Here is a 55,867-nt window from a genome sequence, read left to right on the forward strand (position 1 = left end):
AGTGGTGGAGCCGCTGATCCAAGGTGGTAGTAGGTAAGTGATGGGGTGACGCAGGAAGGTAGTCCAGCCCGGGCGGTGGTTGTCCCGGGGTAAGGGTGTAGGCCGTGTGGTAGGTAAATCCGTCACACATTAAGGCTGAGACCTGATGCCGAGCCGATTGTGGTGAAGTGGATGATCCTATGCTGTCGAGAAAAGCCTCTAGCGAGTTTCATGGCGGCCCGTACCCTAAACCGACTCAGGTGGTCAGGTAGAGAATACCGAGGCGTTCGGGTGAACTATGGTTAAGGAACTCGGCAAAATGCCCCCGTAACTTCGGGAGAAGGGGGGCCATTGCTGGTGATGGAATTTACTTCCTGAGCTGGTGGTGGCCGCAGAGACCAGCGAGAAGCGACTGTTTACTAAAAACACAGGTCCGTGCGAAGCCGTAAGGCGATGTATACGGACTGACGCCTGCCCGGTGCTGGAACGTTAAGGGGACCGGTTAGTCACATTTCGGTGTGGCGAAGCTGAGAACTTAAGCGCCAGTAAACGGCGGTGGTAACTATAACCATCCTAAGGTAGCGAAATTCCTTGTCGGGTAAGTTCCGACCTGCACGAATGGCGTAACGACTTCTCGACTGTCTCAACCATAGGCCCGGTGAAATTGCATTACGAGTAAAGATGCTCGTTTCGCGCAGCAGGACGGAAAGACCCCGGGACCTTTACTATAGCTTGATATTGGTGTTCGGTTCGGCTTGTGTAGGATAGGTGGGAGACTTTGAAGCCGTGACGCCAGTCATGGTGGAGTCATTGTTGAAATACCACTCTGGTCGTGCTGGATGTCTAACCTGGGTCCGTGATCCGGATCAGGGACAGTGTCTGGTGGGTAGTTTAACTGGGGCGGTTGCCTCCTAAAGAGTAACGGAGGCGCCCAAAGGTTCCCTCAGCCTGGTTGGCAATCAGGTGTTGAGTGTAAGTGCACAAGGGAGCTTGACTGTGAGACTGACGGGTCGAGCAGGTACGAAAGTAGGGACTAGTGATCCGGCGGTGGCTTGTGGAAGCGCCGTCGCTCAACGGATAAAAGGTACCCCGGGGATAACAGGCTGATCTTCCCCAAGAGTCCATATCGACGGGATGGTTTGGCACCTCGATGTCGGCTCGTCGCATCCTGGGGCTGGAGTCGGTCCCAAGGGTTGGGCTGTTCGCCCATTAAAGCGGTACGCGAGCTGGGTTTAGAACGTCGTGAGACAGTTCGGTCCCTATCCGCTGTGCGCGTAGGAGTATTGAGAAGGGCTGTCCCTAGTACGAGAGGACCGGGACGGACGAACCTCTGGTGTGCCAGTTGTCCTGCCAAGGGCATGGCTGGTTGGCTACGTTCGGAAAGGATAACCGCTGAAAGCATCTAAGCGGGAAGCCTGCTTCGAGATGAGTACTCCCACCCCCTTTGAGGGGTTAAGGCTCCCAGTAGACGACTGGGTTGATAGGCCAGATATGGAAGCCCGGTAACGGGTGGAGTTGACTGGTACTAATAGGCCGAGGGCTTGTCCTCAGTTGCTCGCGTCCACTGTGTAGGTTCTGAAGTAACGACCTGTGATTGTGCCGGGTTGGTTAACTTCATAGTGTTTCGGTGGTCATTGCGTTAGGGAAACGCCCGGTTACATTCCGAACCCGGAAGCTAAGCCTTTCAGCGCCGATGGTACTGCAGGGGGGACCCTGTGGGAGAGTAGGACGCCGCCGAACAATTTTTCAGCTCCGGTCCCTGAACCTTGATGGTTCAGGGACCGGAGCTTTTTTGCGTTTCGGGGCCGCTCGGTACGCTCGGGAGCATGCGCTATGACTTGGTCATTTTCGATAATGATGGCGTTCTGGTGGACAGTGAGCCGATCGCCAATCGGATCCTGGCCGCCCACCTGACCGAGCTGGGCCATCCGACGACCTATGAAGAGTCGCTGCGTGACTTCATGGGCGGTGCGAAGCACCGCATTCACGAGACCGTGCTGGAACGGTCGGGAAAGCGGCTGCCGACCGGGTTCGACGCGACCTTCGATGCACGGGTCTTCGAGGAATTCCGCGGGCGGTTGGAGCCCGTGGTGGGTGTGGTCGAGGTGCTGGACAAGCTGACCGCCGACGGGGTGCCGTACTGCGTCGGGTCGTCGGGGAGCCATGAGCGTATCCGGGTCGCGTTGACGGAGACCGGGCTGTTCGAGCGCTTTGCCGAGGGGCGGACCGGTGGTGCCGGGCGCATTTTCTCCTCGGCGGATGTGGGGCGGGGGAAGCCGGCGCCGGATCTCTTTCTGCATGCGGCGCGGGAGATGGGTGTGGCACCGGAGCGGTGTGCGGTGGTCGAGGACAGTCCGCTGGGGGTGCGGGCCGCGATCGCTGCGGGGATGGACGTGTACGGCTTCACGGCGATGACGCCGGCGGCGAAGCTGACGGAGGTCGGGGCCACCATGCTGTTCGCCGATATGGCGGAGCTGCCGGCGCTGTTGCAGGAGAACGGTGCAGTGGTGGAGCAGTAGGGCCGGAGAGGTCCGCGGCGGTCGGGCAGCCCGCCGGAATTGGTGGGGAGATCCATCTACCCAGTGGTAGTGGGGAGTCCTAGGCTGAGCGGCCATGACGGTCCCCCGGGTACCAGCAGCGCAGTTACGGCACGGCCGGGTCTCGCTCGCCCTCAGCTTCTTCGTCCAGGGGGCGGTCTTCGCCCTCCTCGTGACCCGCATCCCCGCGATCCAGGAGCGCTACGGGATTTCGGACGGACTGCTGCCGGTCTTCCTCGCGGCGGTGCCGGTCCTCGCGGGGGTCGGCAGCTTCGTTGCCGAGCAGGTGGTGAAGCGGGTGCGGGCCGGCCGGGTCCTGCGGTGTGTGCAGCCCGTGGTGTGTCTGGCGCTGCTGGCGGTCGGGTCGGTCGGGTCGATGGCGCAGGCCGCCGTGGCGCTGGGGGTCTTCGGGCTGTCCGTGGGGGCTCTGGACGCCTCGATGAACATGCTCGGGGTGAGTCTGCAGCGGGCGTACGGGCGGAGCATCATGCTCGGGTTCCACGCGGCGTACAGCCTGGGCGGCATTGCCGGCGCCTCGCTGGCCTGGGCGGGTGCGCACTGGAAGCTGTCGCTTGCGCTGCTGTACGGGCCGGTGGTGGCGGTGCTGGTGCCGCTGGCGCTGCTGGTGGGCCGCTGGTTCGTGGACCGGGACCGCCAGGGTGCGGTGGAGGGCGGGGCGGGCCCGGCGGCGGCCGTTGCGCCCGTCGCGATGCGGGTGTTGTTGCCGCTGTGTCTGGTGATGGCGTGTGCGTATATCGGGGACTCGACCGTCTCCAATTGGAGCGCCAAGTACCTGCAGGACGTCCTGGGGAGCTCGGAGCAGCTCGCCACCGTCCCGTACAACGTCTATATGGTCACCACGCTGCTCGGGCGGATGGTCGGTGACCTGGGCGTGCGGCGGTTCGGGGCGGTCGCGGTGGTGCGGACCGGGACGGTGGTCGCGGCGGGCGGGTTCGCGGTGGTGGCGGCGGCGCCGGGGGCCTGGGCCGGGATGGCGGGGTTCACGCTGCTGGGGTTCGGGCTGTGTGTGATCGTGCCCCAGACGTTCGCGGCGGCGGGGCGTCACGCCGGTGAGCAGCACGGCCCCGGTGCCTCGGACCTGGCCGTCGCGCGGCTGAACATTTTCAACTATGTGGGTTTTTTGATCGGCTCTCCGCTGGTCGGGGCGCTCGGCGATTCCTGGAGCTATCGGGGGGCGATGCTCGTACCGATGGCCCTGGTGCTGGTGACGTTGGTGTATGCCCGATCGTTCGGGGTGCCGAAGGCCCGATACGGTGACGGATATGAGCGGCCGCGCACAGCTGATGTGGGATGAGGCAGTAACGGGCTACGACTTCGGGTCCGGGCATCCGATGGACCCGGTCCGGCTCGCGCTGACCATGCGTTTGGTGGAGGCGTACGAGCTGGACCGGGGGCCGCTGGAGGTGGTCGCGGCCAAGCCTGCCGGGGACTCCACCCTGCGGCTGGTGCATCGCGAGGACTACATCGGAGCGGTCCGCAGGGCCTCGGTGGACCCTGCTGCCGCGGATCTCTCGTACGGGCTGGGGACGGCGGACGATCCGGCGTTCGCGGGGATGCATGAGGCGTCCGCGTTGATCGTGGGCCAGTCGGTGGGTGCGGCGGAGGCCGTCTGGCGCGGCGATGCGGCGCATGCGGTGAACTTCGCCGGCGGGCTGCACCATGCGATGCCGGGCGGGGCGGCCGGATTCTGTATCTACAACGACGCGGCGCTGGCGGTCGCCCGGCTGCTGGAGCTGGGTGCCGAGCGGGTCGCGTACGTCGATGTGGACGTGCACCACGGCGACGGGGTGCAGGTGGCCTTCTGGGACGACCCGCGGGTGCTGACGATCTCGCTGCACGAGCATCCGCGGACGCTCTTCCCGCAGACCGGCTGGCCGGAGGAGACCGGCGGCGAGGGCGCGGAGGGCAGCGCAGTGAATGTGGCGCTGCCGGCCGGGACCGGGGACGAGGGATGGCTGCGGGCCTTTCATGCGGTGGTACCGGAGCTGCTGGGGGCCTTCCGGCCGCAGGTGCTCGTGACGCAGCACGGTGCCGACACCCACTTCGAGGATCCGCTGGCGCACCTTGCGGTGAGCCTGGACGCCCAGCGCGCGGCGGCGGAGGCCTGTCACGACCTGGCGCACCGGTACGCGGACGGCCGCTGGGTCGCGCTCGGCGGAGGCGGCTATGCGGTGGTGGACGTGGTGCCGCGCAGCTGGACGCATCTGGCCGCGATCGCGGCGGGCCGGCCGATCGAGCCGACCTCCATGGTTCCGGAGGCGTGGCGGCACGAAGTGTTCCGCAGGACGCGGCAGTTGGCGCCGCTGCGGATGACGGACGGCCGTACGCCGCAGTGGCGGGACTTCACCGACGACGGCTATGACCCGGCCGACCGGCTGGACCAGGCGGTGCTCGCCACCCGCCGGGCGGTGTTCCCGGCGCATGGGCTGCTTCCGTAGGTCCCTGTAGGAGGCGGGGGCCCAGGGCCTCCCCTGTCGCGCTGTTGCGGTTCCACAGGGGCGCGTCGTGGCGCCGTACGGCCGTACCCGGCGCCGTGCCCCCAAAGGTGTGACTACCCGTCGGTCAGGGCACCCGTGGGCCGACCAACCGGACAGTATGGGACGCGTGTTGGGCACCGGGGCGCTGCGGGCGCACCTGATCGAGGCGCGGCTCGCGGGGACGGTCGCGACCAGGCGGGAGAAGAGTCTGGCGCGCTACCGGCTCTTCGCGGCGCGCGATCCCCGGGCGCTGCTGGGGCTGGATCCCGACGGAGACTGGCCGGTTGGTGAAGTACTGCGACTGATGGGGCAGAAGTGCGGGGTTTCGGTCGATCTCGCACATACTTCCGGCCTGGATGAGATCGATCCCGACCGCACCCTCGCGGCGCTGGACCGGTTCGCCGAACGGGTCGGAGAGGCGGCCGGCCGCCGGGCGCCGGTGCTGATCGGTACCGGCCATCCGCACCGGCTGGTGGGGTTCTACGCCTCCCTCGCAGACGCTCTCTCGTCGGCGGGCTGCCCCGTTCTCACTCCGGCGTATGGCGCCCGTGTCGACATAGCGACCCGGTTCGGCGTACGTACCTGCACACTCGACTACGTACGGGGAGTCGCGGTGATGCGAGAAACCGGCGTGCGGGGCGCGCCGGGGACGGGGGGCGTACACACCCATTCACCGCTCCCGGTGCGGACCGCTCTGGCGGCCGTGGGGGGCCTTGCCGGGCCGCCGCCGGCTCTGGTGATCGGGGACCACGGATGGGTCTGCGGGGCAGGTCAGCTGGGCATCGAGGCGATCGGGCCGGCGGATGCGGACGATCCGGCGCTGTTCGTCGGCGAGGCCGAGGGGCGGGTGTCGGTGGCGGTGCCGCTCGACGATGGCGTGCCGAGCGTGCACTACCAGCCTCTGGCGCGCTATGTACTCAATCGTGCATATCTGTCCCGATAGGGGGCTGTTCGCTGCTCCTCTTCCCCACTCGCATCACCCGCCCCTAATCTGGGGAGTGAGCGCATAGCGACGAAGAGTCACCGGAGGGGAAGCCGGTGACCGTCTTATGCGGAAGGTGCAGGTGTGGCATGGCTGCAGACCAGAGGCCTCTGAACGAGGTCGTGTTCCTGACAGTGGCGGAAGTCGCCACGGTGATGCGGGTGTCGAAGATGACCGTGTACCGCTTGGTGCACAGTGGCCATCTGCCCGCGATTCGGGTGGGGAGGTCTTTCCGGGTTCCGGAGCAAGCGGTTCACGACTATCTCCGGGAGTCCTTTGTGGGGGTGGAATCGGCCTGACGAGACCTCGCCGACCCTCGGATTACGCCGTTCGCCCGTCGCCGGGTAGGCTGGCCCGATGTAGGTAGTGTGGGCTCGGACGCCCCGCACCGAGTGATTCGAAGTGAGCGAGGGTAGTCGTGGGCTCTGTTATCAAGAAGCGGCGCAAGCGGATGGCTAAGAAGAAGCACCGCAAGCTGCTCAAGCGCACCCGTGTTCAGCGTCGTAACAAGAAGTAAGCGACGCTGATCGCGAATTCGCAGCCCCCATCGCCTTGGTGCGATCGGGGGCTGCGGTGCGTTGTGGGCCGTATGGACGGTGGTCGGACGGAAATGTGGCCACGGGCATCCCGCGGACATCACTGCGCAACACCTACCCGATAGCGTGGCCTGCACAGCTCGGCCACGGCGGTCGCGGCGGGAAGGAAGGGCTGATCTTGGGCAAGGTCGTGCTCGTCACGGGAGTCGCACGGCAGCTGGGCGGCCGGTTCGTCCGCCGTATCCAGCGCGATCCCGACGTCGACCGGGTGATCGGGGTCGACGCCGTGGCACCGGAACACCATCTGGGCGGCGCCGAATTCCTCAAGGCCGATATCCGGCATCCGGCCATTGCCAGGGTCCTGGCCGAGACGGGCGTCGACACGGTCGTCCACATGGATATCAACGGCACGCCGTTGAGCAAGCGCGGCGGCCGCGCCTCGGTGAAGGAAACCAACGTCATCGGGACGATGCAGCTGCTCGGCGCCTGCCAGAAGGCCCCGAATGTGCAGCGCCTGGTCATCAAGTCCAGCACCAGCGTCTATGGCTCCGCGCCCCGCGACCCCGCCGTGTTCACCGAGACCACCACGCCGAAGTCGCTGCCCAGTGGCGGCTTCGCCAAGGACGTCGTCGAGGTCGAGGGGTATGTCCGCGGCTTCGCCCGGCGCCGGCCCGATGTGGCGGTGTGCGTGCTGCGCTTCGCCAACATCCTCGGACCGTGCGCGGATTCCCCGCTCGCCGAGTACTTCTCGCTGCCGGTGTGGCCCACCGTCCTCGGTTACGACCCGCGGCTGCAGTTCGTCCACGAGGGCGACGCCATCGAGGTGCTGCGGATCGCCGCCGCCGCGCCGCGCCGCGGGACGCTCAACAGCGGCACCTTCAATATCGCCGGGGACGGCGTCCTGCTGCTGTCGCAGACCTCCCGGCGGCTGGGGCGGCCCACCGTGCCGCTCCTGCTGCCGACCGTGACCTGGGCCGGTACGGCGCTGCGGTCCATCGGCATCTCGGACTTCTCGCCGGAACAGATCCGGCTGCTCACGCACGGCAGGGTCGTGGAAACGACACAGATGCGCGAGACACTGGGGTTCCATCCGAAGTACACGACGGCGGAGACCTTCGCGGAATTCGCCCGCAGCCGTGGACCCGGGCTGCTGCCGCCCGAGTCCCTCGCCCGCACCGTCGACCGGCTCGCCGAGGCGCTGCCGGCCCGCGGCGGCCCGACCCAGTGAGGAGTTCATCCACGATGGCGGACGCCAAGGTCATCCCCTTCGGCGAGGAGCCCCGGGCGCGCAGGAAGGCCAGGAGGGCCGGGCGCACGGGGCGCGGTACGGCGCTGGCGCCGGTGCCCGAGGCCCGGACCGAACACCCTCCGGCGGCGGTGCCGCGGCCGAACCCCGGGCGGTCCCTGGACGAGCGGATCGCGGGCGGGCTGGCCTTCCTGCGCCGGCGGATCACCGGCGACTACGAGGTCGACGACTTCGGGTACGACGAGGAGCTGACCGACCAGGTCCTGATGTCGCTGCTGCGGCCCTTCTACGAGAAGTACTTCCGGGTCGAGGTGAAGGGTGTCGAGAACATCCCCTCCGACGGCGGGGCACTGATCGTCGCCAATCACTCCGGGACGCTGCCGCTGGACGGCCTGATGCTGCAGGTCGGGGTGCACGACAACCACCCGGCGCAGCGTCATCTGCGGCTGCTGGCGGCCGATTTGGTGTTCGTCCTGCCGGTGATAAACGAGCTGGCACGCAAGGCCGGGCACACCCTGGCCTGTGCGGAGGACGCCCAGCGGCTGCTGGAGCGCGGCGAGATCGTCGGGGTGATGCCGGAGGGCTTCAAGGGCATCGGCAAGCCCTTCGCGGACCGCTACAAGCTGCAGCGGTTCGGGCGCGGCGGCTTCGTCTCGACGGCGCTGAAGGCCGGGGCGCCGATCGTGCCGTGCTCGATCGTGGGCGCCGAGGAGATCTACCCGATGATCGGGAACGCCAAGACGCTGGCGCGGGTGCTGGGGCTGCCGTATTTCCCCCTCACGCCGACCTTCCCGTGGCTGGGGCCGCTGGGAGCGGTGCCGCTGCCGACGAAGTGGACGATCCAGTTCGGCGAGCCGATCCCGACGGCCGGCTATCCGCCGGAGGCGGCGGACGATCCGATGCTGATGTTCAACCTGACCGACCAGGTGCGGGAGACGATTCAGCACACCCTCTACAAGCTGCTGGTACAGCGACGCTCGGTGTTCTTCTGAGGGAAGGACCGGAAGAACACCGAGCGCCGGAGGGACTGCTTCGCTGCTGTGCTACTTCGGGAGATCCTCGCCGTCGATGCCCAGGCCGGGAAGCAGCCCCGGGATCAGCGGCGGGAGGGTGACATCGGGCTGGCCGCCGGTGTCCCGGCCGTGGTGGTGGTGACCGCGGTCGTGCGGGGACGCGCTGCCGTTCTTGGACGGCGGGTCGAGCAGGCCGCCCGTATTGCCGCCGAGCAGGCTGTCCTCCTGGGACGGTGAGGCCGACGGGTGGGGGGCGTGCGAGCCACCGGTGTGGGTGCCGGGGGCGGACCTGCTGCCGGACGGAGCCGGGTGCCCGTCGGACCGGGAGCCGGTGCCCGCGGAGGCGGGCGTGTTGCGGTGGTGGCTACGGCTTTCCGGGGTGGGCGGCAGCAGCGGGCGGAGCGGACCGACCTCTTTGTCCATGGCGTCGAAGACCGAACTGACCTTGTCACGGACGTCCATGAGCTGCACCGGGAGCTTGTCGCGCAATTGCGACCAGGTGCGGCGGTGGGACTTGGTGAAGGAGTTCAGCGCCTGGATGGGGTCGAGCGAGCCGTCGCGCTCATAGGCCTGGTGCAGCAGGCGGTGGCCCTCGCCCGCATCGTGGGTGACGCCGGCGAGCGCCTTGCGGACCTCGCCGAGCGCTTCGTGGTCGAGGTCGGCGACCCGGGCGCGCTCCATCAGGCGGCGCGCCTCCATCATCCGGATGGCGGCCTGGTCGAGGTAGAGCCGGCCGCGGTCGGAGTCGTCGTCGGCCATGCCGAGCTTCAGGTCCTCCATGCCGCGCTTGAGGCCGTAGAGGGAGTCGCCGGGCAGGGCGTCGGAGCTGGCCGCGGCGACGCCGGTGAACGCCCCGGCGGCGACGCCGACCGTCAGCCCGCCGGCCGCCAGGCCCTTGGTGAGGCGGGAGCGCGGACGCAGCCTGCCGATGGATTTCGTGGCGCGGTGCGCGCCCCTGTGTTCGCGCTGCTCGGGCACCCTGGCACCGTCGGACGGAGCGCCTTCGGCGAAGGCGGCCTCCATCGCGGCGATGAGCTGGGCGCGCTGGACAGTCTTGACCTCGGCTGCCATCTCCGGCCTCGGGAGTTTCCCGAGGCCGTCGGCGACCGCCAACAGCCGTGCTTCGCCCGGCGCCTGGGCCGGATCTTCGACCTGGTCCTCGGTCGCCGTGCCCTCGAGGACCTGCTCCTCAAGGGTCTGGGCGAAGGCGTTGGCCCGCCGGTGCACCGAGACATTCGCGATCACGGGCGGCACCTCCTCTCGTCATCCCGCTCGACTCCCCGGACTGGCTTTGACTGTCCAGACGGACCGGACGGTTGCAAGCCGTTGTCCGCGACCACTCGATCGAGTGAGAGGCAGCGGGCAAGGCATGACCGCATGGAGCCTGCATCCCGCACAACGAGCGGCGCGGCACTCGGGTTACGCACTCACGATGATCTGACCGACCGGGTAGGGAAGGTCACCAAGAGTGAGCAGATGCGGCACGGAACCGGTCAGCGAAATTGCGGACAGGGGGCGGGTCAGCGGGTCAGCGGGCGTCTTCGGGGAGCAGCCGCGCCAGGGTGCGTACGGCGCGGTACTGGAGGGTCTTGATCGCGCCCTCGTTCTTGCCCATGACGCGGGCGGTCTCGGCGACCGAGAGGCCCTGCAGGAAGCGCAGTGTGACGCACTCCTGCTGTTGGGGGTTGAGCTTGCGTACCGCCTCCAGCAGGGCGGCGTTGGAGAGGGATTCGAGGACCGAGTCCTCGGGACTGCGCTCGACCTCGTTGGCGTCGAGCATCTCTCCGGTGGTGACTTCCAGGCGGAAGCGGGAGGACTTGAAGTGGTCGGCGACGAGGTTGCGGGCGATGGTCACGAGCCAGGCGCCGAAGTCGCGGCCCTGCCAGGTGAAGGTGCCGATACGGCGCAGGGCCCGCAGAAAGGTCTCGCTGGTGAGGTCCTCGGCCGTGGCGCGGCCGCCGACGCGGTAGTAGATGTACCGGTAGACGGTGTCGGCGTACTGGTCGTAGAGGCGGCCGAAGGCGTCGGCCTCGCCCGCCTGGGCTCGTTCGACGAGGTCCATCATGCGACGGCTGTCGCTGTCGGCGGGGCGGCGGGCGGTGGTCGTGCCGGTGCCGGAGCGGCGGGTTCTGCCGGCGGCCTTGCCGACCGCAGCACTCCCGTCGGCCAGGGCGTAGCAGGGTCCGGCAGCGGGGACGGCTGAGGCGAATGCGGGGACGGCGTACGCGGTGGGGACAAAACTGCGCAGGTGGTCGACGAGTGTCGTACGCAGCGTAGCCAGGCCCGAGGCGTCAACCCCGACGTGTGGGTACACGGGACTCCCAGAGGCAGAGCTTCCATCACGTGCAGTGCGGGACCGTTCACTCGTCGTAGGGACGTGTGGGTTCCGGATTGCGTCTGAGGAGAATAACGCTTCGTACAGGCAGCGCTACACCCAGTTGCTCAAATCATCGATTAGTTACGGTCCGTGCCGGGTTGGTGGCAGATCAAGTATCGATTACTGAGCAACTTTTGATCGGAAGGAAACGCAATCTGCCTGGTTGGAGGGCGTGTTGTGGTTAACCGGCAGCAAAGGGACTGAGGGGACGGCGGAGGGGGTAGGAAGCCCGGATGGCCCGCCGTCCCGTAAGGCGATCAGGCCTGGTCAGCGGCGTCGGCGCTGCAGTGCGACCGCGGCCGCGGCACCGCCCGCCAGGGCGCCCACGCCGGCCGCCGCGGGGATGCCGATCTTGGCGGCTTTGCGTCCGGTCCGGTAGTCGCGCAGCCGCCACCCCTGCTCCCGGGCGTGCTTGCGCAGCCGGCTGTCAGGATTGATCGCATAGGGGTGCCCGACGAGCGAGAGCATCGGGATGTCGTTGGCGGAGTCGCTGTAGGCCGCGCAGTGCGAGAGGTCCAGGCCTTCCGCCGAGGCCAGGGCGCGGACCGCCTCGGCCTTGGCCGGGCCGTGCAGCGGCTCGCCGACCAGTTTGCCCGTGTAAACGCCGCCGACGGACTCGGCGACGGTGCCCAGGGCGCCGGTCAGGCCGAGCCGGCGGGCGATGATCGTGGCGGTCTCGACCGGGGCCGCGGTCACCAGCCATACCTTCTGACCTGCGTCGAGGTGGGCCTGGGCGAGCGCGCGGGTGCCGGGCCAGACCCGCTCGGCCATGTACTCGTCGTAGATCTCCTCGCCGATGGACATCAGCTCGGCGACGCGGTGGCCCTGGACGATGGACAGTGCGCTGTTGCGGACGTCCGCCATGTGCTCGGGGTTCTCCGAGCCGGCCAGCCGGAAGTAGATCTGCTGCCAGGCGAAGCGGGCCAGATCGCGCTTGTGGAAGAAGTGCCGCTTGTACAGGCCGCGGCCGAAGTGGAACAGCGCGGCGCCCTGCATGACGGTGTTGTCCAGGTCGAAGAAGGCGGCGGCGGCCGTGTCCCCGACGACCGGGAAGTCGGGCTCCGCCGGGGTCTCGGTCTCCTCGGCGGGCGGCGCTTGCTGGGAGGACTTGCGGGCGGCCTCGGCGGCGGCCTCGCCGGCCAGCACGCTGCGGGCCGTGGCGGGCCGTCTGCGGCGGGTGAGCCAGCCCAGGGAGAAGAGTGCCCCGGTGGGGCTCCAGCGGGGGCGGTGAGCGGGCGACGGGCGGGCCATGGCGCTAGCGTAGCCAGTTTGTTCGGTGCAGCCGGTTACGGGCGCGTGTCAGGAGGGCCTGGAGAGGGGGAAGTGTGTATTACGGCCACCTCTGGGGGGCCTCCGCGGGGCCTTAGGGGGCGGGCGAACACTTCCCGTAAGGGGAGGAGGAGCCCCCTGCGGGCCACAACGTGGCGGGGGGAGGGGGTATTCCGGGGGTGGGCTACGACGCGGCGGGGGAGGGGGTTGTGCGCGAGGGGGCTGCGGTGCGGCGGGGGAAAGGGGCGCTCCTGAGGGGGCTGCGGTGCGGCCGGGGAGAGGGGGTTCCCGCAGGGGCTGCGACGCGGCGGGCGGGGTGCCGGGTGGGGCGGTGGTCCGGGGTCAGGCGCCCAGGGCGGTACGCAGCCGCTTCGGGTCGACCCGCCAGAAGTCGTGCTGGGCGCCGTCGACGAGGATGACCGGAATCTGCTCCCAGTACTTGTGGTGCAGCTCGGCGTCCTCGGTGATGTCCTTCTTCTCCCACGACGCGCCGGTCTCCGCGCACACCTTCTCGATCACGGCCTGGGCGTCGTCGCAGAGGTGGCAGCCCGGCTTGCCGACGAGGGTGACCATCCGGTCGGCGGGGTTCTTTCGGGGGCTGCGGCTGCGCGAGCTGAACAAGGGGGCCATGAAGTCATTGTGCCGGGTCGCGGCGCGACGGCGGGCGGGCGTGCGTGCCGTAGCGGCCGGGGCCGGGGCCTGCCGCCGGGCGGGCGTACCGGCCGGACCGGGGTCGTACCGCCGGGCCGGGTGTGCCGTAGCGGCCGGGGCCGGGGCCCTGCCGCCCGGGCGGATGCGCCGTACGGGGCGGGCCGGGCCGGACCTCGGCCGCCGGACCCCGGCCGCCGGGCCCGCGGTCGAGGCGCGCCCCCGGCCGTCCGGGTCGATTACCATCGATGGGCGATTTGTAGGTTTCCGGGGGTATAGCGGTGAGGAGTGAGGGCGCGTGCTCCCGTGGCTGCTGCCGTGTTTCACGGGTGGCGCGAGTGAACGGCGTGACGTGGGAGTTGGTTCCGCGGCGGCTTGTAATAGGCGCGTGAGCCCGGTCACTTTGGGCGGACAAACCGGACACCATCTTTGTGCACGCGTTCACAAAGACATAGCCTGCAGAAGACAGGGCGGTCGGGTTCCATGCGGTCGCCCGCAGCCCCGCTCTACCCGCAGGAGCACCGTGGCAACTGGCCGAACTCACCGACCGGCGACCCGCAGCCGAGGCATTCCCGAGGCCACCGTCGCCCGGCTTCCGCTGTATCTGCGTGCACTGACCGCGCTGTCCGAGCGCTCGGTCCCCACGGTCTCCTCCGAGGAACTTGCCGCCGCTGCCGGGGTCAACTCCGCCAAGCTGCGCAAGGACTTCTCCTACCTCGGCTCCTACGGGACCCGCGGTGTCGGCTACGACGTGGAGTACCTCGTCTACCAGATCTCGCGCGAGCTGGGGCTGACGCAGGATTGGCCGGTTGTGATCGTCGGTATCGGTAACCTCGGTGCCGCGCTCGCCAACTACGGCGGGTTCGCCTCCCGTGGCTTCCGGGTCGCCGCGCTGATCGACGCCGATCCGGCCATGGCCGGCAAGCCCGTCGCGGGCATCGGTGTCCAGCACACCGACGAGCTGGAGCACATCATCGAGAGCAACGGCGTGTCGATCGGTGTCATCGCCACGCCGGCCGGGGCCGCCCAGCAGGTCTGTGACCGGCTGGTCGCCGCCGGCGTCACCTCGATCCTCAACTTCGCGCCGACCGTGCTGACCGTCCCCGACGGGGTGGACGTGCGCAAGGTCGACCTGTCGATAGAGCTGCAGATCCTCGCCTTCCACGAGCAGCGCAAGGCGGGCGAGGAGGCCGGGCCCGAGAGCGGCGCCCCGGCCGCGGCCGCCCGTGCCGCCGCTGCCGTGGCCGGCGACCGCAAGGGACCTGACGGGGACATGCCCGCCGTGATGCCGGCATGACCCTCCTGGTCGTCGGACTGAGCCACCGCAGCGCGCCGGTGAGCGTGCTGGAGCGGGCCGCGCTCGCTCCCGAGGCGCGCGGCAAGCTGCTGCAGGACGCGGTGTCGGCCGAGCCGGTCACCGAGTCCGCGGTGCTGTCCACCTGCAACCGCATCGAGCTCTACGCCGACGTGGACAAGTTCCACGCCGGTGTCGCCGAGCTCTCCACCCTCCTGGCCCGCCACAGCGGCGCCGGCCTCGAAGAGCTCACCCCTTATCTCTACGTCCACTACGAGGACCGCGCCGTCCACCACCTCTTCTCGGTGGCCTGCGGCCTGGACTCGATGGTCGTCGGCGAGGGCCAGATCCTCGGACAGATCAAGGACGCGCTGGCCGTCGCCCAGGAACTGCACACCGCGGGCCGGCTGCTGAACGACCTGTTCCAGCAGGCGCTGCGGGTCGGCAAGCGCGCGCACAGCGAGACCGGCATCGACAAGGCCGGACAGTCGCTGGTCACCTTCGGGCTGGAGCAGCTTGCGGGCGGCCGGGACGTCGAGGCCTGGGCGCGCGGCAAGCGGGCGCTGGTCATCGGCGCGGGATCGATGTCGTCGCTGGCCGCCACCACCCTCGTACGGGCCGGTGTCGGCGAGCTGGCCGTCGCCAACCGCACCGTCGAGCGTGCCGAACGGCTCGTGCAGATCCTCACCGAGCCGGGCGGCCCCGGCGCCGCGAACGGGCTCCGGGCCCGGGCGGCCGCCATGACCTCCGTCCCCCAGGAGCTGGCGCTCGCCGACATCGTGGTCTCCTGTACCGGCGCGACCGGTCTGGTCCTGGCCGGTGAGATGGTCGCGGCCGCGCGCCAGGGCAACACGGCGCCGCTGGCGCTGCTCGACCTCGCGATGCCGCGGGACATAGATGCCGCGGTCCACCGGATCGAGGGCGCGCACCTCGTCGACATCGAATCGCTGGCCGACGCGTCCGCGGACGCGCCGATGGCGGCCGACGTGGACAAGGTGCGCGGCATCGTCTCCGACGAGGTGGCCGCGTTCGGCGCCGCCCAGCGGGCCGCGCACATCACCCCCACCGTGGTCGCCCTGCGCACCATGGCCGCGGACGTCGTCGCCGGTGAGATCACCCGGCTCGACGGCCGCCTCCCCGACCTGGACGACAAGCAGCGCGCCGAGATCACCCAGACCGTGCGCCGCGTCGTCGACAAACTCCTGCACGCGCCCACCGTCCGGGTCAAGCAGCTGGCCAGCGAGCCCGGCGGCGCCGGGTACGCGGACGCCCTGCGGGAACTTTTCGACCTCGACCCCCAGACGGTCGCCGCCGTCAGCCGGGCCGACACGCGCGCCGACAGGCACGATGCACGGGAGCGGGCATGACCGACAGCACCACGAGAGCACTGCGGCTGGGCACGCGGCGCAGCAAGCTCGCCATGGCCCAGTCCGGGCAGATCGCCGAGGCGGTCCGCGAGCTGACGGGCCGTCCCGTCGAGCTGGTGGAGATCACCACCTACGGCGACACCTCCCGGGAACACCTCGCGCAGATCGGCGGCACCGGCGTCTTCGTCTCCGCGCTGCGTGACGCGCTGCTCGCCGGGGAGATCGACTTCGCCGTCCACTCCCTCAAGGACCTGCCGACCACGCAGCCCGAGACCCTGGCCCTGGCCGCGATACCCGTACGGGAAGACCCCCGGGACGCGCTGATCGCCAGGGACGGGCTCACCTTCGAGCAGCTGACCGCCGACGAGGACCGGGTGGCCCGTATCGGCACCGGCTCCCCCCGGCGGATGGCGCAGCTCAACGCCTGGGCCAGGTCGCTGGGCCGGCGTGTGGAGACCGTGCCGATACGCGGGAACATCGACACCCGCATCGGCTTCGTCGAGAAGGGGGAACTGGACGCGGTCGTACTGGCCGCCGCCGGACTCACCCGGATCGGCCGGATCGACGAGGCGACGCAGCTGCTGTCGCCCGACATGGTTTTGCCCGCCCCCGGCCAGGGGGCACTGGCGATCGAGTGCGCTGCGGTCAACGTGGACCTCATCGCCCGGCTCGCCGAGCTCGACGACCCGGACACCCGGGCCGCCGTGACCGCCGAGCGTTCCCTGCTCGCCGCCCTGGAGGCCGGCTGCTCCGCACCCGTCGGAGCGCTGGCCGACCTTTCCCCGAACTCTCGACTTCGCTCGAGCAGGGAAGGCCCCAAGGCTGACGAGCAGGTTGTCACCGAATTGCATCTGCGTGGTGTCGTCGGCACGACCGACGGCAGCACGCTGGTGCAACTGTCCACCACCGGGCACGTACCCGCCTCTCCCGACGACGTGTCGACCCCGCTGAACATGGGTCGTGAACTCGCCGCCGAGATGCTCGCTAAGGGTGCGGCCGGTCTTATGGGGGAGCGAGCACTTTGAACCCCACCGCCCCAAACCACTCCGCCTCCGGTCAGGTCACCTTCCTGGGTGCCGGGCCGGGTGACCCGGGTCTGCTGACGCTGCGTGCCGTGGAGGCGCTGGCCTCCGCGGACGTACTCATTGCCGACCCGCAGGTGCTGGACGTCGTGCGCGTGCATGCCCGCGCACAGGTGGACACACCACTGCAGGCATCAGCTGACGAGGCGTCAATCCCCGCCGACGTCCCTACCCTTAGGGACACCGCCAATCTTGTCATGGCGGCCGCCCGTGCGGGCAAGCGGGTCGTACGTGCCGTCACCGGGGACCCCGGCCTCGACGGTGATGTCGCCGAGGAGATGCTGGCGTGCGCCGCCGAGGGCATCGTCTTCGAGGTGGTGCCCGGTATCGCCGCGGCCGTCGGCGTGCCTGCGTACGCCGGTGTCCCGCTGCGTGACGCCGAGGGCACCGACGTGCGTTTCGTCGACGCCCGCAGCGCCGATGCGCGCTGCTGGTCCGAGGTCGGTGCCAGTGACGCCACCGCCGTCGTCTCCACCACCCTCGACTCGGTGGCCGCGGCCGCCGGTGAGCTGGTGTCCGGGGGCCGCAAGCCGGACACCCCGATGACCGTCACCGTCGCCGGTACCACCACCCGCCAGCGCACCTGGACCGCCACCCTCGGGTCGGTCGCCCAGGTCCTCAAGGCCGCCAAGGTGCTGCCCTCGGCGGACGGCGGCCAGCCGGTCATAGCCGTGGTCGGCGAGCGCAGCGCCGCGGCACAGCGCGACCGTCTGTCGTGGTTCGAGTCCAAGCCGCTCTTCGGCTGGCGGGTGCTCGTGCCGCGGACGAAGGAGCAGGCCGCCTCGCTCTCCGACCAGCTCGTCTCGTACGGCGCGGTGCCGCACGAGGTCCCGACCATCGCCGTCGAGCCGCCGCGTACCCCGCAGCAGATGGAGCGCGCGGTCAAGGGCCTGGTCACCGGGCGCTACGAGTGGATCGCCTTCACCTCGGTCAACGCCGTCAAGGCTGTCCGGGAGAAGTTCGAGGAGTACGGCCTGGACGCCCGCGCCTTCGCCGGGATCAAGGTCGCCGCGGTCGGCGAACAGACCGCCAAGGCGCTGGTCGCCTTCGGTGTGAAGCCCGACCTGGTGCCGAGCGGTGAGCAGTCGGCCGCCGGTCTGCTGGAGGACTGGCCGCCCTACGACGCGGTCTTCGACCCGATCGACCGGGTCTTCCTCCCGCGGGCCGACATCGCCACCGAGACCCTGGTCGCCGGCCTGATCGAGCTGGGCTGGGAGGTCGACGACGTCACCGCCTACCGGACGGTGCGCGCCTCGCCGCCGCCGGCCGAGACGCGTGAGGCGATCAAGGGCGGCGGTTTCGACGCCGTGCTGTTCACGTCGTCGAGCACCGTGCGGAACCTGGTCGGCATCGCGGGCAAGCCGCACAACGTGACGGTCATTGCCTGTATCGGCCCGGCCACCGCCAAGACCGCCGAGGAGCACGGCCTGCGGGTGGACGTCATGTCGCCCGAGCCGTCGGTCCACAAGCTGGCCGAAGCCCTCGCGGACTTCGGCGCGGCGCGGCGTGATGCCGCGGTCGAGGCCGGGGACCCGGTCACCCGGCCGAGCGAGCGGCGGCCCGGGTCGCGCAGACGGGCTCGTAGCTGAGCGGCAGCAGGATTGCTGTGAAGGGCGCCTCTTCGGGGGCGCCCTTTGCGCGAGGGCGGGCGGCCGCCGCCCTCGCCGATCAGGACTACGCGGTCACCCGCTGCCCTTCACCCGCAGCAGCCCGGAGCAGCACCCCGGCGAGCTCGTCCGGGACGGAGAGCATCGGCCAGTGCCCGGTGTCGAGTTCGAAGAAGCCCACATGAGGCTCGGTGAGCACCTGGAAGCGCGGTTCTCCCGACCGCACCAGGGACTCGACCATGGCGATGTTCATCCCCGTGCCGGTGCAGAAGACGACGCTGCTCGGCAGCTTGGCGGCGGCCCCCGACAGCCGGAGCGGCTGGGTGAGCGTACCCAGCGGCTGCGGCGCGGCCAGGCGGACGAGCCGGGCCAGCGCGTCCGCGGGGACGCCTGCGACGCTGTTCCGGGCCTGCACGTCGTCGAGTGACGGCGGGGGGATCCGCCGGCCGTCCTCGGCCTGTTCGGCCCGTTGCCGCCACCCGTCGCGGACCGCGGGATCGGGCTCGAATTCGCGTACCAGGCCGTGCACCGAGAAGCCGTCCATCGGCAGGGGCGCCGACACGTACACGATCCGGGACACCCGTTCCGGGCGCCGGTCGGCGGCGCCCAGCGCCGGAAAGCTGCCGTAACAGTGGGCGACGAGCACCACCTCCGGCGCATCCAAGTGATCGATGAGCTGCACCAGATCCTCGATATGTGTCTCCAAGTCCGTTTCCGGGACCGCCAGATGGCGGCGGTCGCCCATGCCCGTGAGCGTGGCCGCGTAGGCCTCGGCTCCCCGCTCCCGTAGCCGGTCCACCACGTCCTGCCACAGCCAGCCGCCCATGTGACCGCCCGCCACCAGCACATACGCCGTCATCAACGCCTCCTCGCACAGCTCGGTCGCGCGGCCGGCCCCCGTTGACCCGGCCGCGCATGCCGTTACGGTAGGAACTCCCCCTGAGGGAGGTTCAAGGCATGACCGTGTCCGCGTCCCCTGACGGCATGTGGAGCATCGGCGAACTCGCCGAGCAGGCAGGCGTCACCGTCAAGACCGTGCGCTTCTACTCGGACCGCGGACTGCTGCCCGAGGCCGTCCGCAGCGCCGGGGGCCACCGCCGGTACGGCCCCGAGGCCCTGGACCGGCTCCGTCTGATCCGTTCGCTGCGCACCCTCGACCTGCCGCTGCCGCAGGTCGACCGGATCCTCGCCCAGGAGGACGTGCCGGGCACGACGGACGCCCTGGAGGGTGCCGTCGCGGGGCAGCTCCGCGAACTCGGCACACAACTGTCCTCCCTGCGCTGGCGGGAGGCCGCCCTTCACCTTCTCCGCGACTGCACCCCCGAGGAACGCGCCGACCGCCTGCGCCTGATCGGTGCCGTGGACATCCCGCCCAACACGGACGCCCTGGCCCGCTTCTGGCGTCACGTACTCCCCGCGCGGCTCCCGGCCCGCCTGCTCTCCACGGTGCTCGAAGCAGCGGTGCCGCAGCTCCCCGCCGACCCGGCCCCGTCCCAGGTGCTGGTCTTCGCCCGGCTTCACGCCGTCGCCACCGACAGCCGCGTCGTCGACATCAGCATCCGCCGCCTCGCCTCCCGAACCCCTGACGAGGCCTGCCGTCCGGCCGTCCTCTACGAGGGGCTGGTCGAGGCGTGCGCGCTCGCCTCGGCGGACGTACGAGACCGACGGCCCCCGCACGCGGGCGAAGCCCTCGACTGTTTCGTCGCCGCCCACGCCGGCTTGCGCAACACGCGGGACACCCCCGCTTTCCGCCGCCAACTCAGCGCCCAGCTGCGCCGGATTGCGCATCCCCTCATCGACCGCTACTGGCAACTCGTCGGCGAACTTCCCTCCGCTTCCCGGCAACCGACCATCGGCGCCATGGACGACTGGCTCCGTGCCGCGCTGGACGCGCAGGTCGCCTAGGTGTTCTGTCCGGTGCCGTGCAAGACCGTGGGGGCGGAGGCCGGTTCTCGGTGCCGGGCGCCGAACGCTGGACCGGCGCCCGGAAAGCCGGGCCCCGGTGGCCTGTCCGTCGGTGCGGCGGGTGGTCAAGAACAAAGAACCCCGGGAGGGAACCCTCCAAACCCACCAAACCCCGCGTACGTCACTCGTGGGGGTGAATCAGCTCAACTCGGCTGGCGCGCGGGCGACTTGGGTGGGCAGGCTCGGGCCTGACCACCGCAGACATGCGACAGACATGCGACAGACATGTGACGGCCCCCGCCGGGACGGCAATCCCAGGGCGAGGGCCTGACCACCAGAGGAAGAGCAGACCTTCCCGATGGCTGAGAAGAAGCCTAGCGCCGCTGTGCGCTCCCATTCCCGTGTTCGGCGAAGTGCCACCCACAGCGGGGTGACGCATATCCGGCAGTACCAGCCGGACCGGTACACGATCATCGGCAATCACCTCGCGCAGCACCGCGAACTGTCTCTGACCGCGATCGGGGTGGGCACCCACATCCTGTCGCTGCCCGAGGGCGCCTCCGTCGATATCCGCAGCCTCGCCGCCCGCTTCCCCGAGGGGCGCGACCGGATCGCCTTCGCGCTGCGGGAGTTGGTGGCCCATGGCTACCTGGAGCGGGTGCGGGAACGCGGGGCCAGTGGGCATGTGATCACGCGGACTTATGCCTACAACGACCCGGCCGCCGAGCGGGCGCGGCCCGGGGTGGCGGACGAGCCGGTGGCGACGTCAGTGCCGGCGTCAGTGCCGTCAGTGCCGTCGTCGGAGTCCGTCGCGCCCGTGCCGCCGTCCGTACCGGCCGAGCCCTCGGCGGCGCCCGAGCCCCTAGGGGAGCCGCCCCGTACGCCGCACCACCGCACGGCCGTCCCGCTCCTCGCCGGGCTGCGGCGCACCGATGACCGGCTCACGCTCGCCGAACGGGACATCCGCCGCCTCGCCCCCGACCTCGTCCCCTGGCTGGAGAACGGTGCCGGGCCCACCGCGATCCACCGCACCCTGACGGCACGGCTTCCGGACGTCCTGGAGAGCCCGGCCGGGCTCCTCGCCCACCGGCTTCGGGACCTGCTGCCGCTGCCCCTGCCACCCCTGCCCGAAGGGCCCGTGGCCCTGTATGGGCGGGACCCGGGCGGGGGTCGACCCGACCCGTTCCAGACCTGCGACGGCTGCGACCGCGCCTTCCGTGCCCGGGAGCCGGGGCGGTGCCGCGACTGCCGGTCCGGGCCGACGGAAGCCGGTGGCGCCGTCGCGGCCTAGGTGTCCTGCCCGGAGGGACCGGGGACGCGGCTGCGGGGGGTTGTCGACGCGCACGAGGCGGGACGGCCCGGCGTCCGCTACGTCAGCGAGTCGACGACCGTGGAGGTTGCCTCCGCGATCAACTTGTTGTCCGGTTTCGCGTCCTCCTCGGTGCGGTTCGTGAGGATCGCTACGACGAGGGGCGCGGCGTGGGGGCGCCAGACCACGGCGATGTCGTCCCGGCCGCCGTAGTTGCTGCCCATTCCGGTCTTGTCGCCGACCGCCCAGCCCTTGGGCACGCCGGCCCTGATGAGCTCGCCGCCGGTGGTGTTGGTCCGCAGCCACCTGGTGAGCTGCGCGCGTTCCGCTTTGCCGAGGGCATCCCCGAGCACGAAGGTGCGCAGGTCCTCGGCGAAGGCCCGCGGGGAGGTCGTGTCGCGCGTCGAGTGCGGATCCCACGTGCTCAGGTCCGGCTCGTAGCGCTCCATGTGCGTGACGTGGTCGCCGACCTTCTTGAGTGCGGCGTTCAGCGCCTTGGGACCACCGAGTTCCTTGAGGAGCAGGTTGGCCGCGGTGTTGTCGCTGTAGCGGACGGCGGCGTCGCACAGGTCGCGCAGGGTCATCCCCGACGTGACGTGCTTCTCGGTCACGGGAGAGTTGGCGACCAGGTCCTTCTTGCTGTACTTGATCACCTTGTCCATCCCGCTCAGGGAGCGCTTGCGCAGCACGGCGCCGGCCGCGAAGGCCTTGAACGTGGAGTTGTGGGCGAACCGTTCGCCGTCGCGGTAGGTCACCACGCGTCCGGTGCCGGTGTCGACGGCGTAGACGCCGAGGCGGGCGGAGTAGGTGCGCTCCAGCTTCTGGAAGGCGTGACCGTAGGGCTTCTTCGCCGCGGACGCGGACGCCGACGCGGACGCCGACGCGGACGAGGGCGAAGCGGCGCGGGAACTGCCCTCGCCGCAGGCGGTGAGCGGAATGAGGGTGAGGGCGACGAGCGCACTGAGAGCACAGCGGTGGGCACGGGTGTGCTGCATGATCTGAACCTCCGGTCCTGCCCCGGCGCGCACAGCACGGGGAACGGGCAGCCGGGCTCCCTTTGGGATCCGGCCGTGGCGGGCAGGGTCACCTTCGCCGCTCGGCGGTTATGCGGTCCAATACGCTTATGCGGGTTTCCATGCTGATTCGGCATGGGGTCGGGGCATGCCGTGGGGCGGGGAGGGGTGCGCTGTGGATCTGGTGGGCGCGTGTCGTGCGTTCGTCAGCGTGAGTGAGCACGGCAGTTTCACCATCGGAGCGGCTGCTGCCCGGATGTCCCAGTCGGTGGCGAGCCGCCGCGTCGCAGCCCTGGAGGAGCGCTTCGGGGAGCGGCTGTTCGAGCGCACCTCGCGGCAGGCCGTCCTCACCCCCTTCGGCCGGGACATGCTGCCCGCGGCCCGGCAACTGCTCCTGACCGCCGATGTGCTGGAGCACGAGGCGGCAGCCGCCAGGCGCAAACCGTGGCGGCTCGCCGTGCCCGACGTGTGCTCCGGGGCCGGCCTGGCACGCCTCGTCGCCGGCGCACGGAGGCAGGGCATGACGCTCGACCTGCGCCTCGCGGCGCCCGCACGGCGAACCGAGCTCATCCGCTCCCAGCAGGTGCGGGCGGCGCTGCTCGCGGTCGCGCCGGACCAGGCGGCATGGTCGGTGCCACTGGGGCTGGCCGGCGCCGAGGACCCCGGGGTGAAGCGCCTCTACCTCGACACGTTGCGCCGTGGCCGGACCACCACCGGCCCGGCCCGCCGCATCTGGGTCCAGCCGGAGGACGACGTGGCGCACATCCGCGACCCGCTGACGCGATTGCGCGATGCCGTCGGCCTGCAGCCCGCACAGCTCGCCGAGGCGGCCGACCTCACGGCGGCCGCGGCCGAAGTCCTGTGCACCGGAGACCTGTTGCTGTGTTCCCCCGCACAGGCCCGTGAGTTCGCCCTGAGCTGGCGCCCCATCGGCGAGGCCGCCTTCGTCCGCGGGTACGCCCTGACCGCCACCGCACCCGGCGATCCACAACTCATCCGGACGCGTCTGGGCGAGGCGATCGCCGACTGCCTCGGCGTATCCGGACCACCGCGCCCCGGCAACGCGGAGGTCGCGTGAACACCGAAGCACTGTTGCGCGACATGCGCCGCCACCTTGACGACGGAGGCCTGCGCGCCTGTCTGCTCGTCCGGGATCTGCACACCGGGCAAGAAGTCGGGATCGAGCCGGATGCCGAGCTGCCCACCGCCTCCCTGGTCAAGGTCCCCCTTGCCCTCGCGACGATCGAACGCATCCGCAGGGGCGAACTCGACGGAGCCACCGCGCTCGACGTGCAGCCGGGGCGCATCACCACCCCCGGGCCCACCGGCCTGAGCCGATTTCGCCATCCCGCCCGGATCGCCCTCGACGACCTGCTCTACCTGAGCACCTGCGTCAGCGACAGCACCGCCGGCGACGCGCTGTTTGGCCTCACCCCGCCCGACCGGGTCACCGCCCTCCTGAACGAGTTCGGCCTGCGCGGCATCACCGTCCGGCACACCTTGCAGGAGCTGGCCGACACCCCCGAGGAACGCCTCGATCCCACACAGGCCCATCTTGCGCACGCCCTCGCCATCAACGCGGGCGCACACGGACACGGGGTGCCGCAGCTGGACGTCACCCGCGCCAACAGCGGCAGCGCACGCGCCTACGTCGAACTGCTCCAGGCCCTGTGGACACCGTCGTCGATCCCCCCGGAGACCGCCGAGCGGGTCCGCGGTCTCATGGCCCACAACGTGATGCGGCACCGCCTGACGCCGGACTTCAGCTCCGACGCCACCACCTGGTCCGCCAAGACCGGCACCCTCCTCAACCTCCGCCACGAGATCGGAGTGGTCGAGCACACCGACGGCCAGGCGTTCGCCGTCGCCGTCCTCACCGAGTCGCTGGTGCCCGCCAGCAAGCAGCCCGGCGCCGACGCCCTGATGGGACAGGTCGCCCGCGCACTCCGTGATCACCTGCGGCAGCTGTGACGGATCCGCGGCCCGGCCGGCCGACGTTGCGTCGGCAAAGGCAGGTACGGGGCGGGCGTAGCGTGGCGGTATGACGAAGTACGGAAGCTTCCCCGGTGCGCGGCCCCGGCGGCTGCGTACCACCCCCGCGATGCGGCGGATGGTGGCCGAACACCGGCTGCACCCTGCCGACCTGATCCTTCCCGCGTTCGTACGGGAGGGCATCGGCGAGCCGGTGCCGATCTCCGCCATGCCCGGCGTCGTCCAGCACACCCGCGACACGCTGCGGAAGGCCGCCGTGGACGCGGTCGGGGCGGGCGTCGCCGGGATCATGCTGTTCGGAGTGCCGGAGGACGCCAAGAAGGACGCCGCCGGTACGGCGGGCACCGACCCCGACGGGATCTTGCAGGTCGCCATCCGTGACGTGAAGGCCGAGGTCGGCGACGACCTCGTCATCATGTCGGACCTCTGCCTGGACGAGTACACCGACCACGGCCACTGCGGCGTCCTGGACGACGGGGGCCGGGTCGACAACGACGCGACGCTGGAGCGCTACGCCGAGATGGCGCAGGTCCAGGCCGACGCGGGCGTCCATGTGGTGGCCCCCAGCGGCATGATGGACGGGCAGGTCGGCGTCATCCGTGACGCGCTCGACCAGACCTCCCACGAGGACGTCTCGGTCCTCGCCTACACCGCGAAGTACTCCTCCGCCTTCTACGGGCCCTTCCGGGAGGCCGTCGGCTCGTCGCTCAAGGGCGACCGCAAGACCTACCAGCAGGACCCGGCCAACCTCCGTGAGTCGATGCGCGAGCTGGCGCTCGACCTGGCGGAGGGCGCCGACATGGTGATGGTCAAGCCGGCGCTGCCGTACCTCGACGTGCTGGCGAAGGTCGCGGACGCGGTGGACGTGCCCGTCGCCGCGTACCAGATCTCCGGTGAGTACGCGATGATCGAGGCGGCCGCCGAGAAGGGCTGGATCGACCGGGACAAGGCGATCCTGGAGGCGCTGACCGGCATCAAGCGGGCCGGTGCCGACATGATCCTCACGTACTGGGCGACGGAGGTCGCGCGGGGGCTGTGAGGCGCCCCGGCCGACCGTGCCGTCGTCGAAGCTCCCGTCCCGGGGTCCGGGGCGGGAGCTTCGTCGTGGGCACCACGTTTTGTCCGCCGCACGCCGGGCACGGACCGATTGTCAAGGAACACCCCGACCGACCGAGGAGCGGGTAACCATGACTGCCAAGCGCAAGATGCAGGCCAAGGGCGCGCAGGTGATCGGCGCCATGAAGGAAGTCGTCGGCCGGGCCACGCACCACCGCAAGCTGGAGGCCGAGGGCAAGGCCGAGAAGCACGCCGGGCACGGGCTCGATGCGGCCGAGAAGACCAAGGACGCGGTGCGTAAGCCCTGGAAGCACTGAGGGCGTCGGCTGTGGCCGAATCCGGTGGCCGAATCCGGTGGCCGAATCCGGTGGGCGAATCCCGCGTCCTGAAGGCCCTGGCGGTCAGCCCGCCGCGGCCCGCGCGAGTACCGCCGCAAGACCTGAGCGGCCCCGTACAACACGTGTGCTGTACGGGGCCGTTGTGGCAGGAACGCAGGCGACGGCAGGCCGCGGGGGCGGTCTGACGACGCGCGCGAGTCAGAGCCGCTCGGGCGTCCGGATGCCGAGCAGCGCCATGCCCTGGTGGAGGGTGCGGGCGGTCAGCTCGCACAGGAACAGCCGGTTCGCGATCTGGTCCGGGCCGCCCTCGGCCTTCAGGACCGGGCACTGGTCGTAGAAGGTCGTGAACAGCGAGGCGAGGGTGTAGAGGTACGCGGCGAGCTTGTGCGGCTCGTACCCGGCGGCGGCCTCGGCGACGGTCTCGCCGAACTGGTCGAGGTGCAGGCCCAGCGCCCGCTCGGCCGGGGCCAGCGCCAGCTCCGGGTGCGCCGCGGGGGCCGCGTCGCCGGCCTTGCGGAAGATCGACCGGATCCGGGCGTAGGCGTACTGGAGGTACACCGAGGTGTCGCCGTTGAGCGAGACCATCTGGTCCAGGTCGAACTTGTAATCCCGGCTCGGCGACGTCGACAGGTCCGCGTACTTCACCGCGCCGATGCCCACCTGCGCACCGTTCTCGGTGATCTCCTGCTCGGTCAGGCCGACCGCCGCACCCTTCTCGCGCACCACCGTCGTCGCCCGCTCGGCAGCCTCGTCGAGCAGGTCCTCCAGGCGTACGGTCTCGCCCGCACGGGTCTTGAACGGCTTGCCGTCCGCACCGAGGACCGTGCCGTAGCCCATGTTGTGCGCGGTGATGTCGTCGCTCAGCCAGCCCGCCCGGCGGGCCGTCTCGAAGACCATCCGGAAGTGCAGCGACTGGCGGACGTCGACGACGTACAGGAGCGTCGTCGCCTTCAGGTCGACGACGCGGTTGCGGATCGCGGAGAGATCGGAGGCCGCGTAGCCGAAGCCGCCGTCGGCCTTCTGCACGATCAGCGGCACCGGCTGGTCGTCCTTGCCGCGGATCTCGTCGAAGAAGACCACCAGCGCGCCCTCGGAGCGGACGGCGACGCCCGACTCCTCCAGCAGCCGCGCCGTCTCGGCCATCATGTCGTTGTACGCGGACTCGCCGACGATCTCGTCGTCGCGGATCTCCATGTCCAGCTTCTCGAAGACCGAGTAGAAGTAGACCTTCGACTCGTCCACGAACCGCTGCCACAGGCCAAGGGTCTCCGCGTCGCCGGACTGGAGCGCCACGACCCGCTTGCGGGCCCGCTCCTTGAACTGCTCGTCGGAGTCGAAGACGGCGCGCGAGGCCTTGTAGACGCGGTTGAGGTTGCTCATCGCCTGCTCGCCGTCGACGTCGGCCGCCGGGGCCAGCTCGCCGGGGTTCTCGATCAGGTACTGGATGAGCATGCCGAACTGGGTGCCCCAGTCGCCGATGTGGTGCCGGCCGATCGTCCGCTCACCGTTGAAGTCCAGGATGTGGCGCAGGGCGTCACCGATGACCGCCGAGCGCAGGTGCCCGACGTGCATCTCCTTGGCGACGTTCGGCTGGGCGTAGTCGATGACCGTGACGCCGGGATTCTCCTTCAGCGGAACGCCGAGCCGGTCGTCGGCGGCGCGCGCGGCCAGCGTCTGGGTGATCGCCCGGTCGGTGATCGTGATGTTGAGGAAGCCGGGGCCGGAGACCTCGACCTCCTGGAGGAGGTCGTTCTCGCCGATCTCCGCGACGACCTTGGTCGCCAGCTCCCGCGGATTGCCCTTGAGCTTCTTGGCCAGTGCCAGCATGCCGTTGGCCTGGAAATCCGCCCGGTCGCTTCGGCGCAGCAGCGGGTCCGCGGCGCCGGCCTCCGGCAGGGCTGCCGAGAGGGCGTCCGCGACGCGCTGGTGAACCGAAGCTGCGAGGGAAGTGACCGAGGCCATGGAGAAGAGCTCTCTTCCAGAGGGAGGTAAGGAGGTGTCGTCGGAGCGGAAAGGGTTTGCCAACGAGTATCCCACGGCAGTACCACTGATTTTCCGTCTGGGACAATGGGCACCGTCAGGTTTTTGTGCGTCCGCGCGCAGGACGGCGCAATCAGGAAGCACCAGGAAGAGGAAGGGCCGATCGTGGCTCAGCAGAGCACCGAGACCGACTGGGTCTCCAGGTTCGCGGACGAGGTCATTGCCGAGGCGGAGCGCCGCGCCCCCGGCAAAGTGACATCAGGTGCTTCCGCACCGGTGGTCGTCTGCGCCTCGGGCCTGAGCCCGTCCGGCCCGATCCACCTCGGCAACCTCCGCGAGGTCATGACCCCGCACCTCGTCGCCGACGAGATCCGCCGCCGCGGCTACGAGGTCCGGCACCTCATCTCCTGGGACGACTACGACCGCTACCGCAAGGTTCCGGAGGGCGTGCCGGGTGTGGACAAGTCCTGGGCCGAGCACATCGGCAAGCCGCTGACCGCGGTGCCGGCCCCGGCCGGTTCGGCGTACCCGAACTGGGCGGAGCACTTCAAGGCCGCCATGAGCGAGGCGCTGGCCGAGCTGGGCGTCGAGTACGACGGCATCAGCCAGACCGCGCAGTACACCGCCGGTGTCTACCGCGAGCAGATCCTGCACGCGATGAAGCACCGCGCGGACATCGACGCGATCCTCGGCCAGTACCGCACGAAGAAGGCGCCGGCCAAGAAGTCGCAGAAGCCGGTCGACGAGGCCGAGCTGGAGGCCGCCGAGGGCTCGGGCGCGGCCGCCGAGGACGACGGCAGCGGCGGCTCGGCCGGCTACTTCCCGTACAAGCCCTACTGCGGGCAGTGCGAGAAGGACCTGACCACGGTCACCTCGTACGACGACGAGACCACCGAGCTGGCCTACACCTGCACCGAGTGCGGGTTCGGCGAAACGGTCCGGCTGAGCGAGTTCAACCGCGGCAAGCTGGTCTGGAAGGTCGACTGGCCGATGCGGTGGGCCTACGAGGGCGTGATCTTCGAGCCGTCCGGTGTCGACCACTCCTCGCCGGGCTCGTCCTTCGTCGTCGGCGGCCAGATCGTCCGGCAGATCTTCGACGGCGACCAGCCCATCGGCCCCATGTACGCCTTCGTCGGCATCAGCGGCATGGCCAAGATGTCGTCGTCGCGGGGCGGGGTGCCGACGCCGGGCGACGCGCTGAAGATCATGGAGGCGCCGCTGCTGCGCTGGCTGTACGCGCGCCGCAAGCCCAACCAGTCCTTCAAGATCGCCTTCGACCAGGAGATCCAGCGGCTCTACGACGAGTGGGACAAGCTGGAGGCCAAGGTCGCGGACGGCACCGCGCTGCCGGCCGACGCCGCGGCGTACGCCCGGGCGGCCCGTACCGCCGCCGGTGAGCTGCCCCGCACGCCGCGGCCGCTGCCGTACCGCACCCTCGCCTCGGTCGCGGACATCACCGCGGGCCACGACGAGCAGACGCTCCGGATCCTCGGCGAACTCGACCCGGACAACCCGGTCACCTCGCTGGACGAGACCCGGCCGCGGCTCGCCAAGGCCGAGTACTGGATCAACACCCAGGTCCCGGCCGAGCAGCGCACCATCGTCCGCGACGAGCCCGACGCGGACCTGCTCGGCACGCTCGACGAGCAGTCCCGGGGCTCGCTGCGGCTGCTGCTCGACGGTCTCGACGAGCACTGGTCGCTGGACGGCCTGACCACGCTGGTCTACGGCGTTCCGAAGGTGCAGGCGGGCCTGGAGCCGGACGCCAAGCCGACGCCGGAGCTGAAGGTCGCGCAGCGTGCGTTCTTCGCCCTGCTCTACAACCTGCTGGTCGGGCGGGACACCGGGCCGCGGCTGCCCACTCTGCTGCTGGCCGTGGGGGCGGACCGGGTGCGGAAGCTGCTGGGGGGCTGAGGGACGGTCTGTGGCTGACGGGCCGTTGGAGCGTCATCGTCGGGGAGTCGTAGACGCCTCGGGGTGGTCTCCGACCGACGGATGACAGCGGGATGAGAAGGGTTCGGCCCCGGGAACGAGGATCCCCGGGGCCGGACCCTTCACGCTGGAGTCATGAGGGGAATCTTAGGTTTCATCGTCATGATCCAGGGCGTTATGGGATTCGTCGGGCAGGTCTTCTTCGACCGCGCCTGGGGCTTGCTGCCCCACTGGTTCGATCTGCCGTCGGCCGCCTATGTCGGTCTCTTCGCGGCCGGTGCGGCACTGGCCGTCTGGGGGGACGCGGACAAGAAGCGCAAGGCGAAGCAGCTGCGGGATCGGACGGGGGCCGGGGCGGTCTAGGGGCGTTCGACGGGGAGGGGCGGAGCGCCCGACGCCGACGCCGCGCAGGCACAGCGACTCATGAAGATGAACGAAGCCACGGGTATCCGGTACAGCCCAGATTTTCCGGTCCCTGCCCGCTCGGGTCATTCGGGGGGCAGGGGGAAGTGCAGTCGTGGCCGGGGGCATCAGGGCAGGGTGCGCCGGGCAGTTGCGATGCTGAGGCCGCTGCGTTGCCGGGCGCGCTCGCTGCCGCCGCAGGCGCCACACCCAGCGCGATCGACGTGGAAACGGCTGCGGCCAGAAGTAGTTGCGTGATGATTCGGAACATACTGTCACCTCAAAACTCGCTGTTTCCGCTCGGTTTCGACCAGCCGCTGCTGGGCCACGGGAGCGCGGCGTCGTCTTGAGGAGAGAGTGCTGCTTTGCCTAAGACGAAGTGTCACTCCTCGCGCGGGGGCAAGTGATCGCTCGTCGGCAACCCCCTTCCATTCTGGTTTCCGCTCAAGGACTTCGCCACCGGGCTGGATACGGCAAGGGCACTGACACGCTGCCGTGCACCTCACTCCCGGTTCGCGAGGTACCCGGCGGGTGCGTCACGCGATGTGCTCGTCCATCAGCTCCGCGTTGAGGCGGTCGCTGAACTGGTCCACGTAGCGGTTGAGGTCCCGCGACTGCAGGCGGATCCCGTACTGGGCGTCCAGGTTCGCCGCGAACGCGCCCGGAGTCGGCATGCCCTCGCCCTCTATCGAGTGGCGGAACACCTGGTACAGGTCCTCGTCGGTCGGGGCCGCGGCCGGTGCCGGAGCGGGCTGCGGGCCCGCCTCCGGGGTGCCCTTGCCGAGCGGGCGCGTCCCACCTGCACCGTTCGGCACCGGGACCTGCGGCTCGGGCTCCGCCGGGCGCGGCGCCGGTACCGGGACCTGCTCGCGCGTCGGCATCTGCTGATACTCGTCGTACGAGGCCCGACGCTCCTGTCCGGGGAGGTACGCCGGGTCGTAGTCACCCCGGTACGCCACCTGCTGCGGCGCCGCGAACCACTGGCTCGGCAACTCCTCGGCCTCGGCCGGCTCCTGCGCCCTCGGCTCCGGCTGCGGCTCCTGGTTCTCCGGCTCCACGGCGCGTGTCGCGGCCCGCGGGGGCGCCGGCAGCAGCTGTGGTTCGATGCCCGCGGCGGCCAGCCCCGCGGGAGCGGTCTGGGCCAGCGGCACTCCGAACCGGGCGAGCCGCAGCGGCATCAGGGACTCCACGGGAGCCTTACGACGCCAGCTCCGCCCGAACCGCGACCGCAGGCGTGCCTGATACACGAGCCGTTCCTGCTCCAGCTTGATCACCGCGTCGTACGACCGCAGCTCCCACAGCTTCATCCGCCGCCACAACAGGAACGTCGGGACGGGCGCCAGCAGCCAGCGCGTGATCCGCACACCCTCCATGTGCTTGTCCGCCGTGATGTCGGCGATCCGCCCGACGGCGTGCCGGGCGGCCTCGACGGTGACGACGAACAGCACCGGGATGACGGCGTGCATGCCCATGCCCAGGGGGTCGGACGCCGCCGCGGCATTGAACGCCACCGTGGCGACCGTCAGCAGCCACGCCGTCTGCCGCAGCAGCGGGAACGGCATGCGGATCCAGGTCAGCAGCAGATCCAGCGCGAGCAGGACGCAGATGCCCGCGTCGATGCCGAGGGGGAAGAAGTAGGCGAAGTTGCCGAAGCCCTTTTTGAGGGCCAGTTCACGCACGGCCGCGTAGGAGCCGGCGAAGCCGATGCCGGCGATCACCACCGCGCCGGCGATGACGACTCCGATGAGTATCCGGTGTGTGCGTGTCAGCTTCAGTGGCGCGGCCACCCGAGGACCCCTCCCAGTCGGTCTGTTGCGGGCGACAGCCTGGCACATGCCCACGGGCGGGCGTGGGGCCGGTAGGGACGGGGAGGCGCAGCCGGGGCACGAGAGGGCCCGCACCGTGCATCGGTGCGGGCCCTCTCCGGCGGCGTCGGTGGGGTCAGCCGTTGGCCTTGGTGACGGCGGTGACCGCCTCCTTGGCGGCGGCCTGAGTCTGCTTGAGCAGGTCGGCGGTCTTGGGGGCGTCCGCGCCCGCCAGGCCCGCGCCGTTGTAGTTGATCGACACGACGACGTTGGAGACGCGGGCGACGAGGGTGGTGTTCGTGAAGTTGGTGCCGTCCCGCTTCACGTCGTAGGTGATCGCGGTGGCCTCGTCGCCGGTGCCGGAGGTCTGGACGGTCGCGAGCTTCTTGGCGTTCTTGGTGGCCTTCGCCTCGGATATCTGCTTGGTGTAGAAGTCCGTGGCGCGCTTTTCGCCGCTGCCGACGCCCGGGTCGGAGTCGTAGCGCTGCAGATTGGTGTCCAGCCAGCGCCACTGGGTGCCGTCGACGCCCTTCTCGTCCGAGCTGGTCCAGGAGCAGGTGCCGTGGGAGGCGTTGTCCGAGGACTTGCCCCGGTCCCCGGAGGCGTCCTTCACCTTGGGCAGCATCTTCTTGATGCTGTCCTTGGAGAACAGCTCGCACGGGTTCGGCAGCGTCTTGTACTTGGCGGGCGCGACGCTCGGCGACGGCTTGGCCGCGCTCTGGGAGGCGGAGGAAGAGGCGGCACCGGAGCTGTCGCTGTCCGAGCCGGAGCAGCCGGCGACGAGCAGCACCGGTACTGCTGCGCAGGTGAGGAGGCTGGCGAGGCGCTTGGCTGAACGGTGCATGGTTCCTTCGCTGTTCGTCGTCGGGTCGGTCCGCCGGGTCGGCGGTCGGCGGGCGCGGCCGTGGTGGTGGCCGTGGGGCCCGCCCCGCCTCGCGTACGGGGCAGGGCTAGACGGCACGGTACGCGGCGCGGCGAGGTGGGTGACCGATTCATATCGATGAGCGCAACGCTTACATCGGGCGTTTCCGCCTCTTGCCCGGTAACTCGGTCAATGCACCCGATCCGGACTATTCGCTGAGGCTGTCGGAGAGCTCGGTGGCCAGGGAACGGGCCTTGTCCTGCAGTTCCTGGCTGTCCGGCAACATCGACTTGTCCGTGGACCACTGGTCGTAAGTGAGCTGCACGATGACGTTCGACGTGCGAAAGACCACAGTGACATCGCGGTGCACGCCGGAGTCCGCTGTGACCAATTTGTCATTGAGGAACGCCGCGTCGCCGAGGTCGTCCAGGACGCGCGGGGCGGTGGAGCCGCTGGGGTCCGTGCTCGGGTCCGTGCTGGGGTCCGCACTGGGGTCCGCACTCGGGTCGGATGCCTGCGAGGGGCTGCCGGACGGGGCCTTGCCCGCCTTCCGTGTGGCGCTCGCGCTGGGGGCGCTCTTTTCCTCCGCGCCGTTCGTGACGGTTCCTTCGCCCTTGTCCTTGCCCTTCGGGGCGGACGGGGACGGGGCGGCGGGCGAGGGGGAGCCGGCGCCGCCGGACGGTATCTGCGCGGCCAGCTTCTTCTTGTCGTAGATCCCCTGCGCCTTGTCCTCATCGCTGGTGGCGGCGTCGTACGAGACCACGCGCTGGATGTCCAGGCCCAGGTGACGGGTGCCCGCGGTGGTCTCGCGGGTCCAGCGGCAGCCGACCCGGCGGTCGGTGTCGTAGGTGATGTCGGCCACGCCGCCGTAGACCTTCCGGGCCTCGGCGTCCGACAGGTCCTGGCCGTCGCCGGGGAGCATGCTGCGGATGGCCTTGCGCGAGGGCAGCCCGCAGGCCTCCGGGAGGGTCTGGTAGCGGCCCGGCTCGGCGGCCTGGCTGGAGCTGGCGGCGTCGCCGCTCTTGGCGTCGGCGGCGGCGCCGTCGGGGCTGGAGCTGCCGGTACAGCCGGTGAGGCCCGTGGCCAGCGCCGCGGCCACCACCAGTGCGGCACCGGGTACGAACGGTTTCCGTGGCATCGCTCGCGGCTCCTTCCCCTACGAAATGCGGTTGCCGCCGGTCGGCGGCCGATGGACACAATGTCTATCGCACGTCTTGCCGCAAACGCCGGTTCGCCGTCCAAGATCGGATAAATTGTCCGGCTTTTGCGTTTTTCATAAGTTCGGGGGAATGAGGAAGTTATGTCGTACGTCGAGGTGCCCGGCGCCCAGGTACCGATCCGGATGTGGACCGATCCGGCCACGGTCGAGGGCGTCGCGATGCAGCAGCTGCGCAATGTTGCCACCCTGCCGTGGATCAAGGGCCTGGCCGTGATGCCGGATGTCCATTACGGCAAGGGCGCCACCGTCGGCTCGGTGATCGCCATGCACGGCGCGGTCTGCCCGGCGGCGGTCGGTGTGGACATCGGCTGCGGGATGAGCGCGGTGAAGACCTCGCTCACCGCCGATGACCTGCCCGGCGATCTCTCCCGGCTCCGCTCGAAGATCGAGCAGGCGATTCCGGTGGGGCGCGGGATGCACGACGATCCGGTCGACCCCGGGCGGCTGCACGGTTACCCGACGGCGGGATGGGGGGACTTCTGGTCGCGGTTCGACGGGGTGGCCGACGCGGTCAAGTTCCGTCAGGAACGCGCCACGAAGCAGATGGGTTCGCTGGGAAGCGGCAACCACTTCATCGAGTTCTGCCTCGACGACACCGGCGCGGTGTGGCTGATGCTGCACTCCGGCTCCCGGAACATCGGCAAGGAGCTCGCCGAGTTCCACATGGGGCAGGCGCAGAAGCTGCCGCACAACCAGGGCCTGGTCGACCGCGATCTCGCCGTCTTCATCGCGGACACCCCGCCGATGGCGGCGTACCGCAACGATCTGTTCTGGGCACAGGAGTACGCCAAGCACAACCGGGCCGTGATGATGGCGCTCTTCCAGGACGTCGTCCGCAAGGAGTTCAAGAAGGCCAAGCCGACGTTCGAGCCGGTGATCTCCTGCCACCACAACTATGTGGCGGAGGAGCGGTACGACGGCATGGATCTGCTGGTGACCCGTAAGGGCGCGATCCGGGCGGGCAGCGGTGAGTACGGCATCATTCCGGGCTCGATGGGCACCGGCTCGTACATCGTCAGGGGCCTGGGCAACGCCGCGTCCTTCAACTCCGCCTCGCACGGCGCCGGCCGCAAGATGAGCCGGAACGCCGCGAAGAAGCGGTTCTCCACCCAGGACCTGGAGGACCAGACGCGGGGCGTGGAGTGCCGTAAGGACTCCGGTGTGGTGGACGAGATCCCGGGTGCCTACAAGCCGATCGAGAAGGTCATCGATCAGCAGCGGGACCTGGTCGAGGTCGTCGCCAAGCTCAAGCAGGTCGTCTGCGTCAAGGGCTGAGCGCAGCGTTACACGTGATCGACAGGCCCCGGACCGGATGCGGTCCGGGGCAGTGGCGCGGCATCGCCACCCGCTACGAGAAGGCCGCGACCGTCTGCCCACGGCCGGACTCCACATCGCAGGCACGGGAGCATCCGTTCGACTTCAGCAGCGCTCCGGGTTGGCGGGATCCCGGGTCCACACCGACGCGGGGAACTCCCCCATGACGTCGGCCATCGCCTCCGCGAGGCCGATGACCCGCTCGTACGGCTTGCGCTCCTTGATCCACCCGATCATCCGGTCCCCATGGAGCCGCCATCCCATCTTGGCGTCGGCCGTCATCCGGACCACCCGCTCCGTGAGAACGAGTTCGGCGAAGGCAGGGGCGACGGAGCAAGCGACCAGTCGGGGTTTACGCCCGGGAGGCAGGTGGACGGGGGTGCCGGCGCGGGGTGGGAGGGGGTCCATCCGCAGTCCGTAGACGAGCGTGCCGACGGAGGCCGCCGTGCCGCTGCGCACTTGCGCAGTACCCCGGGATTGCCGCCGGGCTTGAGGATGTTGAAGCTCTTCTCGATGTGCTGCTGTTCCTCGGCCACAGCCGCTACGCCCCCTTGAACGCGGCCGCGTGCTGCGCGTCGGTGTGCTCGTAGCTGGCCGCCGAGTGGTCGAGCCCCCTGGCGTATCCGGCCAGTTGCTGACGCAACTGCTGGAGGCTGGTCACGGTGGCCTTCGTCATCTCCACGTATTTCGCCAGGGCTTCGGTCGATTCGCTGAGAACCCCGAATACGTCGTCCACCTTCTCGGCCTTGTCGGCGAAGCGTTTTACTTGTTCGTCGAGCCGGTTGTCCCTGGTCGCGATGTATATCCGACCGCTCCGTGCACGACAGCAGCGGCCCGCATGTCCCAGGCTGCGCGTACGCCGGTCCCGGTCGCAGCATCGGCGTGGGGTCCGTCTGACACAGCAGTCCACGTGATCGGCAGGCCCCGGATGGGACGCGGACGCTGTTGGCGGACCGCGGGGGCCTTCGTGACGACGGCCGGTTCGACTCCGCTGGGGTGGTGCAGGCCGTTGTCGTGATCGGGGTGGGTTCGTGCCGTTGTGCGGGGTGGGGAGGGCCCTCGTCGGACCGCTGAACGGCTGTGCGCGGATCGCCCCGCGTGCACATCAGGTGGCACACGGCGCAGGTGTTCCGCGGTGGGGCGCGCATACCGGAGCACGTCTGACTGCGCGCACGGGCCCCCGGACACTCGCCTGCCTGCGCCGTCGCCACCATGACCCGCAAACTGCCGGTGGGATACGGAAGTCGGCGGAATCCCGGGTCAGCGACCCGGCGACAGCGGAGCCAGCGGACGGGTGAGCGGGACGGACAGCCCGTCGAGAGCCTTCGGCGCGGCCGGGTGCGCGAACCGTCGCGGCTCGGCGGGCACATCGTTGTCGCACATCGCCTTCGCCTCGAAGGCCCCGATCGCGGCGTCGATCGGGCCCGGCTTGATGTGACCCGTCGCGTCGAGCTGCTGGTACTTGGCCCGGTTGAGCCCGAACGTCATCTGGCGCTTGCCGTCGGGCGTCGAGTACGTCACCGTCTCGGCACCCCACACCGAGCCGGTGTGTCCCCAGAAGCGCCCGCACACAGTGTCGATCGCTTCGATGCCGAGGCCGTAGCGCATCAGCAGATTGCCCTTTCCGTCCTTGGAATCGACGGTGGTCTGCATCTGGCGGAGTTCGGCGGGGGCGAGCAGTCCGCCGGTCAGCAGCGCCCGGTAGAAGTCGTTCACGTCCTCCATCGTCGAGACCAGCGCCCCGGCGGTACCGGCCCAGGACATGTCGTACGTGCTGTATTCACGGGCCGGGCCGATCAGTCCGTAGAGGGATTCGTACATCTTGGAATGCGGCCCGGATATCCGTGTGGAGGCCGGGAAGTAGGTGTGCTTCAGCCCGGCCCTGCGGATGACGTGGCGGGTGATGTACTCCTGCGGATCCTCGCTGGTGACCTTCTGCAGCAGCATTCCCGCGATGACGTAATTGGTGTTGGCGTAGGACCACTTCTCGCCGGGCTTGCCCGTCGGTTCCGCCTGCAGGCCGAAGCGTGCGAGCTCCTCAGGGGCGAAGTGGCGGTAACGGTTGGCGTCGATGCTCTCGGCACTCCCCTTGAGGAGGGAGGGGAAGGCGCCGGGGATGTAGTCGGCGATGCCGCTGGTGTGGTTGAGCAGCATACGGACGGTGATCTTCCGGCCGCGTTCACCGGGGACGAGGCCGGGGAGGTAGCGGGCAACGGGGGCGTCCAGCTCGATCCGGCCCGCGCCGACCTGTTGCAGCACGGCGACGGAGGTGAACGCCTTGGTGAGGCTGCCCACGCGCTGCTGCATCTGCGGCCCGACCGGGCGGTTGGTGGTGATGTCGGCGACACCGGCCGCGCCCCGCCATTCGTCCCGGCCCTCCCGGACGGCCGCGTAGGTACCGTACATACCCGCTCTGTGCAGCGCTGCCAGCTTCTCGTCCAGTGCCTTGTGGTCAAGGTGGCCCGGGCGGGCCGTCGTTCCTGCGGCGGCGTGGGCACCGGGCGCGGGGGCCGTTGCGGCCTGGGCCGGTAACGCCGCTGTCACCAGTGAGAGCATCACGGCCGTGGTGGTGCCGGCGATTCGTGCGCGGCGGCGGCGGGCCGGGCGGGACAGGGTCATGTCTTCTCCCGTTACAACTTCCTGCTACTGCGGTCGATCACGCATGTGATCTTGGTCGTCTTGATTCTCTCGACCGACGCCGTCCCCACAGTCCTCCCGCAGAACGACCTGTCTCATCAACACTGATGACATTTGTCAGGCGTCTACGAGCCCGAAGTGTGCATGCCTGAAGCGCAATTGCCGGAACGGTGATTGCCGGAACCGTGGCCCCCGGACCGGCAACGGGGCGGGAGCAGCTGTCGCCGTTCCGCGGACGGCCCGGAGTTCGGACGCTGTTTCAGTTGGTGCGCCGGCGGCAGCCGTTGGGGACTGCGGCGACGGCGGCCCGGAACGGCAGAGATTTCATCAGGGGCGGCACACTCGCCTTATCGGAAATCATCGCTTATGTGTCTTTCCTTGGAACCGGAAGCGGCGGAAGCGAGGGGCGAGGTGCGGACGCAAGGATCGACGCGTGATCCAAGATCCGGAACCGATATGAAATCGCAGGTTTGAAAGAGGTTTCGGGTGCCCGCGCGAGGCAAGCGAGGAGGGTATGAGCAATCCCCATGAACCCATGCCCGCAAATGACACCTACCACCCCTATGGCCATAACGGGGGCGCCTACGGGCGTAACCAGGATGGCACCGGGGCAAACCGGGCAGCATTGATCATTCATACGCTCGCGGACATCGCGGCAGGATTTCTGGGCCTCTGGATCCTGCTGTACCTGCTTGAGGCAAACCAGGGAAATGTCTTCGTCGGCTTTGTGCACGGTATGGCCGACTTCCTCGCCGGCTGGTCACAGGACATCTTCACCATGAAGCTCGAAGGTCTGCGGGTTTTCCTCAATTACGGCCTGCCTGCCGTGATTTACCTTCTGCTCGGTCATGGGATCGCTGCGCGGGTACGCCGCCTCTGACCGCATTCGGACCAGATTTCAGAGGCGTGGCCGGCGCGCTCGCCGTCCCGGATGCCGGGGCTGCGACTGCCAGGTCTGCGGTGCCGGGACGGTCCGCGGGCGCGTCACGTATGCCGGTGGTCGGCGAGGTCCGTGATCAGATCGTGAAGAGAGATCGCGGACCTCACGACACGGCGTCGTCGGGCGTGCCCGCCGCGCACCGGATGCCTTTCGCTGTCACACGGCTCAGCCGCTGGCGGCGGTCAGTCGCTCGCCCGGCGCGGGCAGAGGGTGCGGCACAGCCCACCCTGCGCATTCTCTACGCAGAATGGGCACGTACGCGCTGCCGAATCCCGTTTCGCAGAGGGCGCGCCCGCTCCCGGGGGTGATATGTCCTTCGCGTGGCACTGTCAGTACCTCGCCACAATCCCTGGTCGGCGAAAAGTACGTGAAGGAGTCGTCACCATCCCGTCGGAAATTCCGCCGGCCGACACCGTGCGATACCGGACCGTCTGCAGAAATGACCGACGGGTCGGGGTAGCCGGGCCGCCCGTGGACGTGGTTTGATCTCGCGTCAATCGGAAGTTGCGCATCCGCTTCCGGGTATCAGGGGTCGTGAAACCGGCGGGAGCAGCTTGTCGCCGGGCCGGCCGATACCACTCATTGATCGCCGCGAACCACCAAGGAAAGGGCCAGCCATGCGTAAGGACTCCATGCCCCAGAACGAGGCTCACGAGATCGCCGACAGTGAACTGGACAACGTCTCCGGAGGAATTCTCGGGGCCGAAAACCTGCTGGGCGGCGGAGCCTCTTCCCTGCCTACTCTGCCTGCGCTGCCCGCTCTGGGCGGCTCGGTTTCGGGCGGCGTGAGCGGTCAGCTCGGCCCCGTCTCGGGCCATGCAGGGATTTCCGGTGGCGCCGGCGTCTGACGCCACATTCACCCGGTGAATCCTGGTCTGCAGCACTCGCCCCACCGGTCCAGGTCCATCCGCATTCCAGTGGGGTGATCATGGGCCAGACCCGGGGCGCTGGGCGGTCTCCAGGGATCGTTGGAACGGTCGAGGTCGTCGCCATGCTCAAGCAGGTGGTGTGTGAAGGGCTGGGCGGCTGAGGGACGGAGAGGGCTGAGTGGCCTGTGAGGACTCAGTCCCGGGGCGGTCCGGCGCAGTGCGCGCCCGGACCGCTCTTCGTATGCCGCCGGGCTGCCCATGTCTGCGTGGGGCGTGTCTTTTGCGGGGCCTGCCCCGGGTGGGGCGCGTGTCTAACGTGGGGCAGGCCGGCGTGTCTCAGGTGGAGCGTGTCTCAGGTGGTGCGGTGGACCTTGGAGTTGGAGGCCTGGGCGCGGGGGCGGACCACCAGCAGGTCGATGTTGACGTGGGCGGGGCGGGTGATCGCCCAGGTGATGGTGTCGGCGACATCGTCCGCGTTCAGCGGCTGGTCGACGCCCTCGTAGACCTTGGCCGCCTTGGCGGCGTCGCCGCGGAAGCGGGTGGTGGCGAACTCGTCGGTCTTGACCATGCCCGGGGCGACCTCGATGACCCGCACCGGTTCGCCGCACAGCTCCAGACGGAGCGTTTCCGCGATGACGTGGGCGCCGTGCTTGGCGGCGACATAGCCGCCGCCGCCCTCGTAGGTGCCGTGGCCGGCGGTGGAGGAGAGTACGACGACCGTGCCCTCGCCGGAGGCGGTGAGGGCGGGCAGCAGCGCCTGGGTCATATGGAGCACGCCCAGCACATTGACCTCGTACATCGCGCGCCAGTCGGCGGGGTCGCCGGTGGCGACCGGCTCCGCGCCGTAGGCCCCGCCGGCGTTGTTGACCAGGACGTCGACGGAGGGGTAGCGGTCGAGGGCGGCAGCGAAGGCGTCGACGGCGGCGCGGTCGGTGACGTCGAGGGCGTAGGCCTCGGCGTCCGGCAGCTCGGCGGCGAGCTCCTCGATGCGGTCCTTGCGGCGGGCGGTGAGCACCACGCGGTAGCCGGCGGCGGCCAGGGCCCGCGCGGTGGCGGCACCGATACCGCTGCTCGCTCCGGTGACGACGGCGGTACGGACCTCGGCGGTCATGGCACTCTCCTCAGGGCTGTGGGGTCCCCCTGCTGCCCAAGGGCTCGGGGGAGGGTGGCTGCGGCCAGGATATGCAGGGGCCTCAGTGGCCTCAGCGGCCCCTGGGGGCGTACATGATCACGGCCATTCCGGCCAGGCAGATCAGTGCGCCGGTCACATCCCAGCGGTCGGGGCGGTAACCGTCGGCGATCGCGCCCCACGCCAGCGATCCGGCGACGAAGACACCGCCGTACGCGGCGAGGATACGGCCGAAATCGGCGTCCGGCTGGAACGTGGCCACCCAGCCGTACGCCCCGAGCGCGATCACTCCGGCGCCGATCCAGACCCAGCCCTTGTGTTCGCGGACGCCCTGCCAGACCAGCCAGGCGCCGCCGATTTCGAAGAGGGCGGCGACGAGGAAGAGGGCGGCGGAGCGGGCGAACAGCATGCGTGAAGCCTACGGAATCAGGGACCTGTTCCGGTGGGGCGGGCTGCCGGGCAGGGGGCCTTCGGGGTGCTGTGAGCGGCCGGCTGTCAGTGGGGTGTGAGAACTTCGGGGGCATGCTGATCGAACGGGCTTACGTGGACGTTCCGGAGGGGAAGGGGACGGCCGGGGACGGCTGGCCCTGGACGGTGCCGTGTGTGCGCCAGCTGGCCGAAGAGGGGCTGGCCTTCCGCGCTCCGGTCACCTTTCTGGTGGGGGAGAACGGTTCGGGCAAGTCGACGCTGGCCGAGGCGCTGGCGGAAGGCTTCGGGCTGGATTCGTACGGCGGCTCGGCGGGATACAAGTACGCGAGTTCGCGGGAAGCGTCGCTGCTCGGTGGTCTGATGCGGTTCGATCCGACGCGGGAGGGGCGCCGGATGGTGCGCGGACCGAGGGTCCGCCGGCGGGGGTTCTTCCTGCGGGCCGAAACGGCGCTGGAGGCGCTGAACGGGGAGCGGAGGTCGAACCGGCTGTCCCGGTCCCCGGACGAGATGAGCCACGGGGAGGGCTTTTTGATGGCCTTCCGGGAGGGGTTCTCGCAGCAGGGCCTGTATGTAATGGACGAGCCCGAGGCGGCCCTGTCCTTCTCCTCCTGTCTGGAACTGGTCGGGTTGATGGACGAGTTGGGGAGCGGTGGCGCGCAGATCATCTGCGCCACGCACTCACCGCTGCTGACGGCGCTGCCCGGCGCGGCGATCGTGGAGGTCGGCGAGCACGGGATGCGGAGCGTGGAGTGGGCGGAACTGGGGCTGGTCGACCACTGGCGGCGCTATCTCAACAATCCCCGGGCGTATCTGCGGCATGTGCTGGAGCGGTGAGGGGGGCCGGCCGGGCGGTGCCTATGGAGTCGCCGTCCTCGGGCGCGGCGCCGGTCCAGTGGAGGAGGGCGGAGCGTAGCGCCGCGGCGCGTGCGGCGGGGGCCGTGGCATCGGTGGCCCAGGCGATATAGCCGTCGGGGCGGACGAGAAGCGCCGTGCGGCGGCCGCTGCGCCAGGAGGCGGTGACGACACGGCCGGCGGCGGGCCGGGGGGAGTCCTCCTTGTCCGGCGGAGTGTGGGGAATGCCGGGCTCGTCGGCGGGGGTGAGGAGGACGAACGTCCCCTGGCGCAGGAGGGCGTAGAGGCGGCTGCCGTCGGCCAGGCGGATGTCGGGGGCGCGCCGGCCGGCGAGGGGGTGGGCGCCGGGCCCGGCCTTGTAGGCGATGCCGATGCCGGAGACCGTGCGGATCGCGTGGCCGGACAGCGGCCGCAGATGGTTCACGAGCCGGGCGGCGAGCGTGCGGACGGCGCGTCCGGGGGCGGTGTGCAGCAGGGCGAGCCGGATGAGGGCGCCGCTGCTGCGCAGCACCTGCCTGCCCACCGGGTGGCGCTCGGTCTGGTAGCTGTCCAGGAGGCTGTCGGGGGAGTGGCCCCGGAGCACCGCGGCGAGCTTCCAGCTGAGGTTGGCGGCGTCCTGGAGGCCGGTGTTCATGCCCTGGCCGCCGGCGGGGGAGTGCACATGCGCGGCATCGCCGGCGAGGAACACACGGCCCACGCGGTAGCGGGGGACCTGGCGCTCGTCACTGTGGAAGCGGGAGACCCAGCGGACGTCGGGGACGCCGTAATCACTGCCGAGGGCGAGCCGGGTGAACTCGCGGACCTCGTCGAGACCGACGGGCGCGTCGTCGTCGGCCTGGCGGTGGCGGTTCCAGCCGATGACGCGGTACCAGCCGTCGCCGAACGAGCCGACCAGGGCGAAGGCGTCGCCGTCGGCGGTGACGGTGAAGGGGGATTCGGGCTCCCGGCTCAGCCGGACATCGGCGAGCACCAGGGAGCGGATCACGGACTTGCCGGGGAACGGCAGGCCGAGGGCTTCGCGGACGGTGCTGCGGACGCCGTCGGTGCCGACGGCGTAGGCGGCGCGGACGCTGCCGAGGCCGTCGGCGGTACGGAAGCGCATGGTCACGCCGTTGGCGTCCTGATCGAGGCCGAGCACTTCGGAGTCGTAGCGGAAGACGACCCCGGCCCGGCGGGCCCGCCGCTCCAGCAGCCGCTCCACCTCGAACTGCGGGGTGATCAGCACGAAGGGGAAGCGGGAGCGGAGCCGGGTCGCATCGAAGGTGGCGTCCCCGAACAGACGGATGGCGGGGACCCGGTGGCCGCCGGCGACCAGCTCGTCGGCGAGACCCCGGGCGTCCAGTTGCTCAAGAGTGCGGGCATGGACCGCCAGGGACCGGGTGAGATTGCTGATCGTGGCGGGACGGCGCTCCAGGAGCGTGACACCCAGGCCCGCCTCGGCGAGGTCCCCGGCCAGCAGCAGGCCGGTCGGGCCTGCGCCCACGACGATGACGTCCGTATCGCGGGGCGTCCGATCGCGGGCCGTCCGATCGTGGTCGTTCCGCGCCTCGTCCGTCCCGGGGGAGTCGTGGCCGTTGTGGCGGTCGTGACCGCCGTGACCGCCGTGGCCGCCGTGACCGGGCTTGTGGTTCATGGCATCCATGGCTTCCGCCTCCTGCGCCTATGCCTGTGCCTGTGCCTGTGCCGGTTTCTGCGTCTGCGCCGTGCCTTTATGGGTGCCGGTGTCTGGACCTGCTGGTGTCCATGCCTATGCCTGCAGCAATGCCAACGCATGTTGGTCAACGCTTGTTGGCAAGCGTAAGGCGAGCGGATCTGGTGTGTCAACAGGTGTTGGCCTACAGTTGTTGACATGGCCGAACACGCTCCCTTCGCCGCCGATGCCGCGCCTGCCGCGCCCGACGATCCGGCGGACCCCGCCCGCCCCCGCCGCTCCGCCGCGACGCGCGCCGCGATCCTGGCCGCCGCCCGGGACCGCTTCGCCGCGGACGGCTATGAGCGCGCCACCATCCGCGCCATCGCCAGGGACGCGGACATCGACCCGTCGATGGTGATGCGCTACTACGGCAACAAGGCCGGTCTCTTCGCGGCCGCCTCCGAGATCGAGGTGCACGCCCCGGACCTCACCCACGTCCCGCGCGACGAGGCCGGCGCCCGGCTCGTACGCCACTTCCTGGAGCGCTGGGAGTGCGATGAGACGCTGACCGGCATGATGCGCGTCGGCGTCACCAACGAGGCGGGTGCGCAGCGGATGCGAGGCGTGTTCGCCGAGCAGATCAAGCCGGTCCTGGCCGCGGTCTGCCCGGTGCCCGACGAGGCGCCGACCCGTGCCGCGTTGATCGCCTCCCAGATACTCGGCATGGCGCTGTGCCGCTATGTGCTGCACATCCCGCCGGCCGTGAACCTCGGCCACGACGAGCTCGTCGCCTGGCTGGCCCCCACGATCCAGCGTTATCTGACGGCCGAACAGCCCTGATGCCCGAGCAGCCCTGATGCCCGAACAGCCCTGATGCCCGAACGGCCATGCCGTCCGACAGCCCTGAGTGCCGTACGGCTCCGAGGGGTCCCGGCCGCGGTCGGAGTCAGCGGGCGTAGGCGGTGGGCGGGACCCCGACGGTGGCGCTGACCTCGCGGACCAGGTGCGCCTGATCGCTGTAGCCCAGCTCGGCGGCGAGCGCGGCCCAGTCGACCTCCGCGTCGGACGCGGCGCGCTCCAAGGCCTCGTGCACCCGGTAGCGCAGCAGTACCCACTTGGGGCTGACCCCGACGTATCCGGCGAACAGCCGCTGCAGGGCCCGTACGGACATGCCCTCGGCCTGCGCGAAGTCCGCGACCCGGCGGATCGTACGGTCCGTGCGGATCCGGTCGGCCAGCCCCATGGCGAGGTCGGCCTGGGCGAGGATCCGGGGCCCGGCCCGCACGCGGGGGATCAGAAACGCGTCGAGCGCGGCCACCCGCGCGTCCTCGTCGTCCGGCTCCAGCACGGTGGCCGCGGCATCGGCGGCCGTGACGCCGGTGGTCGTGACGTCGGGAGCCGCGGTGTCAGGGGCAGCGGTGTCAGGGGCAGCGGTGTCGGCGGTCGCGGCATCGGTGGCCCCGAACACCGTCGCCAGCGGCAACCGGCGGTCCGTCCAGTCCGTGGCGGGCCGCTCCGGGGTGAACGGCCGGAACCCGCCGGGCCGGAACTGCACCCCGCACACCCGCCCGCGCCCCGTCAGCTTCTGCGCGAACAGCTCCAGCCCGACGCCCGCGACCTCGCCGAAACCGGGCCGGTCGGCGTACCGCTGGAAGACGAGGTTCACGCAGGGGTGCGGAACGACATGCGTGGCATACGGCTCGGACAGATCCCAGTCGATCAGCCAGTAATGCTCGACATAGGGGCGCAGCGGCGCGGCGGGGGTGCGGCGGCGGAACTGCACCCGCGTGAAGAGTCCGGGGGCGTCGACGATGCCCCGGGTATCGCGCCGTGGAGCGGCCATGCCTGGATTTTAGGGGGTGCCCGTGCCGTTCCGCCCGCACCGTCCCGCCGGGCCGTCCCGCCGGGCCGCGAGGTCGGCCCGCAGTGGTCGGACGGGTTGTCGCGTGCCCGGTCGCGCGGGCTGTCGCATTTTTTCAAGCCGCCCCCGGCCGGGGCCCGTAGCGTCATCGCCATGACCGACATGCAAGACATTCCGGATGAAACACCCGCGAGAGAAACGGGACCGGCCCCCGCGGCCCCACCGGCTCCCGCGCCCCCACCGATCAGTGCGCTGCTCGAAGCGGCGGCCGACGCGGCGCTCCCCGTACTGCGCGGGGTGCGCGACGACCAGCTGGAACTGCCGACGCCGTGCGCCGAGTACGACCTGCGGGCGCTGCTCAACCACCTCTTCCAGGTGGTCGTCGCCTTCCAGGCACTGGCCGCCAAGAAGGACGTGGACTTCAGCACCACCCCCGACCGGCTCGGCGAATACGGCGCGCGGTGGCCCGACCGGTTCGCGGAGGAGACGGCGCGGCTGGTCGAGGCGTGGGCGGCGCCGGGCGCGGAGGACGGCCTGACCGGCGGGATGAACCTGCCGGCTCGGACCGTCGGCGCGATGGTGCTGCTGGATCTGACGGTGCACGCCTGGGACGTGGCGCGGGCGACCGGCCGGCCGTACGCGCCGGCCGCCGGGTGCGTGGCCGAGCTGCGGAAACTGGTCGCCCAGATGGCCCCGACGGCCCGGAAGATGAAGGTCTTCGCCGACCCGCTCCCCGTCCCGTCCGGCGCCTCCGCTCTCGACGTGCTGCTGGCGGAGACCGGCCGCGACCCGTATTGGACGGCCGGCTGACGGGCCGTCGGCCACCGGGCGGCGGCTCTGGCTCGGCAGCGGTTCTGCCCGGGCGACGCCTCCGCCGCGGCCGGTGCCTCCGCCCGCTCGGCCCCTCCGCCCGGGCTCGGCCACCTGGCTCGAATGGGCCCGCACCGTATTGCCGTCCCCCCTAGCCTGGTCCACGACCCGGCAGCCGGCAGACCGAGGGGAGGCGGCCGCGGATGAACGAACAGCGGACGGACGGGCAGCGGACGGACGGGCAGCCGATGTCCCGTGACCGGCTCCCCGAGGCGCTGATCGATTTCTACGGGCTGACGCCGCTGCCCCGTGAAGGCGGACGGTTCCGGCGTACCTGGGCGGGCCCCGAGCGTGCCGACGGACGGCCCGAGGGCTCGGCGATCGTGATGCTGCTGACCGCCGAGCCGGGCGACTTCTCCGCCCTGCACCGGTTGCCCACCGACGAAATCTGGCACTTCTACCGCGGTGATCCGCTCGCCCTGTTCCTTCTCCGGGAAGACGGCGGCGCCCGTACGGTCATCCTCGGCCCGGACGTGCTCGGCGGGCAGCACGTCCAGTTCACGGTGCCGGCCGGTACGTGGATGGCCGCCGAGGTCGCCGACGGCGGCTCCTGGACGCTCTTCGGCTGCACGATGGCGCCGGGTTTCACCTTCGAGGACTACGAGCACGGGGACGCCGCCGAACTGGCCGCGCGCTTTCCCCAAGAGGCGGCGCGCATCGCCGCCCTGAGCCGGCCATGACCGAACCGTCCATGACGGGCCCGACCCTGACCGAACCATCCATGACGGACCCGACCATGACCGAGCCGAAAACGAGGGGCCGACCATGACCGAGACCGAGACCGAGACCGAGACCGACGCCCCCGGCCCCTCCCCTCACCCCGGCCCCTCCCCTCATCCCGGCCTCCCCGACCTCCGCGGCCAGGTCGCCCTCGTCACCGGCGCCGCCGGCGGCCTCGGCCGCGGTATCGCCCTGCGGTTCGCCGCCGCGGGGGCCGCCGTCGTGGCGCATTACCGGACGGGCGCCGAGGCGGCGCGGGACCTGGTCGAGCGGATCGAGGCGGACGGCGGGAGCGCGCTGGCGCTGGCCGCCGATCTGGCCGTCGAGGAGGAGTGCCACCGCCTGGTGGCCGAGGCGGCCGGCTGGCGCGGGCGGCTGACCGCGCTGGTGAACAACGCGGGGGTGCAGCCCACGCAGGAGCTGGCGGGGATGTCGCTCGCCGACTGGCGGGCGGTGACGGAGGTGAACGTGCACAGCGTCTTCGCCTGTACCCAGGCCGCGGCGGCCGTGATGCGGGCGGGCGCCGGAGGGTCGGTGACCCATATCGCCTCGATCGAGGCGGACCGGCCGGCGCCGCGGCATGCCCACTACTGCGCGTCGAAGGCGGCGGTGGTGATGCATGCGCGCACGGCGGCGCTGGAGTACGGGGCGTACGGCATCCGCGTCAACAGCGTCTCGCCCGGTCTGATCGACCGGCCCGGCCTGGCCGGGGACTGGCCGGAGGGGGTGCGCCGCTGGCAGGCGGCGGCACCTGCCGGGCGGTTGGGCACGCCTCAGGACGTGGGCGATGCCTGTGTCTTCCTCGCCTCGCCGATGGCGTCCTGGATCACCGGGCACGATCTGGTCGTGGACGGCGGTGTGTCGGCCCGCCCGACGTGGTGAAGCGGCGCCGGCGGTCCCGGGGCACGGCGCGGCCCCGGGCCGGGCACCGCGCCCCGCCCGGGCGCCGAACCGTTACGGCCAGACCAGGCAGTACGCCTGGTGCCCCGCCTCGTGCAGCCGGTGGCTGAAGTCCTGCCACTCGTGCAGCAGCTGGTAGACGGTGAAGGCGTCGCGCGGGCCGCCGCGGTCGGGGACGGTGGACCAGATGAAGGCGGCCGCGCCGACCGACTCCTCGCCGACGCCTCGCAGCGGGTCGATCACGGTCATCGGGAGCTTGACGACGGCGTAGTCGGGGTGGAGCACGACCAGTTCGAGCGGCGGAACCTTATGGAGGGGTATGCCCTCTATACCGGTGAGGACCATGGCGGCCATCGTCTCCGGCTTGATCTTGCTGAACATGCCGCCCATGCCGAGCTCGTCACCGCCGAGCTCCTCGGGACGCATGGAGACGGGGACCCGGGCCGCCGTCGCGCCGTTGGGCGCGCCGAAGTACCTGTACGTCACCCCCATGCGGCCGCCTCTGATTTCCCTGCCCGTGGTCTCGCTCGTGATGCCCTCGCGCGTGGTGTCGCCCGTGGTGTCCTCGCGCCGGTGACGGCCGCGCTGGGCGCGCTCGGGACCCCGGTCATTGGTTCCCTCGCCCAGTTCGCCACCGCGATGCATATCTCCACCCGACCACTCGCAGCCCCAGCCGCGCAACCCGATCATCGTCTCAGAGACCTCCCCCGTCACCGGCGCGTGAAACGCCCGGCCACGCGCCCCCGTGCGCCTCTGAGACCATTGCTTGCGTGACTTACTCGTACGTCGGCCCAGTTTCGCAGACGAGTGGGGGCTGACGCCCGGTCGAAAGCGAGAGGAATCAAAAAAGGAGCGAGGGTGAACCGAGCGGCGCCCGCAGGCGTATCGCGAGGCAGATTCCCGCCTCCCTAGTCAGCAGGGCCGCGCCCGAGCGCCGCCCACCCGCCGTTTATGCAGGTCAGGATCACAGTGTCTTTTCCGTATGAAGCCCCTGTTTCGCAGTCGCTCTTCGACCGTGCGTCCGCCGTGACGCCGGGCGGCGTCAACTCTCCGGTGCGGGCGTTCCGCGCCGTGGGCGGTACGCCCCGGTTCATGGTGTCCGGTACCGGTCCGTACCTCACCGACGCCGATGGCCGTGAGTATGTCGACCTGGTGTGCTCCTGGGGGCCGATGATCCTCGGCCACGCGCACCCCGAGGTGATCGCCGCGGTCCAGGAGGCGGTCGCCCGCGGTACGTCCTTCGGCACGCCCGGCGCGGGCGAGGTCGAGCTGGCCGAGGAGATCGTGGCCCGGATCGAGCCGGTCGAGCAGGTGCGGCTGGTCTCCAGCGGCACCGAGGCGACGATGTCGGCGATCCGGCTGGCGCGCGGGTTCACCGGCCGGCCGAAGGTGATCAAGTTCGCGGGCTGCTACCACGGGCACGTGGACGCGCTGCTGGCCGCGGCCGGTTCGGGCGTGGCGACCCTCGGGCTGCCCGACACGCCGGGGGTGACGGGGGCGCAGGCCGGCGACACGATCGTGCTGCCGTACAACGACCTCGAAGCGGTGCGGGCCGCGTTCGCCGCGCACCCGGGCGAGATCGCCTGTGTGATCACGGAGGCGGCGCCGGGCAACATGGGCGTGGTGCCGCCGCTGCCGGGCTTCAACCAGGGCCTGAAGGACCTGTGCGCCGGCAACGGGGCGCTCTACATCTCCGACGAGGTGATGACCGGCTTCCGTGTCAGCAAGGCCGGTTGGTACGGCATTGACGGGGTACGTCCGGATCTGATGACGTTCGGCAAGGTCATGGGCGGCGGCTTCCCGGCCGCGGCCTTCGGCGGCCGCGCGGACGTCATGGCACACCTCGCCCCGGCCGGCCCGGTCTACCAGGCGGGCACCCTGTCGGGGAACCCGATCGCCACCGCCGCGGGCGTCGCGCAGCTGCGGCTGCTGGACGACGCCGCGTACGAGAAGCTCGACGCGGTCTCCGCGGAGGTGCGGGGTCTGGTCACCGCCGCGCTGGCGACGGAGGGCGTGGCGCACCGGCTCCAGGTCGCGGGGAACATGTTCACGGTCTTCTTCACGGATGCCGAGGTGACCGACTACGACGCCGCCAAGGCGCAGGAGTCGTTCCGCTTCACCGCCTTCTTCCACTCGATGCTGGCGCAGGGCGTCTACCTCCCGCCGTCCTCCTTCGAGTCGTGGTTCGTCTCGACCGCGCACGACACGGCGGCCGTCGAGCGCATCGCCGCCGCCCTGCCGGCCGCCGCACGGGCCGCGGCCGCGGCGACGGCCTGAGGACACCTCCGGCGCACGGGCCGGCGACTGCTTGCCGACGACTGAATGAATGGGTGACATGAGCAGCGAAGACATCACCGTGGTGCATCTGATGCGGCACGGCGAGGTGCACAACCCCGACGGCGTGCTCTACGGGCGCCGGCCCGGCTACCACCTCTCCGAGCTGGGGCGGAAGATGGCCGACCGGGTGGCGGAGCACCTTGCGGGGCGGGACATCACGCATGTCGTCGCCTCGCCGCTGGAGCGTGCGCAGGAGACCGCGACGCCGATCGCCGGTGCGCACGGCCTGGAGCTGGCCACCGACGAGCGGCTGATCGAGGCGGCCAACGTCTTCGAGGGGAAGACCTTCGGGGTCGGTGACGGTGCGCTGAAGAAGCCGGGGAACTGGAAGTACCTGACGAATCCGTTCCGGCCCTCCTGGGGCGAGCCGTACCTCGAACAGGTCGTGCGGATGATGGCGGCGCTGGGCGCGGCACGGGACGCGGCGCGCGGGCACGAGGCGGTGGCGGTCAGCCATCAGCTGCCGATCTGGATCGTGCGCAGCTTCGCGGAGCGGCGGCGGCTGTGGCACGACCCGCGCAAGCGGCAGTGCACGCTGGCCTCGCTGACGTCGTTCACCTTCCACGGCGACAAGATCGTTTCGGTGGGCTACAGCGAGCCCGCGCGCGACCTGGTTCCCTCCCATCTTCTGGCCGGCGCCAAACCGGTCAAGGGAAAGGCCAAGGCTTTCGGTGCCTGACGGCACATCACTTGGCGGAATGTCACGTGCAGGCAAAATAACCTGTCCAGGCGAATAACTCGTCACCCCGACGCTCGACATGCCCTCCTCTCCAATGTCCGTTTATATGGATATTGAGTTCGGCGAGCACGGATGGGGACGAGGGTATGCGCGCGATCAGCCGGCGAAACCTGCTGGGTATGGGAGTCGGTGCAGCCGCTGCGCTGGGCATCGCCGGCTGCTCGTCGACGGATTCGGACGGCGCGGGGGCGGACAGGCAGCGGGTCAAGGGGTCGGTCCAGGCCCGGGCGAAACTCATCGGTGACGGTTCGACAGCATATTCCGGCGCGCAGCCCCATCAGCCCAAGGCGCCCGAACGGCTCGAGCCCGGTCAGACCCCGCCGCAGTTCGTGGTCTTTTCCTGGGACGGGGCCGGAGAGGTCGGCAACGGCCTCTTCCCCCGTTTCCTCCAGCTCGCCAGAGATCACGGCGCGGCAATGACCTTCTTCCTCTCCGGTCTGTATCTCCTGCCCGAATCCCAGAAGCACCTCTACGACCCGCCGAACAACGAGCAGGGCGCCTCCGACATCCCCTACCTCAGCGACGACCACATCAAGGAGACGCTGAAGTACGTGCGGGAGGCCTGGCTGGACGGCCACGAGGTCGGCACCCACTTCAACGGGCACTTCTGCGGCAACGCCCCGACCTCGGTCAAGTACTGGACACCCGGGCAGTGGCAGTCCGAAATCGACCAGGCGATGGACTTCGTCACGAGGTGGCGCACGAACACCGGCTTCACCGACCTCGAACCGCTGCCCTTCGACTACCGCAAGGAATTGGTCGGCGGCCGCACCCCCTGCCTGCTGGGCCAGAAAAACCTGCTGCCCACCGCCCGGGAACTCGGCTGGCGGTATGACGCCAGCTCGCCCGGCGGTATGCAGATGTGGCCGCGGAAAAAGCGGGGCCTGTGGGACTTCCCGCTCCAGCTGATTCCGTTCCCGGGGCACAGTTTCCAGGTGCTCTCGATGGACTACAACATGCTCTTCAATCAGTCGAAGAACTCCACACAGGCTCCGCCGGCCAACTACCCGGGCTGGCGGCAGCAGGCCACCGACGCATATATTTCCGGATTCCGCCGGGCCTACGAGACCAATCGCGCGCCGTTCTTCATCGGCAACCACTTCGAACAGTGGAATGGCGGCATCTACATGGATGCCGTCGAGGAAGCGCTCAAGCACATTGCCAATGAGCAGAACAAAGATGTCCGCCTGGTGTCGTTCCGGCAGTTCACCGACTGGCTCGACGCACAGGATCCGCAGGTGGTGAGCAAGCTCCAGGAGCTGCCCGTCGGAGCGCGGCCGGACGGCGGCTGGAAGTCGTATTTGTCGGCGGCCTGACAGATACCGGCGGGCGGCGGCGGGACGTCGGAGGGGGGCGCGGAAGATCCGGAATGGGCCCATGCGAAACTTTTCACATGAGTGCTTGCCGCGCCCCACGCCGCCTCACGAGCCGCCGCCGCATCACCCTGCTCGCCGCAGGGGCAGCGGTCGCTTCGCTGACGCTCAGCGCCTGCGGCGACGGCGCCTCCGGCGGCTCGTCCCAGACCCGGTTCGTCCAGGGCAAGAACGGCATCGACACCGTCACCAAGGACGAGCGGCAGCCGGCCCCCGATCTTTCGGGTGAGACCACCACCGGCAAGAAGCTGGACGTCGCCGACTACAAGGGCAAGGTCGTCATCCTCAACGTCTGGGGATCATGGTGCGGGCCCTGCATCGCCGAGGCGCCGAACTTCGCCAAGGTCGCAAGCGAGACCAAGGGCAAGGGCGTCCAGTTCGTCGGGATCAACACCCGCGACTCCGAGAAGTCGCAGGCCACCAGCTTCGAGGAACAGCACAAGGTGCCCTACCCGAGCCTGTTCGACCCGACCGGCCGGCTGATGCTGCGCTTCCCCAAGGGCAGCCTCAACCCGCAGTCCATCCCCTCCACGATCGCCATCGACCGGCACGGCAAGATCGCCGCCCGCTCGATCGGCCCGCTCGCCGAGGACGATCTCCGCAAGATGATCACCCCGCTGATCGCCGAGAAGTGATCACGTGATCGCGCTCGCCGCCGCCGCGGAAAACCAGACCGTCCTCAACGGGACCCTGCTCGCCGCCGTCCCCCTCGCGCTCGTCGCCGGACTCGTCTCCTTCTTCTCGCCCTGCGTCCTGCCGCTGGTGCCGGGCTATATGTCGTACGTCACCGGCGTCACCGGCACCGACCTCGGCGAGGCCCGGCGCGGCCGGATGCTGGCCGGCGCCGCGCTCTTCGTCCTCGGCTTCACCGCCGTCTTCGTCTCCGGCGGCGCGCTCTTCGGGTTCTTCGGCCAGACCCTGCAGCAGTACAAGGACGTCGTCTCGCGGGTCCTCGGCGTGCTGATGATCCTGCTCGGGCTGGCGTTCGCCGGTGTCCTCAAGCGCTTCGGACAGCGCGAACTGCGCTTCCACATGAAGCCCGCGATGGGACTGGCCGGCGCGCCGGTGCTCGGGGTGCTCTTCGGCGTCGGCTGGACGCCGTGCCTCGGCCCCACCTTCGCCGCCGTCAGCGCCCTCGCGTACTCCGGCGCCAGCGCCGGCCGCGGCGCCCTGCTCACCGTGGCGTACTGCCTCGGCCTGGGCGTGCCCTTCATCGTCGTCGCGCTGGCCTTCCGCCGGGCACTCGGCGCCTTCGGCTGGGTCAAGCGGCACTATCTGTGGGTGATGCGGATCGGCGGCGGGATGATGGTCGCCCTCGGCATCCTCCTCGTCACCGGCATCTGGGACAGCCTGATGTCCGAGCTCCAGAGCTGGACGCAAAGCTCCACCGTTGGGATCTGATTGATGTCCACCAAGACCGACACCCCCCGCGACCCGGGCTCCGCCGCCGACGCGGGCAGTGATCTCGGCGCGGCCGGATCCCAGCTCTCCACCGCGCCCACGGAAGACGTCACCTTCCCCTCGCTCGGCCCGCTCGGCTGGGCACGCTGGTTCTGGCGGCAGCTGACCTCGATGCGGGTCGCGCTGCTGCTGCTCTTCCTGCTGTCCATCGGCGCGATCCCCGGCTCGCTGATCCCGCAGACCAGCGTCGACCCGGTCAAGGTCGACCAGTTCAAGGCCGATCACTCCACCCTCGCGGGCATCTACGACAAGCTCGGGATGTTCCACGTCTACAGCTCGGTGTGGTTCTCCGCGATCTACCTGCTGCTGTTCATCTCGCTGATCGGCTGCATCGTGCCGCGCAGCTGGCAGTTCGTCGGACAGCTCCGCGGCCGCCCGCCGGCCGCCCCGCGCCGGCTGACCCGGCTGCCCGCGTACACCACCTGGCGCACCGAGGCGGACCCCGAGGACGTCCTCGACGCGGCGCAGCGGCTGCTGAAGAAGCGGCGCTTCCGCGCCCACCGGGACGCCACCGCGGTCGCCGCCGAGAAGGGCTACCTGCGCGAGGTCGGCAACCTCGTCTTCCATGTCGCGCTGATCGTGATGCTGGTGGCGTTCGCCGTCGGCGGCCTGTGGAAGTCCGAGGGCAACAAGCTGGTCACCGAGGGCGACGGCTTCGCCAACAGCCTCACGCAGTACGACGAGTTCAAGTCGGGACCGTTCTACGACACCGACGACATGGACCCGTTCGGCTTCAAGCTCGACCGCTTCGACGCGACGTACGAGCGGACCGGGCCGCAGCGGGGCACCCCGCGCACCTACCGGGCGCAGATCTCCTACTTCCTGGGCGCGGACGGCAAGCAGCACCACACCGCGATCGAGGTGAACAAGCCCCTCGACATCGCGGGCAACCGGGTCTACCTGCTCTCACACGGCTATTCCCCCGTCGTCACCGTCAAGGACGGCCGCGGCAAGACCGTCTTCCACGGCGCCACGGCCTTCCTGCCCGCGGACCCGAAGAACCTCACCTCGACCGGTGTGGTGAAGGTGCCCGGCGCGCAGACCGAGGACGGCAAGCGCAACCAGCTCGGCTTCCAGGCCATGTTCGTCCCGACGTTCGGCGGCCGCGGCACCGGCTCGATGTTCTCGCAGTTCCCGGCGCTGGACTTCCCCGTGCTCTCGGTCAACGCGTACCACGGCGACCTGGGCCTGGACTCCGGCCTGCCGCAGAGCGTCTACAAGCTGGACACCAAGCGCCTCAAGAAGTACCAGGACGGCAAGGGCGGCATCCTCAAGAAGATGCTGCTGCCCAAGGACCGCGTGGAGCAGCACGCGGGCTCCAAGAACAAGGCCGCCGTCCGCGCCGCCGAGGCACAGACCACGATGAAGCTGCCGAACGGCGAGGGCTCCATCACCTTCGAGGGCGTCAAGAGCTGGGCCAGCTTCAAGGTCTCCCACCAGCCCGGCAACGGCCTGGCGCTGACCGGCGCGGTCGCCGCCCTGCTGGGCCTGGCCGGGTCGCTGTTCATCCAGCGCCGCCGGATGTGGGTCCGGGCGGAGAAGGGCGCCGACGGCG

The 55,867-nt window shown here is 70.1% G+C and carries 52 protein-coding genes, 2 rRNA genes and 1 pseudogene (2 of these 55 cut by a window edge); 37 read left to right on the forward strand and 18 right to left on the reverse strand.

The window, feature by feature from the left end; genetic code table 11:
• From OHS81_RS19525 to OHS81_RS19570, 10 genes are all read left to right on the forward strand, one after another.
• A 23S ribosomal RNA gene (locus OHS81_RS19525) occupies positions 1-1,528 on the forward strand; it begins 1,595 nt to the left of the window's first position.
• Between the two features lie 74 nt (positions 1,529-1,602).
• A 5S ribosomal RNA gene (rrf, locus tag OHS81_RS19530) occupies positions 1,603-1,719 on the forward strand.
• Positions 1,720-1,805: 86 nt separating this feature from the next.
• Positions 1,806-2,498, forward strand: coding sequence for an HAD family hydrolase (locus OHS81_RS19535; RefSeq protein WP_328386007.1), 693 nt, complete (start codon positions 1,806-1,808; stop codon positions 2,496-2,498).
• 94 nt (positions 2,499-2,592) lie between these two features.
• Complete coding sequence (locus OHS81_RS19540; RefSeq protein ID WP_328386008.1) at positions 2,593-3,831, forward strand: MFS transporter; 1,239 nt, start codon at positions 2,593-2,595, stop codon at positions 3,829-3,831.
• Positions 3,800-4,975 (forward strand): acetoin utilization protein AcuC, encoded by a 1,176-nt coding sequence (locus OHS81_RS19545; protein WP_328386009.1) that lies wholly within the window; start codon positions 3,800-3,802, stop codon positions 4,973-4,975. The genes OHS81_RS19540 and OHS81_RS19545 overlap by 32 nt, the downstream gene beginning before the upstream one ends.
• Before the next feature lie 166 nt (positions 4,976-5,141).
• Positions 5,142-5,957: a phosphatase gene (locus OHS81_RS19550; RefSeq protein WP_328386010.1), complete on the forward strand. Its 816-nt coding sequence runs from the start codon at positions 5,142-5,144 to the stop codon at positions 5,955-5,957.
• Positions 5,958-6,085: 128 nt separating this feature from the next.
• On the forward strand, positions 6,086-6,295 hold the full coding sequence (locus tag OHS81_RS19555; protein ID WP_006604741.1) for a helix-turn-helix domain-containing protein: 210 nt from the start codon (positions 6,086-6,088) through the stop codon (positions 6,293-6,295).
• Positions 6,296-6,414: 119 nt separating this feature from the next.
• A complete protein-coding gene (locus OHS81_RS19560; protein ID WP_003948845.1) occupies positions 6,415-6,513 on the forward strand; it encodes a 30S ribosomal protein bS22 in 99 nt (32 codons plus the stop codon).
• Positions 6,514-6,710: 197 nt separating this feature from the next.
• Positions 6,711-7,760: an NAD-dependent epimerase/dehydratase family protein gene (locus OHS81_RS19565; RefSeq protein WP_328386011.1), complete on the forward strand. Its 1,050-nt coding sequence runs from the start codon at positions 6,711-6,713 to the stop codon at positions 7,758-7,760.
• A gap of 14 nt (positions 7,761-7,774) precedes the next feature.
• Complete coding sequence (locus tag OHS81_RS19570; RefSeq protein WP_328386012.1) at positions 7,775-8,770, forward strand: lysophospholipid acyltransferase family protein; 996 nt, start codon at positions 7,775-7,777, stop codon at positions 8,768-8,770.
• A gap of 51 nt (positions 8,771-8,821) precedes the next feature.
• Here the strand turns inward: OHS81_RS19570 and OHS81_RS19575 are convergent, their stop codons facing one another.
• From OHS81_RS19575 to OHS81_RS19590, 4 genes are all read right to left on the reverse strand, one after another.
• Positions 8,822-10,036 carry a DUF5667 domain-containing protein gene (locus OHS81_RS19575; protein WP_328386013.1) on the reverse strand — a complete coding sequence of 405 codons (1,215 nt, stop codon included), beginning with the start codon at positions 10,034-10,036 and terminating at the stop codon, positions 8,822-8,824.
• Between the two features lie 283 nt (positions 10,037-10,319).
• Positions 10,320-11,105 (reverse strand): ECF subfamily RNA polymerase sigma factor, BldN family, encoded by a 786-nt coding sequence (locus tag OHS81_RS19580; protein WP_088798525.1) that lies wholly within the window; start codon positions 11,103-11,105, stop codon positions 10,320-10,322.
• A gap of 330 nt (positions 11,106-11,435) precedes the next feature.
• Positions 11,436-12,419, reverse strand: coding sequence for an HAD family hydrolase (locus OHS81_RS19585; protein ID WP_328386014.1), 984 nt, complete (start codon positions 12,417-12,419; stop codon positions 11,436-11,438).
• Positions 12,420-12,779: 360 nt separating this feature from the next.
• Entirely contained in the window at positions 12,780-13,067 is a 288-nt protein-coding gene (locus OHS81_RS19590; protein WP_328386015.1) for a glutaredoxin family protein, read from the reverse strand.
• 541 nt (positions 13,068-13,608) lie between these two features.
• Here OHS81_RS19590 and OHS81_RS19595 point away from each other — a divergent pair.
• Genes OHS81_RS19595 through OHS81_RS19610 form a run of 4 tightly spaced genes read left to right on the forward strand, consistent with a single transcriptional unit; the run spans position 13,609 to position 18,417 of the window.
• Positions 13,609-14,382, forward strand: coding sequence for a redox-sensing transcriptional repressor Rex (locus OHS81_RS19595; RefSeq protein WP_328386016.1), 774 nt, complete (start codon positions 13,609-13,611; stop codon positions 14,380-14,382).
• Complete coding sequence (locus OHS81_RS19600; protein ID WP_328386017.1) at positions 14,379-15,746, forward strand: glutamyl-tRNA reductase; 1,368 nt, start codon at positions 14,379-14,381, stop codon at positions 15,744-15,746. Before OHS81_RS19595 ends, OHS81_RS19600 begins: the two co-directional genes overlap by 4 nt.
• Entirely contained in the window at positions 15,743-16,771 is a 1,029-nt protein-coding gene (gene hemC / locus OHS81_RS19605; RefSeq protein ID WP_328386018.1) for a hydroxymethylbilane synthase, read from the forward strand. The genes OHS81_RS19600 and hemC overlap by 4 nt, the downstream gene beginning before the upstream one ends.
• On the forward strand, positions 16,768-18,417 hold the full coding sequence (locus OHS81_RS19610; RefSeq protein ID WP_328386019.1) for a bifunctional uroporphyrinogen-III C-methyltransferase/uroporphyrinogen-III synthase: 1,650 nt from the start codon (positions 16,768-16,770) through the stop codon (positions 18,415-18,417). The genes hemC and OHS81_RS19610 overlap by 4 nt, the downstream gene beginning before the upstream one ends.
• 85 nt (positions 18,418-18,502) lie before the next feature.
• Here OHS81_RS19610 and OHS81_RS19615 read toward each other — a convergent pair whose 3' ends face one another.
• Complete coding sequence (locus OHS81_RS19615; protein ID WP_328386020.1) at positions 18,503-19,294, reverse strand: alpha/beta fold hydrolase; 792 nt, start codon at positions 19,292-19,294, stop codon at positions 18,503-18,505.
• Between the two features lie 98 nt (positions 19,295-19,392).
• Between OHS81_RS19615 and OHS81_RS19620 the strand changes: the two genes are divergently transcribed.
• Positions 19,393-20,340, forward strand: coding sequence for a MerR family transcriptional regulator (locus tag OHS81_RS19620; RefSeq protein ID WP_328386021.1), 948 nt, complete (start codon positions 19,393-19,395; stop codon positions 20,338-20,340).
• A 430-nt stretch (positions 20,341-20,770) separates the two neighbouring features.
• Entirely contained in the window at positions 20,771-21,631 is an 861-nt protein-coding gene (locus tag OHS81_RS19625; RefSeq protein WP_328386022.1) for a helix-turn-helix domain-containing protein, read from the forward strand.
• Positions 21,632-21,708: 77 nt separating this feature from the next.
• Here OHS81_RS19625 and bla read toward each other — a convergent pair whose 3' ends face one another.
• Complete coding sequence (gene bla, locus OHS81_RS19630) at positions 21,709-22,644, reverse strand: class A beta-lactamase (RefSeq protein ID WP_328386023.1); 936 nt, start codon at positions 22,642-22,644, stop codon at positions 21,709-21,711.
• A gap of 193 nt (positions 22,645-22,837) precedes the next feature.
• Between bla and OHS81_RS19635 the strand changes: the two genes are divergently transcribed.
• The 4 genes from OHS81_RS19635 to OHS81_RS19650 all read left to right on the forward strand — a co-directional run bounded on the left by OHS81_RS19635 (position 22,838) and on the right by OHS81_RS19650 (position 26,027).
• Positions 22,838-23,740 carry a LysR family transcriptional regulator gene (locus tag OHS81_RS19635; RefSeq protein WP_328386024.1) on the forward strand — a complete coding sequence of 301 codons (903 nt, stop codon included), beginning with the start codon at positions 22,838-22,840 and terminating at the stop codon, positions 23,738-23,740.
• Complete coding sequence (locus tag OHS81_RS19640; protein ID WP_328386025.1) at positions 23,737-24,633, forward strand: serine hydrolase; 897 nt, start codon at positions 23,737-23,739, stop codon at positions 24,631-24,633. The genes OHS81_RS19635 and OHS81_RS19640 overlap by 4 nt, the downstream gene beginning before the upstream one ends.
• Before the next feature lie 70 nt (positions 24,634-24,703).
• Entirely contained in the window at positions 24,704-25,693 is a 990-nt protein-coding gene (hemB, locus tag OHS81_RS19645; protein ID WP_328386026.1) for a porphobilinogen synthase, read from the forward strand.
• Positions 25,694-25,841: 148 nt separating this feature from the next.
• Positions 25,842-26,027 carry a CsbD family protein gene (locus OHS81_RS19650; RefSeq protein ID WP_328386027.1) on the forward strand — a complete coding sequence of 62 codons (186 nt, stop codon included), beginning with the start codon at positions 25,842-25,844 and terminating at the stop codon, positions 26,025-26,027.
• A 219-nt stretch (positions 26,028-26,246) separates the two neighbouring features.
• On the opposite strand, the gene argS is transcribed toward OHS81_RS19650, so the two are convergent.
• Positions 26,247-28,010 (reverse strand): arginine--tRNA ligase, encoded by a 1,764-nt coding sequence (gene argS / locus OHS81_RS19655; RefSeq protein WP_328386028.1) that lies wholly within the window; start codon positions 28,008-28,010, stop codon positions 26,247-26,249.
• A gap of 183 nt (positions 28,011-28,193) precedes the next feature.
• Between argS and lysS the strand changes: the two genes are divergently transcribed.
• Positions 28,194-29,942, forward strand: coding sequence for a lysine--tRNA ligase (lysS, locus tag OHS81_RS19660; protein WP_328386029.1), 1,749 nt, complete (start codon positions 28,194-28,196; stop codon positions 29,940-29,942).
• 153 nt (positions 29,943-30,095) lie between these two features.
• Positions 30,096-30,323 carry a hypothetical protein gene (locus OHS81_RS19665; RefSeq protein WP_328386030.1) on the forward strand — a complete coding sequence of 76 codons (228 nt, stop codon included), beginning with the start codon at positions 30,096-30,098 and terminating at the stop codon, positions 30,321-30,323.
• A 575-nt stretch (positions 30,324-30,898) separates the two neighbouring features.
• Here OHS81_RS19665 and OHS81_RS19670 read toward each other — a convergent pair.
• The 3 genes from OHS81_RS19670 to OHS81_RS19680 form a co-directional block, all read right to left on the reverse strand.
• Complete coding sequence (locus OHS81_RS19670; protein ID WP_328386031.1) at positions 30,899-32,149, reverse strand: DUF2637 domain-containing protein; 1,251 nt, start codon at positions 32,147-32,149, stop codon at positions 30,899-30,901.
• A 154-nt stretch (positions 32,150-32,303) separates the two neighbouring features.
• The gene (locus OHS81_RS19675; RefSeq protein ID WP_328386032.1) at positions 32,304-33,011 is read right to left on the reverse strand and encodes a DUF3558 family protein; all 708 of its coding nucleotides are present in this window, start codon (positions 33,009-33,011) and stop codon (positions 32,304-32,306) included.
• 226 nt (positions 33,012-33,237) lie between these two features.
• Positions 33,238-34,167 (reverse strand): hypothetical protein, encoded by a 930-nt coding sequence (locus OHS81_RS19680; RefSeq protein ID WP_328386033.1) that lies wholly within the window; start codon positions 34,165-34,167, stop codon positions 33,238-33,240.
• A gap of 162 nt (positions 34,168-34,329) precedes the next feature.
• On the opposite strand from OHS81_RS19680, the gene OHS81_RS19685 reads away from it, so the two are divergent.
• A complete protein-coding gene (locus OHS81_RS19685) occupies positions 34,330-35,523 on the forward strand; it encodes an RtcB family protein (RefSeq protein WP_328386034.1) in 1,194 nt (397 codons plus the stop codon).
• A 144-nt stretch (positions 35,524-35,667) separates the two neighbouring features.
• Here OHS81_RS19685 and OHS81_RS19690 read toward each other — a convergent pair whose 3' ends face one another.
• Positions 35,668-36,021: a hypothetical protein gene (locus tag OHS81_RS19690; protein ID WP_328386035.1), complete on the reverse strand. Its 354-nt coding sequence runs from the start codon at positions 36,019-36,021 to the stop codon at positions 35,668-35,670.
• 82 nt (positions 36,022-36,103) lie between these two features.
• Complete coding sequence (locus OHS81_RS19695) at positions 36,104-36,298, reverse strand: hypothetical protein (RefSeq protein WP_328386036.1); 195 nt, start codon at positions 36,296-36,298, stop codon at positions 36,104-36,106.
• 313 nt (positions 36,299-36,611) lie between these two features.
• Between OHS81_RS19695 and OHS81_RS37465 the strand changes: the two are divergent.
• Positions 36,612-36,726 (forward strand): annotated as a pseudogene (locus tag OHS81_RS37465) (phosphorothioated DNA-binding restriction endonuclease); the annotation flags it as partial.
• 96 nt (positions 36,727-36,822) lie between these two features.
• Here the strand turns inward: OHS81_RS37465 and OHS81_RS19700 are convergent.
• The gene (locus tag OHS81_RS19700) at positions 36,823-38,181 is read right to left on the reverse strand and encodes a serine hydrolase domain-containing protein (RefSeq protein ID WP_328386037.1); all 1,359 of its coding nucleotides are present in this window, start codon (positions 38,179-38,181) and stop codon (positions 36,823-36,825) included.
• A 532-nt stretch (positions 38,182-38,713) separates the two neighbouring features.
• On the opposite strand from OHS81_RS19700, the gene OHS81_RS19705 reads away from it, so the two are divergent.
• Both OHS81_RS19705 and OHS81_RS19710 read left to right on the forward strand, forming a co-directional pair.
• Entirely contained in the window at positions 38,714-39,079 is a 366-nt protein-coding gene (locus OHS81_RS19705) for a hypothetical protein (protein ID WP_443058730.1), read from the forward strand.
• Between the two features lie 677 nt (positions 39,080-39,756).
• Complete coding sequence (locus OHS81_RS19710) at positions 39,757-39,987, forward strand: type A2 lantipeptide (RefSeq protein ID WP_328386038.1); 231 nt, start codon at positions 39,757-39,759, stop codon at positions 39,985-39,987.
• 373 nt (positions 39,988-40,360) lie between these two features.
• On the opposite strand, the gene OHS81_RS19715 is transcribed toward OHS81_RS19710, so the two are convergent.
• Together OHS81_RS19715 and OHS81_RS19720 are read right to left on the reverse strand one after the other, a co-directional pair.
• Positions 40,361-41,119 (reverse strand): SDR family NAD(P)-dependent oxidoreductase, encoded by a 759-nt coding sequence (locus tag OHS81_RS19715; protein WP_129295639.1) that lies wholly within the window; start codon positions 41,117-41,119, stop codon positions 40,361-40,363.
• Positions 41,120-41,210: 91 nt separating this feature from the next.
• Positions 41,211-41,546 (reverse strand): YnfA family protein, encoded by a 336-nt coding sequence (locus tag OHS81_RS19720; RefSeq protein ID WP_328386039.1) that lies wholly within the window; start codon positions 41,544-41,546, stop codon positions 41,211-41,213.
• Between the two features lie 113 nt (positions 41,547-41,659).
• Here OHS81_RS19720 and OHS81_RS19725 point away from each other — a divergent pair, with 113 nt between their 5' ends.
• Positions 41,660-42,400 carry an AAA family ATPase gene (locus OHS81_RS19725; protein WP_328386040.1) on the forward strand — a complete coding sequence of 247 codons (741 nt, stop codon included), beginning with the start codon at positions 41,660-41,662 and terminating at the stop codon, positions 42,398-42,400.
• On the opposite strand, the gene OHS81_RS19730 is transcribed toward OHS81_RS19725, so the two are convergent.
• Entirely contained in the window at positions 42,357-44,060 is a 1,704-nt protein-coding gene (locus OHS81_RS19730) for an FAD-dependent monooxygenase (RefSeq protein WP_328386041.1), read from the reverse strand. The two genes, OHS81_RS19725 and OHS81_RS19730, sit on opposite strands and share 44 nt — an antisense overlap.
• A 207-nt stretch (positions 44,061-44,267) precedes the next feature.
• Between OHS81_RS19730 and OHS81_RS19735 the strand changes: the two genes are divergently transcribed.
• Positions 44,268-44,891: a TetR/AcrR family transcriptional regulator gene (locus OHS81_RS19735; protein ID WP_328386042.1), complete on the forward strand. Its 624-nt coding sequence runs from the start codon at positions 44,268-44,270 to the stop codon at positions 44,889-44,891.
• Positions 44,892-44,997: 106 nt separating this feature from the next.
• On the opposite strand, the gene OHS81_RS19740 is transcribed toward OHS81_RS19735, so the two are convergent.
• Positions 44,998-45,894 carry a helix-turn-helix domain-containing protein gene (locus OHS81_RS19740; RefSeq protein ID WP_328386043.1) on the reverse strand — a complete coding sequence of 299 codons (897 nt, stop codon included), beginning with the start codon at positions 45,892-45,894 and terminating at the stop codon, positions 44,998-45,000.
• Between the two features lie 171 nt (positions 45,895-46,065).
• On the opposite strand from OHS81_RS19740, the gene OHS81_RS19745 reads away from it, so the two are divergent.
• The 3 genes from OHS81_RS19745 to OHS81_RS19755 all read left to right on the forward strand — a co-directional run bounded on the left by OHS81_RS19745 (position 46,066) and on the right by OHS81_RS19755 (position 48,384).
• Entirely contained in the window at positions 46,066-46,722 is a 657-nt protein-coding gene (locus OHS81_RS19745) for a TIGR03086 family metal-binding protein (RefSeq protein ID WP_328386044.1), read from the forward strand.
• A 248-nt stretch (positions 46,723-46,970) separates the two neighbouring features.
• Positions 46,971-47,462: a cupin domain-containing protein gene (locus OHS81_RS19750; protein WP_328391270.1), complete on the forward strand. Its 492-nt coding sequence runs from the start codon at positions 46,971-46,973 to the stop codon at positions 47,460-47,462.
• Positions 47,463-47,547: 85 nt separating this feature from the next.
• Entirely contained in the window at positions 47,548-48,384 is an 837-nt protein-coding gene (locus OHS81_RS19755; RefSeq protein ID WP_328386045.1) for an SDR family NAD(P)-dependent oxidoreductase, read from the forward strand.
• Between the two features lie 72 nt (positions 48,385-48,456).
• Here OHS81_RS19755 and OHS81_RS19760 read toward each other — a convergent pair whose 3' ends face one another.
• A complete protein-coding gene (locus tag OHS81_RS19760; RefSeq protein WP_328391272.1) occupies positions 48,457-49,047 on the reverse strand; it encodes a hypothetical protein in 591 nt (196 codons plus the stop codon).
• A gap of 306 nt (positions 49,048-49,353) precedes the next feature.
• Between OHS81_RS19760 and hemL the strand changes: the two genes are divergently transcribed.
• The 6 genes from hemL to resB form a co-directional block, all read left to right on the forward strand.
• Positions 49,354-50,679 (forward strand): glutamate-1-semialdehyde 2,1-aminomutase, encoded by a 1,326-nt coding sequence (gene hemL, locus OHS81_RS19765; protein WP_328386046.1) that lies wholly within the window; start codon positions 49,354-49,356, stop codon positions 50,677-50,679.
• Between the two features lie 58 nt (positions 50,680-50,737).
• Positions 50,738-51,418, forward strand: a complete 681-nt coding sequence (locus tag OHS81_RS19770) for a histidine phosphatase family protein (RefSeq protein WP_088798494.1) — start codon at positions 50,738-50,740, stop codon at positions 51,416-51,418.
• 146 nt (positions 51,419-51,564) lie between these two features.
• Positions 51,565-52,794, forward strand: a complete 1,230-nt coding sequence (locus tag OHS81_RS19775) for a hypothetical protein (protein ID WP_328386047.1) — start codon at positions 51,565-51,567, stop codon at positions 52,792-52,794.
• Between the two features lie 77 nt (positions 52,795-52,871).
• Positions 52,872-53,486, forward strand: a complete 615-nt coding sequence (locus OHS81_RS19780; protein ID WP_328386048.1) for a TlpA family protein disulfide reductase — start codon at positions 52,872-52,874, stop codon at positions 53,484-53,486.
• A 4-nt stretch (positions 53,487-53,490) separates the two neighbouring features.
• Positions 53,491-54,252, forward strand: a complete 762-nt coding sequence (locus OHS81_RS19785; RefSeq protein ID WP_328386049.1) for a cytochrome c biogenesis CcdA family protein — start codon at positions 53,491-53,493, stop codon at positions 54,250-54,252.
• 3 nt (positions 54,253-54,255) lie between these two features.
• Positions 54,256-55,867 carry the 5' portion of a cytochrome c biogenesis protein ResB gene (gene resB, locus OHS81_RS19790; RefSeq protein WP_328386050.1) on the forward strand. Its footprint extends 218 nt past the window's final position, so 1,612 of the gene's 1,830 nt are visible here — the first part of the coding sequence; it begins with the start codon at positions 54,256-54,258; its stop codon lies off the right edge, out of view.

The sequence above is a fragment of the Streptomyces sp. NBC_00400 genome (genome assembly GCF_036048035.1).
Lineage (GTDB): Bacteria > Actinomycetota > Actinomycetes > Streptomycetales > Streptomycetaceae > Streptomyces.

Excerpts from the sequence above, each read along its gene's own strand:
- OHS81_RS19730 (WP_328386041.1), bottom strand. The coding sequence starts at position 44,060 with ATGGATGCCATGAACCACAAGCCCGGTCACGGCGGCCACGGCGGTCAC.
- OHS81_RS19720 (WP_328386039.1), bottom strand. The coding sequence starts at position 41,546 with ATGCTGTTCGCCCGCTCCGCCGCCCTCTTCCTCGTCGCCGCCCTCTTC.
- OHS81_RS19755 (WP_328386045.1), top strand. The coding sequence starts at position 47,548 with ATGACCGAGACCGAGACCGAGACCGAGACCGACGCCCCCGGCCCCTCC.
- OHS81_RS19615 (WP_328386020.1), bottom strand. The coding sequence starts at position 19,294 with ATGACGGCGTATGTGCTGGTGGCGGGCGGTCACATGGGCGGCTGGCTG.
- OHS81_RS19585 (WP_328386014.1), bottom strand. The coding sequence starts at position 12,419 with ATGGCCCGCCCGTCGCCCGCTCACCGCCCCCGCTGGAGCCCCACCGGG.
- OHS81_RS19780 (WP_328386048.1), top strand. The coding sequence starts at position 52,872 with ATGAGTGCTTGCCGCGCCCCACGCCGCCTCACGAGCCGCCGCCGCATC.
- OHS81_RS19775 (WP_328386047.1), top strand. The coding sequence starts at position 51,565 with ATGCGCGCGATCAGCCGGCGAAACCTGCTGGGTATGGGAGTCGGTGCA.
- OHS81_RS19600 (WP_328386017.1), top strand. The coding sequence starts at position 14,379 with ATGACCCTCCTGGTCGTCGGACTGAGCCACCGCAGCGCGCCGGTGAGC.
- OHS81_RS19700 (WP_328386037.1), bottom strand. The coding sequence starts at position 38,181 with ATGACCCTGTCCCGCCCGGCCCGCCGCCGCCGCGCACGAATCGCCGGC.
- hemB (WP_328386026.1), top strand. The coding sequence starts at position 24,704 with ATGACGAAGTACGGAAGCTTCCCCGGTGCGCGGCCCCGGCGGCTGCGT.
- OHS81_RS19715 (WP_129295639.1), bottom strand. The coding sequence starts at position 41,119 with ATGACCGCCGAGGTCCGTACCGCCGTCGTCACCGGAGCGAGCAGCGGT.
- OHS81_RS19750 (WP_328391270.1), top strand. The coding sequence starts at position 46,971 with ATGTCCCGTGACCGGCTCCCCGAGGCGCTGATCGATTTCTACGGGCTG.
- OHS81_RS19675 (WP_328386032.1), bottom strand. The coding sequence starts at position 33,011 with ATGCACCGTTCAGCCAAGCGCCTCGCCAGCCTCCTCACCTGCGCAGCA.
- OHS81_RS19710 (WP_328386038.1), top strand. The coding sequence starts at position 39,757 with ATGCGTAAGGACTCCATGCCCCAGAACGAGGCTCACGAGATCGCCGAC.
- OHS81_RS19745 (WP_328386044.1), top strand. The coding sequence starts at position 46,066 with ATGACCGACATGCAAGACATTCCGGATGAAACACCCGCGAGAGAAACG.
- OHS81_RS19545 (WP_328386009.1), top strand. The coding sequence starts at position 3,800 with ATGAGCGGCCGCGCACAGCTGATGTGGGATGAGGCAGTAACGGGCTAC.
- OHS81_RS19725 (WP_328386040.1), top strand. The coding sequence starts at position 41,660 with ATGCTGATCGAACGGGCTTACGTGGACGTTCCGGAGGGGAAGGGGACG.
- OHS81_RS19665 (WP_328386030.1), top strand. The coding sequence starts at position 30,096 with ATGAGGGGAATCTTAGGTTTCATCGTCATGATCCAGGGCGTTATGGGA.
- hemC (WP_328386018.1), top strand. The coding sequence starts at position 15,743 with ATGACCGACAGCACCACGAGAGCACTGCGGCTGGGCACGCGGCGCAGC.
- OHS81_RS19620 (WP_328386021.1), top strand. The coding sequence starts at position 19,393 with ATGACCGTGTCCGCGTCCCCTGACGGCATGTGGAGCATCGGCGAACTC.
- OHS81_RS19680 (WP_328386033.1), bottom strand. The coding sequence starts at position 34,167 with ATGCCACGGAAACCGTTCGTACCCGGTGCCGCACTGGTGGTGGCCGCG.
- OHS81_RS19770 (WP_088798494.1), top strand. The coding sequence starts at position 50,738 with ATGAGCAGCGAAGACATCACCGTGGTGCATCTGATGCGGCACGGCGAG.
- argS (WP_328386028.1), bottom strand. The coding sequence starts at position 28,010 with ATGGCCTCGGTCACTTCCCTCGCAGCTTCGGTTCACCAGCGCGTCGCG.
- hemL (WP_328386046.1), top strand. The coding sequence starts at position 49,354 with ATGCAGGTCAGGATCACAGTGTCTTTTCCGTATGAAGCCCCTGTTTCG.
- OHS81_RS19570 (WP_328386012.1), top strand. The coding sequence starts at position 7,775 with ATGGCGGACGCCAAGGTCATCCCCTTCGGCGAGGAGCCCCGGGCGCGC.
- OHS81_RS19735 (WP_328386042.1), top strand. The coding sequence starts at position 44,268 with ATGGCCGAACACGCTCCCTTCGCCGCCGATGCCGCGCCTGCCGCGCCC.
- OHS81_RS19650 (WP_328386027.1), top strand. The coding sequence starts at position 25,842 with ATGACTGCCAAGCGCAAGATGCAGGCCAAGGGCGCGCAGGTGATCGGC.
- OHS81_RS19555 (WP_006604741.1), top strand. The coding sequence starts at position 6,086 with ATGGCTGCAGACCAGAGGCCTCTGAACGAGGTCGTGTTCCTGACAGTG.
- OHS81_RS19540 (WP_328386008.1), top strand. The coding sequence starts at position 2,593 with ATGACGGTCCCCCGGGTACCAGCAGCGCAGTTACGGCACGGCCGGGTC.
- OHS81_RS19740 (WP_328386043.1), bottom strand. The coding sequence starts at position 45,894 with ATGGCCGCTCCACGGCGCGATACCCGGGGCATCGTCGACGCCCCCGGA.
- bla (WP_328386023.1), bottom strand. The coding sequence starts at position 22,644 with ATGCAGCACACCCGTGCCCACCGCTGTGCTCTCAGTGCGCTCGTCGCC.
- OHS81_RS19760 (WP_328391272.1), bottom strand. The coding sequence starts at position 49,047 with ATGCATCGCGGTGGCGAACTGGGCGAGGGAACCAATGACCGGGGTCCC.
- OHS81_RS19535 (WP_328386007.1), top strand. The coding sequence starts at position 1,806 with ATGCGCTATGACTTGGTCATTTTCGATAATGATGGCGTTCTGGTGGAC.
- OHS81_RS19590 (WP_328386015.1), bottom strand. The coding sequence starts at position 13,067 with ATGGCCCCCTTGTTCAGCTCGCGCAGCCGCAGCCCCCGAAAGAACCCC.
- OHS81_RS19705 (WP_443058730.1), top strand. The coding sequence starts at position 38,714 with ATGAGCAATCCCCATGAACCCATGCCCGCAAATGACACCTACCACCCC.
- OHS81_RS19685 (WP_328386034.1), top strand. The coding sequence starts at position 34,330 with ATGTCGTACGTCGAGGTGCCCGGCGCCCAGGTACCGATCCGGATGTGG.